The 49845-nt window shown below is 34.2% G+C and carries 43 protein-coding genes and 2 riboswitches; of the genes, 35 read left to right on the forward strand and 8 right to left on the reverse strand.

The window, feature by feature from the left end:
- Positions 1 to 135: 135 nt before the first annotated feature.
- Together ABE048_RS10600 and ABE048_RS10605 are read left to right on the forward strand one after the other, a co-directional pair.
- Positions 136 to 1425, forward strand: a complete 1290-nt coding sequence (locus ABE048_RS10600; protein WP_430311234.1) for a YheC/YheD family protein — start codon at positions 136 to 138, stop codon at positions 1423 to 1425.
- A gap of 56 nt (positions 1426 to 1481) precedes the next feature.
- Positions 1482 to 2867: a UDP-N-acetylmuramoyl-tripeptide--D-alanyl-D-alanine ligase gene (locus ABE048_RS10605; RefSeq protein ID WP_430311236.1), complete on the forward strand. Its 1386-nt coding sequence runs from the start codon at positions 1482 to 1484 to the stop codon at positions 2865 to 2867.
- Positions 2868 to 2996: 129 nt separating this feature from the next.
- On the opposite strand, the gene ABE048_RS10610 is transcribed toward ABE048_RS10605, so the two are convergent.
- A complete protein-coding gene (locus tag ABE048_RS10610) occupies positions 2997 to 3935 on the reverse strand; it encodes a C40 family peptidase (protein ID WP_430311238.1) in 939 nt (312 codons plus the stop codon).
- A 367-nt stretch (positions 3936 to 4302) separates the two neighbouring features.
- Entirely contained in the window at positions 4303 to 4821 is a 519-nt protein-coding gene (locus ABE048_RS10615; RefSeq protein ID WP_430311240.1) for a DinB family protein, read from the reverse strand.
- Positions 4822 to 5548: 727 nt separating this feature from the next.
- Between ABE048_RS10615 and ABE048_RS10620 the strand changes: the two genes are divergently transcribed.
- Positions 5549 to 5968 carry a GNAT family N-acetyltransferase gene (locus tag ABE048_RS10620; protein WP_430311242.1) on the forward strand — a complete coding sequence of 140 codons (420 nt, stop codon included), beginning with the start codon at positions 5549 to 5551 and terminating at the stop codon, positions 5966 to 5968.
- Positions 5969 to 6407: 439 nt separating this feature from the next.
- Here ABE048_RS10620 and ABE048_RS10625 read toward each other — a convergent pair whose 3' ends face one another.
- Entirely contained in the window at positions 6408 to 6935 is a 528-nt protein-coding gene (locus ABE048_RS10625; RefSeq protein ID WP_430311244.1) for a DNA topology modulation protein FlaR, read from the reverse strand.
- A gap of 190 nt (positions 6936 to 7125) precedes the next feature.
- Here ABE048_RS10625 and ABE048_RS10630 point away from each other — a divergent pair, with 190 nt between their 5' ends.
- The 5 genes from ABE048_RS10630 to ABE048_RS10650 all read left to right on the forward strand — a co-directional run bounded on the left by ABE048_RS10630 (position 7126) and on the right by ABE048_RS10650 (position 12986).
- Positions 7126 to 7821, forward strand: a complete 696-nt coding sequence (locus ABE048_RS10630) for a hypothetical protein (RefSeq protein WP_430311246.1) — start codon at positions 7126 to 7128, stop codon at positions 7819 to 7821.
- Between the two features lie 60 nt (positions 7822 to 7881).
- Positions 7882 to 8062, forward strand: a riboswitch (cobalamin riboswitch).
- 79 nt (positions 8063 to 8141) lie between these two features.
- Positions 8142 to 9191: a nicotinate-nucleotide--dimethylbenzimidazole phosphoribosyltransferase gene (gene cobT / locus ABE048_RS10635; RefSeq protein WP_430311248.1), complete on the forward strand. Its 1050-nt coding sequence runs from the start codon at positions 8142 to 8144 to the stop codon at positions 9189 to 9191.
- A 352-nt stretch (positions 9192 to 9543) separates the two neighbouring features.
- Positions 9544 to 11160 (forward strand): Ig-like domain-containing protein, encoded by a 1617-nt coding sequence (locus ABE048_RS10640; RefSeq protein WP_430311250.1) that lies wholly within the window; start codon positions 9544 to 9546, stop codon positions 11158 to 11160.
- A gap of 319 nt (positions 11161 to 11479) precedes the next feature.
- The gene (locus ABE048_RS10645) at positions 11480 to 12664 is read left to right on the forward strand and encodes an iron-containing alcohol dehydrogenase (protein ID WP_430311252.1); all 1185 of its coding nucleotides are present in this window, start codon (positions 11480 to 11482) and stop codon (positions 12662 to 12664) included.
- A gap of 154 nt (positions 12665 to 12818) precedes the next feature.
- Positions 12819 to 12986, forward strand: a complete 168-nt coding sequence (locus tag ABE048_RS10650) for a hypothetical protein (RefSeq protein ID WP_430311254.1) — start codon at positions 12819 to 12821, stop codon at positions 12984 to 12986.
- Between the two features lie 246 nt (positions 12987 to 13232).
- Here ABE048_RS10650 and ABE048_RS10655 read toward each other — a convergent pair whose 3' ends face one another.
- Complete coding sequence (locus ABE048_RS10655; RefSeq protein ID WP_430311256.1) at positions 13233 to 16748, reverse strand: bifunctional 2',3'-cyclic-nucleotide 2'-phosphodiesterase/3'-nucleotidase; 3516 nt, start codon at positions 16746 to 16748, stop codon at positions 13233 to 13235.
- A 389-nt stretch (positions 16749 to 17137) separates the two neighbouring features.
- On the opposite strand from ABE048_RS10655, the gene ABE048_RS10660 reads away from it, so the two are divergent.
- The 8 genes from ABE048_RS10660 (at position 17138) to ABE048_RS10695 (ending at position 22891) form a co-directional block, all read left to right on the forward strand.
- The gene (locus ABE048_RS10660; protein ID WP_430311257.1) at positions 17138 to 18010 is read left to right on the forward strand and encodes a hypothetical protein; all 873 of its coding nucleotides are present in this window, start codon (positions 17138 to 17140) and stop codon (positions 18008 to 18010) included.
- Positions 18011 to 18528: 518 nt separating this feature from the next.
- Positions 18529 to 18825: a rhodanese-like domain-containing protein gene (locus tag ABE048_RS10665; RefSeq protein WP_430311258.1), complete on the forward strand. Its 297-nt coding sequence runs from the start codon at positions 18529 to 18531 to the stop codon at positions 18823 to 18825.
- Positions 18826 to 18876: 51 nt separating this feature from the next.
- A complete protein-coding gene (locus tag ABE048_RS10670) occupies positions 18877 to 19428 on the forward strand; it encodes a sulfurtransferase TusA family protein (protein WP_430311259.1) in 552 nt (183 codons plus the stop codon).
- 56 nt (positions 19429 to 19484) lie between these two features.
- Positions 19485 to 19880, forward strand: coding sequence for a DsrE/DsrF/DrsH-like family protein (locus tag ABE048_RS10675; protein WP_430311260.1), 396 nt, complete (start codon positions 19485 to 19487; stop codon positions 19878 to 19880).
- 94 nt (positions 19881 to 19974) lie between these two features.
- Positions 19975 to 21099 carry an MBL fold metallo-hydrolase gene (locus tag ABE048_RS10680; RefSeq protein ID WP_430311261.1) on the forward strand — a complete coding sequence of 375 codons (1125 nt, stop codon included), beginning with the start codon at positions 19975 to 19977 and terminating at the stop codon, positions 21097 to 21099.
- Between the two features lie 65 nt (positions 21100 to 21164).
- Complete coding sequence (locus ABE048_RS10685; protein ID WP_430311262.1) at positions 21165 to 21392, forward strand: sulfurtransferase TusA family protein; 228 nt, start codon at positions 21165 to 21167, stop codon at positions 21390 to 21392.
- A 46-nt stretch (positions 21393 to 21438) separates the two neighbouring features.
- The gene (locus tag ABE048_RS10690) at positions 21439 to 22215 is read left to right on the forward strand and encodes a sulfite exporter TauE/SafE family protein (RefSeq protein WP_430311263.1); all 777 of its coding nucleotides are present in this window, start codon (positions 21439 to 21441) and stop codon (positions 22213 to 22215) included.
- A gap of 415 nt (positions 22216 to 22630) precedes the next feature.
- The gene (locus ABE048_RS10695) at positions 22631 to 22891 is read left to right on the forward strand and encodes a hypothetical protein (protein ID WP_430311264.1); all 261 of its coding nucleotides are present in this window, start codon (positions 22631 to 22633) and stop codon (positions 22889 to 22891) included.
- Positions 22892 to 23002: 111 nt separating this feature from the next.
- Here ABE048_RS10695 and ABE048_RS10700 read toward each other — a convergent pair whose 3' ends face one another.
- On the reverse strand, positions 23003 to 23650 hold the full coding sequence (locus ABE048_RS10700; protein ID WP_430311265.1) for a hypothetical protein: 648 nt from the start codon (positions 23648 to 23650) through the stop codon (positions 23003 to 23005).
- A 355-nt stretch (positions 23651 to 24005) separates the two neighbouring features.
- Positions 24006 to 24539 carry a ribonuclease H-like YkuK family protein gene (locus tag ABE048_RS10705; RefSeq protein ID WP_430311266.1) on the reverse strand — a complete coding sequence of 178 codons (534 nt, stop codon included), beginning with the start codon at positions 24537 to 24539 and terminating at the stop codon, positions 24006 to 24008.
- Between the two features lie 576 nt (positions 24540 to 25115).
- Between ABE048_RS10705 and ABE048_RS10710 the strand changes: the two genes are divergently transcribed.
- The 7 genes from ABE048_RS10710 (at position 25116) to ABE048_RS10740 (ending at position 33432) form a co-directional block, all read left to right on the forward strand.
- Positions 25116 to 26102, forward strand: coding sequence for a ketoacyl-ACP synthase III (locus ABE048_RS10710; RefSeq protein ID WP_430311267.1), 987 nt, complete (start codon positions 25116 to 25118; stop codon positions 26100 to 26102).
- 12 nt (positions 26103 to 26114) lie between these two features.
- Positions 26115 to 26351 (forward strand): phosphopantetheine-binding protein, encoded by a 237-nt coding sequence (locus ABE048_RS10715; RefSeq protein ID WP_430311268.1) that lies wholly within the window; start codon positions 26115 to 26117, stop codon positions 26349 to 26351.
- A 5-nt stretch (positions 26352 to 26356) separates the two neighbouring features.
- Positions 26357 to 27058, forward strand: a complete 702-nt coding sequence (locus ABE048_RS10720; protein WP_430311269.1) for an acetyltransferase — start codon at positions 26357 to 26359, stop codon at positions 27056 to 27058.
- Positions 27059 to 27357: 299 nt separating this feature from the next.
- Positions 27358 to 28524, forward strand: coding sequence for an acyl-CoA dehydrogenase family protein (locus ABE048_RS10725; RefSeq protein WP_430311270.1), 1167 nt, complete (start codon positions 27358 to 27360; stop codon positions 28522 to 28524).
- Positions 28525 to 28898: 374 nt separating this feature from the next.
- Complete coding sequence (locus tag ABE048_RS10730; protein WP_430311271.1) at positions 28899 to 30401, forward strand: hypothetical protein; 1503 nt, start codon at positions 28899 to 28901, stop codon at positions 30399 to 30401.
- 27 nt (positions 30402 to 30428) lie between these two features.
- Positions 30429 to 31880: a hypothetical protein gene (locus ABE048_RS10735; protein WP_430311272.1), complete on the forward strand. Its 1452-nt coding sequence runs from the start codon at positions 30429 to 30431 to the stop codon at positions 31878 to 31880.
- A gap of 112 nt (positions 31881 to 31992) precedes the next feature.
- Complete coding sequence (locus ABE048_RS10740) at positions 31993 to 33432, forward strand: hypothetical protein (RefSeq protein ID WP_430311273.1); 1440 nt, start codon at positions 31993 to 31995, stop codon at positions 33430 to 33432.
- A gap of 169 nt (positions 33433 to 33601) precedes the next feature.
- On the opposite strand, the gene ABE048_RS10745 is transcribed toward ABE048_RS10740, so the two are convergent.
- The gene (locus ABE048_RS10745) at positions 33602 to 34135 is read right to left on the reverse strand and encodes a VUT family protein (RefSeq protein ID WP_430311274.1); all 534 of its coding nucleotides are present in this window, start codon (positions 34133 to 34135) and stop codon (positions 33602 to 33604) included.
- A 167-nt stretch (positions 34136 to 34302) separates the two neighbouring features.
- Positions 34303 to 34347, reverse strand: a riboswitch (PreQ1 riboswitch).
- Between the two features lie 262 nt (positions 34348 to 34609).
- Here ABE048_RS10745 and ABE048_RS10750 point away from each other — a divergent pair.
- The 9 genes from ABE048_RS10750 to ABE048_RS10790 all read left to right on the forward strand — a co-directional run bounded on the left by ABE048_RS10750 (position 34610) and on the right by ABE048_RS10790 (position 43813).
- A complete protein-coding gene (locus ABE048_RS10750; RefSeq protein WP_430311275.1) occupies positions 34610 to 36091 on the forward strand; it encodes an aldehyde dehydrogenase family protein in 1482 nt (493 codons plus the stop codon).
- An 83-nt stretch (positions 36092 to 36174) separates the two neighbouring features.
- Positions 36175 to 37017: a 3-hydroxyacyl-CoA dehydrogenase gene (locus ABE048_RS10755; protein ID WP_430311276.1), complete on the forward strand. Its 843-nt coding sequence runs from the start codon at positions 36175 to 36177 to the stop codon at positions 37015 to 37017.
- A gap of 40 nt (positions 37018 to 37057) precedes the next feature.
- On the forward strand, positions 37058 to 37765 hold the full coding sequence (locus ABE048_RS10760) for a CoA transferase subunit A (RefSeq protein WP_430311277.1): 708 nt from the start codon (positions 37058 to 37060) through the stop codon (positions 37763 to 37765).
- On the forward strand, positions 37749 to 38429 hold the full coding sequence (locus ABE048_RS10765) for a 3-oxoacid CoA-transferase subunit B (RefSeq protein ID WP_430311278.1): 681 nt from the start codon (positions 37749 to 37751) through the stop codon (positions 38427 to 38429). Before ABE048_RS10760 ends, ABE048_RS10765 begins: the two co-directional genes overlap by 17 nt.
- Before the next feature lie 73 nt (positions 38430 to 38502).
- On the forward strand, positions 38503 to 39279 hold the full coding sequence (locus ABE048_RS10770) for an enoyl-CoA hydratase/isomerase family protein (RefSeq protein ID WP_430311279.1): 777 nt from the start codon (positions 38503 to 38505) through the stop codon (positions 39277 to 39279).
- 11 nt (positions 39280 to 39290) lie between these two features.
- On the forward strand, positions 39291 to 40439 hold the full coding sequence (locus ABE048_RS10775; RefSeq protein WP_430311280.1) for an acyl-CoA dehydrogenase family protein: 1149 nt from the start codon (positions 39291 to 39293) through the stop codon (positions 40437 to 40439).
- A gap of 78 nt (positions 40440 to 40517) precedes the next feature.
- A complete protein-coding gene (locus tag ABE048_RS10780; RefSeq protein WP_430311281.1) occupies positions 40518 to 41711 on the forward strand; it encodes a thiolase family protein in 1194 nt (397 codons plus the stop codon).
- A 19-nt stretch (positions 41712 to 41730) separates the two neighbouring features.
- Positions 41731 to 42726, forward strand: a complete 996-nt coding sequence (locus ABE048_RS10785) for a hydroxyacid dehydrogenase (protein ID WP_430311282.1) — start codon at positions 41731 to 41733, stop codon at positions 42724 to 42726.
- A 10-nt stretch (positions 42727 to 42736) separates the two neighbouring features.
- Entirely contained in the window at positions 42737 to 43813 is a 1077-nt protein-coding gene (locus ABE048_RS10790; protein ID WP_430311283.1) for a tartrate dehydrogenase, read from the forward strand.
- Positions 43814 to 44011: 198 nt separating this feature from the next.
- On the opposite strand, the gene ABE048_RS10795 is transcribed toward ABE048_RS10790, so the two are convergent.
- Complete coding sequence (locus tag ABE048_RS10795) at positions 44012 to 45223, reverse strand: CdaR family transcriptional regulator (protein ID WP_430311284.1); 1212 nt, start codon at positions 45221 to 45223, stop codon at positions 44012 to 44014.
- A gap of 375 nt (positions 45224 to 45598) precedes the next feature.
- Here ABE048_RS10795 and ABE048_RS10800 point away from each other — a divergent pair, with 375 nt between their 5' ends.
- The 3 genes from ABE048_RS10800 to ABE048_RS10810 all read left to right on the forward strand — a co-directional run bounded on the left by ABE048_RS10800 (position 45599) and on the right by ABE048_RS10810 (position 49577).
- A complete protein-coding gene (locus tag ABE048_RS10800) occupies positions 45599 to 46687 on the forward strand; it encodes an aromatic ring-hydroxylating oxygenase subunit alpha (protein ID WP_430311285.1) in 1089 nt (362 codons plus the stop codon).
- 101 nt (positions 46688 to 46788) lie between these two features.
- On the forward strand, positions 46789 to 48231 hold the full coding sequence (locus tag ABE048_RS10805) for an amino acid permease (RefSeq protein ID WP_430311287.1): 1443 nt from the start codon (positions 46789 to 46791) through the stop codon (positions 48229 to 48231).
- Positions 48228 to 49577, forward strand: coding sequence for a flavin monoamine oxidase family protein (locus ABE048_RS10810; protein WP_430311286.1), 1350 nt, complete (start codon positions 48228 to 48230; stop codon positions 49575 to 49577). The genes ABE048_RS10805 and ABE048_RS10810 overlap by 4 nt, the downstream gene beginning before the upstream one ends.
- The last annotated feature ends 268 nt before the right edge of the window (positions 49578 to 49845 follow it).

Consider the following 49845-nt stretch of genomic DNA (forward strand, 5'->3'; position numbering starts at 1 on the left):
GCTCGCTTAGCACGAAAGCGAAGTCGAATCCACTTTAGGAAAAAACCAGATTTTTACTTTAAATTTTTGTATTAAACTAGTTTTTCAGTTGCCTCCAAATAGCCGAGGGTTTCTCTAGAACAGGGGGAAAAAGAAATGAAATCTAGTAGGGGGAGAATTAATCAATATAAAATATTATTTGCTGATGAAAAATTAAGAAAATATCTCGTAAAAACAGAACTTTTTTCAGAGCAATCTTTAATAACTATGTTGAATGAAAATGAACCAATTGTAGTAAAAGCAGTATACGGTACTGAAGAAATTTGTGTTTTTCAAAAAAATAATCAATACCACATAAAAACAAATAGCAAAATAACAACTGTCATTGATAAAGAAGCACTTTATACTACATTGAAAAACGAAACGAAACAACAATACTATACTATTCAAAGGTCACCAACTACGCATCAATTATTTCGACAGTTTGTAACAATGCACAGAAATACCCCATTATCTGAATGGTATCTAGCTTCACAAACGAAAAAGATACATTCAACCCTCGCTAGTTTCGTTTCTGCAATCTATCTCGAAAAAATACTGAAGATTGCTATCCGCGCATCTACAAAGCTAGGCGAATCATTCTCAGATTGCCATACCATTGTGCTAGATATAGCTTGTGATTTTTATGGTGATATATGGATTTTCGATTCGGTCTTGCATCTTTCAAACAGTAAATGGAGTCAGTATCATGAACTAAGAAGAAATCGTAAGCTCCATAAATATTTGCCTAATACAGAATTACTCACTCCAGAAACATTCCGCCTGTATTTACAACGCTATAAATCCATCATTTTGAAGCCGTATATCGGACAAAATGGCATAGGTATTATTCAAGTTCGAAGAAAAAGCAACTCCACATATGAAATTCATACTGGAATAAAGAAAATAATACAACCAAGCATGAAAAGAGCTTTTAAGTATATTAAAAAAAAACTACTTACCGAAAACGAGTATATTGTACAACAAAGAATTGCATTGGCAACAATCAACAAGAGTCCGATTGATATACGTGTTGTATTACAGAAAACAGATGATATTTGGAAAATAACTGGTAAGTTAGTAAAGGTCGCTGGGGAACAGTTTATTATTACAAATGCAGCCCAAAAATTACTCACGTTAGAAAAAGCTTTGTATGATGCAAAGATTACGCGAGTTGATATCAAAAAAATCGAATATCGATTGAATAAGATTTGCAAGATTGCTACAGATTTGTTAGTTGAAAATAATGCAGGGCTTAAAATAGTTGGTTTTGACATAGGTATGACAAAAAAAGGGGAATTATGGATTTTTGAAGGTAATAAGGTTCCTGATATTAAAATGTTTAATGATTTGGAAGATAAAACAATGTATAAAACGATATTGAATATTAGAAATACCTCAAAATAATATATTTGAATCCATTCATCCCAGCAGTTCAAACTATTTAAGAAGAAGGTGTTATATTGCAACCATTGTATGTAAAAAACATTCAAAAATTACTGCAAGGAGAATTAGTAAGTGGTTCAGTGGAGTGGCATGTCAACCATGCAATCTATTATGATCGGCATGACCTGATCCATCCTAACACACTAATGTTTGCTAATAAAAATGATTCAGTAAACTGGCGAGTAATTGACAATAAGGGCCCTTCTCTTGTCATTTCTGATAAACCTACATCGGAACTAAAACAGGCGCTTTCTAATACAACCGTAATAAGAGTAAAAAGTGTTTTACAAGCCTATTGGACATTTATTGAATATTACAGAGGCCTTTTCCAAATACCCGTCGTCGCGTTAACAGGGACATGTGGGAAAACCACAACCAAAGAAATGATAAAACATATTCTAAGTATTGATTGGAATGTGCAGGCATCTATTAGTAGTAAAAATGAGCCGCGTCAATCCTTACCATACTTGACAGGTATCAATGAAACAACAAAAGCTGCAGTGTTTGAGCTAGGTTTAGGAAACACGGGAAATATTAAACATCAATGTATGATTTACAAACCTACAATTGGTATCATTACAAATATTGGTGTGCATCATTTAGATGGATGCAATAATCTAGAAGGTTATATAAAAGCAAAATCAGAAATTGTAGAGGGATTATCAAATAAAGGTACATTAATTATCAACGCAGATGATGAAAATACGAAAAAAATTTCATTGCATAACTTTAAAGGCAAAATTTTACGTTTTGGCTTACAAGGACATGCGGATTTCAAAGCCTCCGATAGTCAATTTATAGAAAACGGTATGAAATTTCAACTCCATGTATCGAATCAAACATATTCTGTGTTTGTACCTGGATACGGTGAACACCAAGTATACAATGCATTAGCTGCTATTGCTGCTGTAATAGAAATGGGTATACCTATCAATAAAGCTATTTCAGGTTTAAAGACGTTTAAACAGATGGAGAGACACCTAGAATTCTCAACGGGTTTGGGTGGAAGTACTATAATAGATGATACATGGACAAATAACCCAACATCTGTTGAAGCAGCTCTGAAGGTTTTGGATACAATAGGAAAAGATAAGAAGGTAGTCCTTGTACTTGGAGATATTAAACGATTAGGGAACTTCGAAAAAAAATACCATCGTGAAATCGGTACGATGGTCGCCCAAAGAAATGTTCATATGCTGATCACTATTGGAAAGAAAGCAGAAGAAATAGCAATTCAAGCTAAAAAGGAAGGAACAAATGCAGAAGTTCATATATTTGAAAATGTAAAAGGAATATTAGACATTCTGAAGCCAATCCTTGATTCTGACACAATATTGCTGATAAAAGGCCCAATGTCTAGTAGGGCTATGATTGAATTTGCAAAGAACTTAAAAAATAGCTAGAAGAACGAACAAAAGAAGCATCCTTCATTGAAAGAATGCTTCTTTTATTCTTTGAAAATAATATTCATAGCTTCATAGTAAGCTAATTGCACATGAAAGTTTTTACTACAAATTTAGCGTTAAACTATGTTAAAAAACTCGTTTTGCTTTAATATAGTGTTGATTATAATAGTCAACAAACAATACTCTTGTAGTAATACCACTAGAACTTGGAATGATTAAACGTTGATCGCCGGCATAGATGGCTACCTGAGAAGGTGTAGTAGATCCCGGTACACTATTAAAGAACACTAAATCACCTTTTTTAAGATTATTTCGTGAAACAGTCGTTCCAAGATTCATTTGATCTTTTAAGTTTGTTGAACCAAGATTTACGCCACTTTTTTTAAAAACATAGTTTACAAATCCAGGACCAGTGAAACGTAAATTCTTTTCATCATTAGTTGTGCTCATTGTTACTTTATTTTTGTAATCAAAAGCATTTTGAACAATCATATCCCCTTTAGTTGCAGGATTTGCTGGAAGTAAAGTAGGTAATACTCTGCGTGCAGATACATAATTATCTGTATAATATGGCTTGCTATTCAAATCAGAAATGATGATGTTTTGTTTAGAGTCAGCCATGTGGATCATTTTGTTATCACCAATATACATACCTACATGATCAGGATCAGTTCCTGTTTTTTTACTCTTAAAGAATAATAAATCGCCTTTTTGTAATTGATTTCTTGGAACATAAGTACCTTGTTGAATCATATAATCTTCGTTATATGTTGCAAGATCTACGCCATTTTTCTCGAAAATGTACATTAAAAATGAAGCACAAGAGAATTTGTAAGGATAAGTTGGCTTGTACACAGTATTACTATAAGTTGCTTGACCTATTAAACTTTTACCTGTTTGGATTAGTTGGTCTGCCTTCGCCGCGACAGCTTGATCGTTATTTTGAACATTTGTGGTAGTTGCAGCTTTTACATCCATTGCTTGATTTGTTGCTGGTAATATTCCACCAAATGTGCTTAAACCTATTGTAAGTGCAATACTTGTTGTTAGAAATCGTTTTTTCATATGTTTGAGTACCTCCTGTGTGCTCTTTACAAACTTAATGTTAGCAATAAAAACGGAGGGTCCTATGAGGTAAAATTTTCCCTACCTAAGCCAAGGTAAGATGAAGGCTTGATATGTAAGGCTTGGCAAGTGGAATTTACAGTTTCATTACAAATGTTACAGCTTATATTTTTTGTATTTTATTCTAAATATAGATAAAAAAACGAGTGTTCTGAAATAATTTCATAAATACTTTTCTAGTTTAAAAACACGAATATTTTTCTCAATTCAACTATGCATTTGAACGATGAGCAAATACTTTAAATAATGAAGATATTGGTAAGAGGTGAAGAAATTGTGAAGACTTTTACTTAAACTAAATGGCAGTCTAGTGTAACAAGACATAAAAATAAAGCTTTGGATAAACGGTTATCTCCAAAGCTCTTTTTAATCCGAAAATTTGAGGTGGCTCAATTTTATTCATTTGTAAATATGTGGAGATTTGTCCGCGATGATGGATTTCATGTTCAGGAATTGCCATAAGTATTCTCCACGAACTAACTTCATGACCGTGAAGGGTTATAACCTTTCTTGTCAACACATCGTTTCCGATTTTTAATAGACCCTTTGTTAGTTTAATCTGACATGCTTCTAAATAATTGGAAATATCTTTAAGAGAAGCCCCCTTACCAGTATCATGTCCTGTGTATGTCCACGAACCATGTTCAAATATACCAAGAAACATCAATCGAGAAGATGCGATATGTCGCAATAAATCACCTGTAGAAAATTTATCATCAGAAGGCTTCCAATCTAGGAATTCATTAGGTATTACTTTCACATATTGCATCGTTCGTTTATGAATCCCATTTAAATATATTACATATTCCTTTAAATCATGAATCATGTAGTCACTCCCTTTTTTTTTACTTTTATTACTTTATATTCTTAATCCTATGGAAATAAACCTTTAATAGCTCCCATTGCCGACTAATTTTTTTATTCAACTGAAGGGAAGTATAGTTCAATAAAAAAGTACATATGTTTAGTTTAATTTTTATCATAAATAAAAAAAAGGACTTCAGAATCCGCGGCCTTGCAGTGGATCGGATATCCTTATCATCCATCCCATGGTTCGGGACTATCGGTGTGGCAATTGCAGTCGTAGCCTAGGTATTATTATTTTCATGGATAAGACAAGACGCAAGAAAAGAACGCATACCGCAAGAACATGCTTTGTCAAACTGATTCAGGTTCTTTTAAAATCGATCAATCGGCAAACCTGCGGGAGCATCAAGAGAAGTGGGGTTTCTTTGTTTTAGCGTATCGAAAATAGAGGATATTTATTACAATAACGCGAATATTATGTAAGAGATAAACCAAATTATATAAAATATAATTATTGAAGCGCATGCTGAAAATATAAGACGGATGGACGCGAATTTATAAGCATTCCAATATTGCCTTATTTCAAACAGGTAGCGAGCGCTTTACTGGAGTAGCAAAAAAAGTCCAATTTCTCAATTTTAATACTGAATGTTGTTTTATGCTTAGATAACATTAGTATTTTACCTTCAGAGTTAATAATTTTAAAGAAGCAGTAATTAGTATAAGTAAGGAAAGAGAGTGAATTCATGCAAATTAGAGTGGCAAATGAGTTAGACTATCCAGAATTAAGAAATGTGTATTTGCAATCACGTCGTAAAAACTTTTTTTGGGAAAATACCGAAGAGATGTTTTTGGAAGATTTTGATGAAAATACTGTAGGAGAGTACATCGTTGTTGTCGAAGAGAACAATCATATCCTTGGATTCGCTTCATTGTACTTACCCGATAATTTTATCCATAATTTATTTGTTCACCCAGACTTTATGGGGAAGGGTGTTGGTGGACAGTTACTTAATGCTTCTATAGAGAAGATGAATCGTCCATTGAAATTAAAGTGTGTATCTAAGAATCATAAAGCAATGATGTTCTATGAACGGAATGGATGGAAAAAGGTTGTTGAAGAGGGCAATTCAAATGATAAATATTGGGTTATGATGTATGAATGAACATGTCAATACTCTAGGCTCATTTAAAGATCAACCTGTCAGCTATTGACCTATCTAGGCGAGTATATGATGACCCACGTTTTTACTGGTTCTTTATAATTTCTATACAAAGCCACCAGCTACTATCGAGTAAGAGTAATAAAAAGAAGCCTAGAACCTTTGATTTAAAAGGTTTCTAAGCTCTTTTTTGTTTATGTATAAAATTGGATGAATTATGGTTTTAAAGATTTCTTTTAGACAATTAGATTATTTACATATGTTGCTATCTGTTTTCGTTTTTTGTAAATGGGGTAGAAATAAAATAAGCATTATTTACTCGCCTTAAAATTTCATCGAACTCACGGTAAGCACTTCTTGAATTAATAAATAATGTTCTAATAGATATGGCATATAACAATGGTCCAAATTTAATGTTCGTGTTTTTTAACAAAACTTTGAATTATGAAATTGACTCTTCTAACAACCTATTTAAATCCTTTTTTGATTTGATCAAAATCACTTTATCTTGATATGGATTAAGCGTTTGTTGGATTAAATGTTTACCCATTTTATCGTGGAATTGACTCCACTCAAACATCTTTCTCAGCATTTGAAATGTAGGCTTATAATTGGCTTGTTCAATTTTCAGTAGTTGCTTTATAAATCGTTTATTGACTCTATAGATTCTAGTAAAATACGAAGGCTCTAAATAGATAATACTGTCTGCTGATTTTAAACTTGGTGATGTCCACAGTTGATAATGTGCACCTTCAATAACCCATTTTTCATTTTCTATGATTTGCTGTAAAATTGAATCTCTTTCATCTTCTGAGCGACGAATATCACCATTTTCTGAACGAATCCAAACAATGTTATCTAATTCAAAATAATCACATTGATTAATTAAAGCGATTTTTTTTGCGATTGTAGTTTTTCCACTTCCTACAGGTCCAATAATATGAATTTTTTGACCCAGAGATTTAATCATTTTCCACCTCCGCTAACTTTTTAGCTCACACATAAGTATCCATTCAAATAGTCTTTAAATTAATCATACATAAAAAGAAAAATATTTGTTGTATATATCACATTAATTACCACATGTTACAATAAAATAAAGATAAAGGTAAAAATACAGAAGAAAAAGTAATACCTATAAATATACAAGGAGGAAAATGATGAAACTAAAAAGTGTCCTTGTAATAATTCTTCTTAGTACGTTTCTAGCTTCTTGTAGTCGGCCAATAGGTTATTTTGGTAAATGTCCTGATGCTATAATAGAGTGGGTAGATGTGTTAATGATTCATGAAATAAAATATGAGCACCAATTTCCAGAACCACCTGAAGAGAGTAGTAATTTAAATGTTAAAAAAGGAAAGAAAATAGGCGAAGTTCTTTATAAAATGGCTGATAATGCGTGTAGTAATCATAAGATGAAAAACGGAGATGCTGCCTTTATTGAAAAAGGAACAGCTATTTATGAAGTAAATGGATATCCATCATCTTTTCTCGTTTTAGCAGATAATAAGGTATATGTATCGCATCAGAACAAAAAAGCTAAAATAGCAAAAGAATTGTATCCGCTAAAAGATTATGTCAAAAATATTTATATTGAAAGTACAGAAGATGGAAGAAGATTGCATACTTTTTCACCTTCATCCATGAAAGAATTCATTGAAGCATGGGATAATTTAAAAGTAAAAGATGTCGATTATACTGATGAACCAATTTTTTTAGAAATAGAATTGAAAAATGGAGTAACTTTTAGGCTTATTTATTCTGAAAAATCGAATGTTTTCCCTATTGGTGTAATGGGGAATGAAAAAATAAAAGAGATTATACAAAAAGAATTACAACAAAGCCAGAGATATTGAATTTCAAAAAATAAGTACTATTGCTTTCTATTCCATTCCCGAGTAATATAATTAATAGAAAATTTAATAAAAGTATAAGGTGCCTTTAACAAAAGGAGAATAGGGAATGAAGTGAAAAGCTTCAGCGGACCCGCCACTGTAGGGGGGAGTTTAATCAGAAATGCCACTGGACAATGCTCTGGGAAGGCCTGATGAAATGATGACCTCGAGCCAGGAGACCTGCCTTAATACTTGAATAGAACAGATGATGGAAAAGTCTGCGGTTTATTTGCAATGCAAATAAACTGCAGGCTTTTAATTTTATTCGGGAGAGATGAAAAATGAACTTATTACAACAAACGATTGAAAAGATTGAAAGTCTTGATCAAGATATGATGGCAAAGGCAAGACAGAGAGTTGATAGTCTTATCAAACCTCCAAAAAGTTTGGGGAAATTGGAAGACATCGCAATACAATTAGCAGGGATTACTGGTAAGCTATTCCCCGCAATTGATCAAAAGGCCGTCATTGTAATGGCTGCGGATCATGGTGTATATGAAGAAGGGGTTACAAATAATCCTCAAGAAGTGACATTTGCACAAACATTAAATATTGCAAAAGGAATCACTGGGGTAGGGACAATTGCAAAGGTTTCCGGTGCTAAAATTGTGACTGTTGATATTGGAGTAAAAGAGGATATTCCAAGCGATGCTGGTGTCATCATTCAAAAAATCAAAAGAGGCTCGGGCAATATCGCAAAAGGTCCTGCTATGACGAGAAATGAAGCGATCCAAGCTTTAGAAGTGGGGATTCAAATTGCTACTACTGAAATACAAAATGGCGTCAACTTGTTAGGGACAGGTGAAATGGGTATAAGCAATACAACACCAAGTACAGCCATATTATCTGTTTTTGCTAATTGTGAACCGAACGAAATAGCAGGTAAAGGTGCTGGACTTGGACAAGGTGGATTAGCACATAAGATAGAAGTGATTCGAAATGCCATTGAGATAAACCAACCAAATCCATCTGATGGAATTGATGTTTTGGCTAAAGTAGGGGGATTGGAAATCGGAGGTATGGCTGGTGTTATGCTTGCAGCTGCAGCTAATCGTGTACCTTTTGTGGTAGATGGTCTTATCTCTACCGTTTCTGCATTAATCGCTGTAACAATTGAGCCAAAAGTGAAGGATTATCTGATTACTTCGCATGCAACAGATGAGCCAGGAGGGAGAAAGGCAAGTGAACTATTAGGAAAGGAACCTATGTTAATGATGGATATGTGCCTAGGTGAAGGTTCTGGAGCAGCATTGGCCTTTCCAATTATTGAAGCTGCATCTAGCATGATGAAAAATATGGCATCCTTTGAAGAAGTGGGGATGGAGATTTAAATAGTATGAAATAAAAGAATAACCCATCGAGGAGTAAACATAATCTCTCAGGTGGGTTATTTATTTTTAGTATTTTTAGTTGCAATTTATGCTTTCTTTAAATGCATTAATGTATTAAGTGCTAGTACCTCATTATACAAGGAAGTAAAAAGAAAATAAAAATCTACCAGAATTCTCAGATGTCAAATAGATGAAATTGGTGGAACTATTACCAATTGGAGATATCCTGCACTATTTATACGTTCGATATCAAAAATGTATTAATTTTCATATACAATGATAAATTTATATTATAAAATAACTGAAGTATCTGATATAAAGATACATAAATTTATTGAAAAGGAGTAAAAAAATGAAGAATTATTTAATTGTAAAGATGATTTTGGCAATGTTTGTTATTTTTAGTTTTGGCTTTGCTAAAGAGACTTTTGCTGATGAAACGGTGCCGGGAGAAACTGTTTTACCTTCATCAATTGTCTTAAATAGCAATGATATTTCTATTCAAAAAGGTAATACATTTACACTAAAATCAACCATTGTACCAAGTGATGCACAAAATCAAGAAGTAACATGGAAGAGCAATAATACGAATATTGCCACTGTATCGGAAACTGGAGAAGTAAAAGGGGTATCAGCAGGTAAAACATCAATTGTCGTAACATCAGTTGCAAATCCGAGTGTTACAAGTCAAGTAAATGTCACTGTAACACCCATTTTGCCAACAAAAATTTCAGTAAATAAAACAAGCTTACATATTGCGAATGGTCAAAAATATTTAGTAAAAGCAACTGTAGCTCCAACGAATGCAGAAAACAAAAAAGTTAAATGGACAACTTCCAATGCAAAGATCGCAACTGTATCAAGCGAAGGGCTTATTACTGCGAAAGCTAATGGTAATGCTGTGATTTCTGCAACAGCTGTTGGAAACGAAAAATTAGTTACAACGATTAAAGTAAATGTTTCTACTAAAACAGTAAAAGCCAATAAATCATCCTTAACCCTCGTTTCAGGTAAATCTTCAACTGTAAAAGCGATTGTTAGTCCAAGTGATGCAACACAAAAAAGTGTAACATGGTCAACATCTAACTCGAAAATTGCGTCAGTAAGTAGTAAAGGGACTATTAAAGCGAAAAAACCAGGCACCGTAACAATTACGGCAAAGGCTAAATCAGCTAAAAGTGCAAAAATAAAAGTGGTAGTCAAAGCACCTGTACAAGCAAAATCAGTATCGATAAATAAAACTAACTTTACATTAGGAAAAGGGAGTAGCGCTCAGCTTGTAGCAGCTATCAAACCTAGCAATACGACTTATAAAAAAATTAGTTGGTCTTCTTCCAATTCGAAAATAGTAAAAGTGGACCAAAATGGTAAAGTTACTGCAGTCGGCCTCGGTACTGCAACAATCAAAGCAAAAACGGTGAATGGTAAATATAAAACAGTCAAAGTGAAAGTAGTTCTAAAAGCAGCAAAGAAAACCTTGACTACAGGAAGCTGGGTAGTTGGCAAAGATTTAAATCCTGGTTTTTATGATGTCACTACATCAGATAGTAATGGCGGAAATTTAATCGTCACACGTGGCAAATATGATTTGGTTGTTAATGAGATCCTTACTTCAGAAAATGGAGAGTTTGGTGTTTCAAAAGCAACTGCAGAATTCAAAAAAGGTGATAAAATTCAAATTATGAATTTAAAGAATGCTACTTTTACACCAGCTAAACGTGGTTATCGCTCAACTTTACATGCTGGACGTTGGGTAGCGGGAAAGGATATTCGACCAGGAAGATATACAGCTACTGTTATAAATGGTTCAGGAAACTTAATCATCAAGCGTGGAGAGTATAATTTAGTAGTAAATGAAATCCTATCTACTGACCCTGAATTCGGTGTTAAAAAGGTAACCTTTACATTAAAATCAGGTGATGACATTGAAATCATGGGAATAAACGGACTAAAGTTCACGAAACTTTAAGCTGAAGAGGAATTAAAGAGAATTATTTCGAATAATTATAAAAATATATAGTTCGCTGATTGAGGCGCAGTACTGAATAAGTCAATTTAAAGTGACTTATTCAGTACTGCTTTTTTTGTGAAATGGAATATGAATATTGATATAATTTCCTCTCCAAGAGAGCCTTTAAACTAAAGAGAAGGGAAATTATATAAAAAAGAAGAATATGGTAAAGTAATCCAAAATATATTGGAGTATTACAGTTAGGACAAACAATCTTAATTTACTAAACAGTTCTATTGGAAGTCTTTTAAATGGCATATTTAGGGGGATAACAGATATGATTCAAACTAAAACGATCTTCGCTGTCAATTCACCAGGGACCATTATTTATGGTAGGAACTCATTTGAAGAAGTAGGAGAGTATGCGAAAAAATTAGGTACGAAGGCTCTAATTATCAGTGATCCAATCATGGAGAAGCTAGGTTTTGTTAATCAATGTTCTACTTTTTTAAAAGGTCAAGGATTGGGAGCGGCTTCATATCTAGGTATAAAGTCGGAACCGGTTGATACGTATGTAATGGAAGGACTTGAAATATTACAGGATGAAGAATGCGATGTGATTATTTCGGTTGGTGGGGGTAGTTGTATTGATGTTGCAAAGGCGATTGCGGTCGTAGCTACAAATGGAGGATATATCGGAGACTATATGAAAATGCAAAAAATTGCAGAGATCACACCGATTCCCCATATTGCCATCCCAACTACTGCGGGTACAGGCTCAGAGGCAACGGATGCAACAGTGATTACGAACACGACAAATGATGTGAAAATGATGATTAAGCAACCTGCATTTTTACCAAACATAGCAATTGTCGATCCTGTCTTAACTCTTACATCACCACCATCCATTACAGCTGCAACAGGAATTGATGCACTAAGCCATGCTATTGAAAGTTACTTATCACGATTAGCACATACCTATTCAAATATGCTTGCATTATCGGCAATTGACTTAATCGTCAACAATATCTTAAAAGTGTATGAAGATGGTAGTGATCTTGACGCACGAGAAGCGATGTCAATTGGTTCATTACAAGCAGGACAGTCATTTTCTAATGCTTCAGTAGCTTTAGTTCATGGAATGTCCCGGCCGATTGGAGCTCTATTCCACGTACCACATGGTATTTCGAATGCCATGTTGCTACCAGCTGTTTTAGAATATTCCAAAGATGCATGTATCGAGCGATTAGCTGATTTAGGTAAATTTTTTAATAAAAAAGATAAGAATTTATCACAAGAAGAACTAGCAGATTTAGTCATCGATTCGATAAGGGAAATGTGCAAAAAAATGAAAATTGGCAACTTACAGGAATGGGGTATCGAGAAAGACGCCTTTTATACAGCGATTCCGAAAATGGCAGTCGATGCCATAGCAAGTGGTAGCCCAGCAAATAACCCAAAGGTACCAACGCAAGAAGAACTAATAGAGCTATATAAAATTGCCTATGAGTATGAATTTTAAAAGTATGTCTCATTAAATAATTATTGTTAAAGAGCCATAGATGATAAAAAATCTATGATTCTTTTTTATTGAAAGAATATTGATGGGAATGAGTGAAGAAAAAAGGAGCTCGAGTGAAGCAAAAGAAAGCTCGAGTGAAGCAAAAGAAAGCTGAGTGAAGCAAAAAGGAGCTCGAGTGAAGCAAAAGGAAGCTCGAGTGAAGCAAAAGAAAGCTCGAGTGAAGCAAAAGGAAACTCGAGTGAAGCAAAAGAAAGCCCGAGTGAAGCAAAAAGAAGCTCGAGTGAAGCAAAAGGAAGCTCGAGTAAAGCAAAAGGAAGCTTGAGTGAAGCAAAAAGAAGTCCAAGTGAGGCGAAAAGTAATTTAAGTGAGCCTAATTTGGCAGTTAATCTATCGAATTTTTCAAAAACAACAAGTTTTTCAATAAATTTAGAAGAAAATCTTTTAAAATTATTCTTTTATTTGTTCGCTGCAAGAATTCATAAGTGTAATAGAGAAAAATACACGAAAAAACTGCAGAGACTTAATATGTTAAGCCCTGCAGTCCTCTCCTTATTCTAAAAAATCAAAATTAGTTTACTCGTTGAATTCTACCTTCCACTGTATACTCAAATGGAGAACGTAGAGTTTTCACAAATTCAACCGTAGCATCTAAGTCACTAGGACCTACTTCCATATCTTGTGAAAGTGTACCAATACTATAATTAGCATTTCCAAACATATAGTTATTTACAACAACGGAGTATTCTTTTGATGGATCAATTTTGCTGCCGTCTGGTAAGAAGATATCAACCACTTTGCCAGTTTTACTAGTATCGTCATACGTATAAGTGTATTTAAATCCTGAGATATGGAAATCAAGTCCTCTCTCTGTAATTTGTTTGTTTAGAATTACTCGCAGGTCATCCCCACTTAGTTTGACTTTATTGAGTACATTGCCAAATGGTTGAATGGCAAATAAATCCCCATATGTGACTTCACCTGCATCTAATTGAGCACGAACGCCGCCACCGTTCATCATGGCAAAGTCAGCATTCATAGCATATTTCATCCCATCTGCAATCAGATTTCCAAGGGCAATGTCACTATTTTGTCTTGCGACTGTTGGATAACTTTTTTCAAGACTTGATGCGTTTTGACCCACAACTTGTGCTTTGATCGGTTCCACTTTGTCTGCATACTTTTTCATAATCGCCGATACTTCTGGATCTGGTGTATAGGCGTTTTGGTAAACTGTTTTGATTTCTGCAGATTTATTAACAATATCACCTGACACTGGATCGATTTCAACTTCTACATCAGAGAAAGCAGAGCCATAAGAATAGGCTTGGACAATTAATTTATTGTCAACTACTCGATTCACTCCTACATGGTTATGTGCAGCGAAAATCACATCGACTTCATCATCGATTTGTTCAGCAATTTTGCTTGCATCGAATTTATCTGTATAGCCTGTTTGCGTAGCAGGATTATGGGCAAGAACGACGATTGATTTAATGCCTTTTTTCTTCAATTCGTCCGTATATTTGTTAATCGCTTCTACTTCGTCTGTAATTTTTAGTGATTCGTTTCCTTTGTTTACAATCATGGAAGGTGTTTCTTGCGTTACGACACCGATAACACCAATTTTTTGTCCGCCAACTGTAAGAACAGTATAAGGATCTGTGATTAATTTTCCATCACGCATATCGTAAGCATTTGCTGCAACCATAGGGAAGTTCATTCCATCATAACCAGGTGTACCGTGTGGATGATCTCCACCTTTAATCATACGTTGTAGTTCATCAATTCCTTCGTCAAATTCATGATTACCTAGTGTTCCTGCATCGAATCCAATTGACTCTAACACTTCGATTGTTGGCTCATCTTGGAAAAGAGCTGAAATTAAAGGACTTCCACCAATCATATCGCCTGCGTGTAAGATTAGCGTGTTTGGATTAGTTGCTTCTTCTTTTCTTAATGCTGCAGCAGTGTATTCCATACTACCAGCGTTTAGATTCCCGACTTTTGTAACGGTATCTAACTGTCCATGTAAATCATTTACTCCTAAAAGTTGAACCTTTACATTATGATTTTGCTTTTTTAGATTAATGTTAAAGATACCAAAGCCTTTTAAATCTGTTTTACCAGTGTAAGTGAATGGACTTCCTTCAGAAATATATTGCTCAGCTTTTGGAGAAGTAGTAAACGTAACATTCACATCTCCTGCTATTGGAGCAAGAGACCAATTGTGATCAGCAGTTGGTGTAATTTCCTTTTGTTCAGAAATATAATCCATTAAAATTTGGCGGTTTTCATCAGCTGAATCAACAACTAATTCGCTACCTTTAAGACCTGGGAAATTACCCCCACCATTCGCACGATAATTATTTGTTACTACAACAAATTCTTGATTTGGATCAATAGGTTTTCCATCATATTCGAGATTAACAACACGACTTGAGCTTGGGTTTACAAGTGTGCCATTCGTTGCATATTTTGCAGGCTTTGTAACATCAATTTGGTATGTCACGCCGTCAATCACATCGAAATTATAGACAGGGAAAGAAGGATTTATTAATGATTGTTCTGTTGTTTTGGTAGGATCAATTGTGTTGAATTGGCCAGCAGACATTTCAATCCATTCTTTTACCACAGAGCCTTTTACTTTAACTGCTTTTAATGTGTTGTCATAAAGATATAAATCACCTGCGCTACGAATCGTTAAATCACCTTTCTTAATTTCTGTATATTCGTCAACACCATTACGTCCAGCTTTAAATGGTGCTCCAACAGATAAAATAGGAAGGTTCTTTAATTCTGGTTTGTTAAGAGCAAGATATTTTTCTACATACCATTTCTGAGCATTTGTTACAACTTGAACAGATGGATCATCTTGCACAAGCGCGAAATAGCTATAAATGTCATCTGTTGTTTTTCCAATTGGTGTATTTACATATTGAATAGTCGCTTCGTGATCAGCTTTAACTACTTCAACAATAGTAGGGTCTGGTTGTACAGTTTCAATTTCTCTTGTAGAAGATTGAGATGTAGATACGTTCCATTTTCCTTTAACTTTTTCTAATGAAAGATCAATAATTCCTAATGAACCACCGCCATAACCTGCTTGTACAGCAGCAACACCATTGATTGTTCCTTTTTCATTATCAACGCCAGGAAGCGGTTGTCCATTTGCATCTTTGAATAAAGCATCTAAACTCGCTAGATTTTTTGCTGGGAATAATTTATGTGTGTGTGAAAATGTAATGGCATCAATGCCAGGTACCTTAGATAAGGCATATACAGTATCTTCTGTATTGCTTTCAGATCCACTAAAGCCTGAGTGTGCTAATGCGATAATCACATCTGCACCTTGCTCTTCCATTTCAGGAACATATTTTTTTGCAGTTTCTACAATATTTTTTGTGATCACCTTACCGTCTAGATTTGCTTTGTCCCACTCATTGATTTGAGGAGGGGAAAAACCAATGTAACCAACTTTAATGACATTTGTTTTACCAGATTCATCGGTTACTTTTTTGTTGACGATTTTATAAGGGGTATACTTGTTTTTATCATTGTTTGGGTTGTTATCGTGATCATCTACGTATACGTTTGCATTAACAACGGGGAAGTCAGCATCATCATATACTTCATCTAAATAATCTAATCCATAATTGAACTCATGATTTCCAAGCGTCGCCATGTCGTAATCCATGAGATTCATCGCTTTAATTGCAGGATGAACTTCTTTATCTTTTAATGGATTAACTTTTGCTTTATACGTACCAAGAGGAGTTCCTTGAATCAGGTCTCCGTTGTCTACTAGAACAGAGTTTTTCGCTTCTGCTCTAGCATTTTTTACAAGCGTAGCAGTTTTTGCTAGCCCTAATTTAGGTGCCGAGCTGTTTTTGTAATAATCATAGTTGAGTAAATTGGTATGAACGTCTGTTGTTTCCATAATTCTTAATTTAACTAGTGACTGAACATTGTCTTTATCCGGTTTTGAAGCACTTGCATCACTTGGTACAAAGGATGCAACTAACAGACTAATCGCAAATGTACTCGATAATACCTTGAAACCTTGAAATTTACTTCTTAATTTCATTTTATCCACCCATCCTATTACATTTTTTTGAGACTCTTAGACTCAAATTGAATATAACATCTTTTATATTAAGATAGTGTTAAATGTTTTCTTTTTGGTAAAAATATACCTTTTATTCTTCTTTATTAGACAAAAACTAGTTATTTATACTTATTTATGTATTGTAGCCATGTTAATTAGATTTTCTCGAAAAAATACTATTTGAATATTTGTTTTTTTGCATTAAAAGGGTTTTTGTTCTAATAAATGTATTAAAGAAGTTTATCAAAATTAGATAAAAAGAGAGAATCTTACTTTTTTATCTACTAAATTGAGTTATTTTAATATAAAGGTTCCCTTTATTGAGAAATTATTATATTGTATATATTTGATAGAAGGGAATTGATAATGTGAAAAAGATACTATTTTTAATGATAAGCGCACTTACTATTTTAGCATCAGGTTGTTCTACCCATTCAGATGCTCCTAAAGAAACAAAAGCCTCTCAACAAAGTATGAGTAAGGCAGAAAAAGAAAAAATCAATCAACAAACTCAAATGGCAGTTGATGATATTAATGCTATTTATAAGGAAAAAAGTTATGTTGAAAAAGGTTATTTTTCACCGGAAGACTATGGTTTAGTTAAAAAGACACTGAATATATCTGCTGAAGCTTTGAATATTGAGAAAATAGACGTTAACGATGATAAGACAATAAAATCTATAAGCGATAAAATTTTAAAGCGAATTGATCATTTGAATTTTACAGAAAAGAAGAAATTTTTGGCTGATTTAACGAAACCATCCACAATTTATAATGCAATATATCGTGAAAGTATTTATGATAGTTTATATGATTTTGATAGAGAAAATAATATAGAAAATAATTTGGATGATTTTATTAATTATGCTACGATGGATAACGTTTCAACAAAAGATGTAGTTGAAAAAGCAAATCTTGATTACGACCTGCCGAAATATCGAGCTTCATATTGGAAAGAAGAAGAAAAACTATTCAAAGACAAATATGGGGAATCTTTTTCTCAGGAAAACTACAAAGTGATGTTATCAATTATGAAGAATTTCCAAGATATGCAGGAAGTCCATATGTTATTTTTGAACAATTTCAGATTAGGAAAACAAGAAGTAGTAGATCCAAAAGATGCATTAAAAAAGATAGATTCATTATCAGCTAAACAATTAAAACTCATCGAATCAATAAACGATAATTTAAATGTTTCAGATAGATTAAGTTATGATGAATTTACATTAAATCACGACTAGTTAATATCGAAGATCTTGTATGAAGAATTTTCACATGCAAGATCTTTTTTAATTTTTCTTTAGTAGTTTGTGTATGTAATATCCATACATTTTTTTCTGTAAACACAACTTAAGAATAGACACCATTAAAATATCTGAATAAAAAATTTAACATTTCTTGTTGACATGAATACCTACAGGGGTATATAGTAGTCCTTGTAAATGAATTCATTGTTTTGGAGGATGACGCGAATTAGGATGTAAAAGCGATGATTGATCGAATTTAACGTAGGCACCTTCAAGTATTCTCGGAATGCTGGATGAGAAGTTATTCCTCAATTAACGGCTTTATGTTTTGATAAAAGAAATGCATCAATTTCAAAACGATGCATACAATTAGTTATGAAAAGTCGTTATATTATATTTTTTTAATTATATTTATACCTGTATGGGTATTGGTATTTAACAAAAGGTGATATTAATTTAAATTACCAAAGGATATGAAATTTTTGAGATCTTTCAAAGAGGAGGTAAAGGTGATGAAAGAAATTTCAACAAAAGAGGTTCAACAACGTTTAGAAGCGGGCGAACATTTGAATTTAATTGATGTTCGTGAAGTACAAGAAGTGCAAGCTGGTCATATACCTGGTATTGTGAATATTCCTCTTGGATTATTAGAATTCCGTATGCATGAGCTTGACCGTAACAAACCTTATATTATGGTATGCCGTTCTAGTGCACGTAGTGGTCAAGCAACTGAATTTTTAGAAAGTCAAGGTTATGATGTAAAAAACATGGTTGGCGGAATGCTTGAATGGGAAGGCAATGTTGAATAGATTTTTTTTATCAATTTTAATACCCCTGATGGTATTTTGGGAGGATTTTAGATGTTAAAAACGGATAAACAATTAGATGCTAAGGGTTTTTCTTGCCCGATGCCTATTGTAAAAACAAAAAAAGCAATGGCTGATCTAGTTGATGGTCAAATTATAGAGGTTCAAGCAACAGATAAAGGGTCAAAGGCAGACCTATCAGCATGGGCTGATTCAGTGGGTCATCAATACATTGGAACGACTGAACAAGACGGTGTGTTACATCACTACATTCGTAAATGCTCTAACGAAACAGTTGATGAGAAAACGTTTGAACCAACAATTGAACTAGATGAAATTACAAAACGTAATGGACTAATTTTAGATGTTCGTGAAGAAGCTGAATATGCATTTGGTCACATTGAAGATGCTGTATCCATTCCAATGGGTGAGTTGGATGCACGTTTGAATGAGCTTGATCGATCAAAAGAAATTTATGTTATCTGTAGAACAGGCAAACGCAGTGAATTAGCCGCTACAAAATTGGTTAAAGCAGGTTTTACAAGTGTATATAACGTTTTACCAGGAATGACTTCTTGGAAAGGCGACATCCAAAAAGAGATTTAATTTTTTCTATAATTTCGATATTAAAAATAAAAAACATATTTTAGGAGGATTTTATTATGTCAAACAAAGTAGCAATTATCGCAGCAAATGGTGGTCTTTTCGATGCTTATAAGGTATTCAATATTGCCACTGCTGCTGCAGCAACAGAAAAAGAGGTAGCCATTTTCTTTACATTTGAAGGTTTAAACTTAATCCATAAAGAAGCGATGAAAAACTTACCGATGCCAGCAGGTAAAGAAATGATGGCGGAAGGATTTGCAAAAGCAAATGTGCCATCTATTCCAGAACTTGTTGAAATGGCACAAGATCTTGGTGTGACATTTATCGGCTGTCAGATGACAATGGATGTAATGGGACTTACAAAAGAAGATTTCATTGATGGAATTGAAGTCGGTGGCGCTGTAACATTCTTAGAATTCGCGAAAGATGCAGCACCATCTTTATCATTCTAATTGAATGATTTTAGGATAAAAATGAATTTGGTGAAGAGGTCTATGCTTCTTCACCAAAAAAATTAACTTATATATACCTATGGGGGTAATTTGGATGACAGTAACAAAATGGACTGCAGCACAAGTTGCACGAAAAGTAATAGACAATCAAGAGTTATTTATTTTAGATGTTCGTAACCAAGATGCCTTTGACGATTGGAAAATTGAAGGACATAATTTTGAACACCTAAACATTCCGTATTTTGAATTATTAGATGGTGTAGAAGAGTTAGTACCTCAACTTCCAACGGACAAAGATATATTAGTTGTCTGTGCAAAAGAAGGTTCTTCTATGATGATTGCTGACATGATTTCTGAACAAGGAATGAAAGCCGCATATCTTGATGGTGGTATGAAGTCGTGGAGTATGCATCTTGAACCTATAAAAGTAGCTGATTTAAATGGAGGAGAACTTTATCAATTCGTACGACTTGGAAAAGGTTGTTTATCATATATGGTGATTTCAGAAGGTGAAGCTGCACTTATCGATGCAGTACGTTTTACAGATGTATTCACAAACTTTGCCAAAGAAAAAGGCGTAGAAATTAAACATGTGTTTGATACGCATTTACATGCCGATCATATTTCAGGAGGACGACATATTGCTTCACAAGTAGGCGCGACATACTACTTACCACCAAAAGATGCAACAGAAGTTGTTTATGATTACACTCCACTTGAAGATGGCCTTACTGTTCAAATAGGTAAATCAAAAATTGATGTCGGTGCATTATACTCACCGGGGCATACAATTGGTTCAACTTCCTTCGTAGTAGATAACCAATATCTTTTAACTGGAGATATCTTATTTATCGATTCAATCGGTCGTCCGGATCTTGCAGGCCTTGCAGAAGATTGGGTAGGGGATTTACGTACCACATTATATAAACGTTACCGGGAACTAGCAGAAGATTTAATCGTATTACCAGCTCATTTTATGATCATCGATGAATTGAATGAAGATGGAACAGTATCCAAACGCTTAGGTGATTTATTTGCAGAAAACCATGGTTTAAACATTAAGGACGAAGAAGAGTTTCGTCATACTGTAACGGATCAGCTTCCACCTCAACCGAATGCGTACCAACAAATACGTCAAGTGAATATGGGGAAAATTACACCTGATAATGACGAACAAACAGAAATGGAAATCGGACCGAATCGTTGTGCTGTTCGTTAAATTCAAGTAAAGAATTTGTAAAAAATACTATAGAGATATACTGAAAAAGAAAGGGAAGATATAATATGAATATAACAAAATCCTTAGATGCAAAAGGCTTGTCTTGTCCAATGCCAATTGTCAAAACAAAAAAAGCGATGGATCAATTAAATACAGGAGACATTTTAGAAGTGTTTGTTACAGATAAAGGTTCATTAAATGACATTCCTGCATGGGTTAAATCTGGAGGTCATCAAATCTTAAAACAAACAGAAGAAGCAGATGTCATTGCTTTTTATATTCAAAAAGGTTAATAAAGGCGAGCTTTAGCTCGTCTTTTTCATTGAAAGAAGGGAAATTATGAGTTTATCACTAATCATTGTTTTATTTGGAATAGGCTTAATAGGATCTTTTATTTCAGGTATGCTTGGAATCGGAGGAGCTATTATTAAATATCCGATGCTTTTATATATTCCTGCAGCGTTTGGTGTCGCTTCCTTTACTTCACATGAGGTGTCAGGCATTACTGCAGTAGAAATATTAGTAACATCAATTTCAGGTGTGATTGCCTTTCGAAAAGGAAATTACTTAAACATCTCATTAATCGCAACGATGGGTATTTCCATTTTAATTGGTAGTTTAATAGGAAGTTTTGCTTCAAGTGGTTTTAGTGAAGGCCAAGTAAACATTGTTTACGGTGTATTTGCAATTTTAGCGGCGATTTTAATGCTGATACCAAGAAAACAAGTTCCCGAAAACGATGGGAATATTACTTTTAATAAACCATTAGCAGCAATTTTAGCATTCATAGTTGGTATTGGTTCAGGTATTGTCGGTGCAGGCGGTGGTTTCTTACTCGTACCAATTATGCTTGTTATTTTAAAAATTCCAACTCGCATGACTGTGGCATCGAGTCTAGCCATTACATTTATTTCTTCCATTGGCGGATCTATTGGTAAAATTACAACAGGTCAAGTTGAATGGTTACCTGTCATTGTTTTAGCAATTGCAAGTATCATTGCTGCTCCGCTTGGCGCTAAAGCAGCTAAGAAAATGAATACAAAAGCCCTTCAAGTTTTACTATCAATATTAATTTTAGTAACTGCTATTAAAATTTGGATGGATATCTTAATGTAGTTAAAGAAAAATAATGAAAGAATAAAGATAGGATAAGCATTTTGCTTATTCTATTTTTTTTGGAGAAAAATAATAAATTATTTACCAATCTCATAATGATGGAGCTAAAGACAGCGACTGCTTAGGGAATAGCTTGAGCTGAAAGCCCTCTGGAACGGTTTTAAGGAAAAAAGCCTAAGAACGCCACGTCCTGTGGCAACAACTTTGTGACCAACATCGTGTTGACCCGAGGAGATTGAAGCCAAGCCAGTGGAAAGCGCCGTCTGTAGTAGAACAACCAAATCTGAATAGCGAAAAGTTAATGTGATGAAATGTTCGTATTTAATAACCGAAAATGGATTTATGAAATTGATTCATTTGGATATATTTTGAAATAAAATCGCTTTTTAAACGTAAATTAGTAAAAAAAGGGGGATTGTTCATTAAAAAATCTAATTGGTTATCTTATTTTTGGAAATTTCTATGGGTTGTCGGATTAATTTTTTTATCAAATTTAAGTTTTAATTATGAAAATCAGATTCAACAAACTGCGAGAGAAACATTTAGTTTAATTCCTGTTATTTGGTCTAAATTATTTATCTCGATATTATTTGGTCTCTATATTTCTCTTATTTTCGTAAAAAAATGGTCATTTAATAGACGTATGCAAGAAAAAGAGTTAATCGGAAAAAGATAGACTTTCTATTTGTGAAGATGGGCATGTTTGGGTGATTTATGATGGTAAACATACAAAAGCTCTAATTCCTGATGAAGGGGATTAGAGCTTTTGTGTGAAATGAGTTTTTCATTATCGCATTAGATAACCATATTTTTTTGCAGGAAATTCAGCACCTAATTTGTTTACATGAGCTTTGGCATCTTCGATTAAAGCTTTTGCCTTTGCTTTCGTTTCATTATTTAAGGGTTTGAATTTCTCATGATGTTTTGGAAATGAAACACCAAGAGCTTTTAGCTGTTTATCGGCTTCCTCTTTAGTTAAAGTACCATCTTTCACTTTTTTCATAATTTCTATGACTTTCGCTTTCGTTTTGTCATCTAATTTTCCAAACATATCAGCTTTATGATGTTTTGGAAATGAGACGCCAAGAGATTTTAGCTGTTTATCGGCCTCCTCTTTAGTTAAAGTACCATCTTTCACTTTTTTCATAATTTCTTTTACTTTTGCTTTCGTCTTATCATCTAAATTCGCGAATACTCCGCATTTAGCGTGGTGCTTTGAGACGGGAGCACCTATTTTTGCTAAATCTGAATCTAATTTGCTTAAAATTTCATCTACTTTTTGTTGTGTATTAGGATTCAGTATTGGTTGATGTTTGGTAACTATTTTATTTTGGTTTGTCGCAGCAGCAATAGTTGGCGCAACTGTGTTACTCATAATTCCTATTGATAAACCAAAAGTTAAGGAAAAGGTTAAAAGTTTGTTTATTCTAATCATTTTGCATCTACTCCTTAATTTAATATTGAGGCAATTGTTTATTCCAAATTGCAACGAGATTTTTTGAAAATTAATTTTCTTAGAGATATCCACCAGCTTCCAAAATAAATATGTTTTTATATTGCCCACTTTTTAAAAATTTAAAAGGTTCGAATGTTTACATTTCCATTACAAGATGAATTTATAGGTACCAAATATGAAAGGCTTTTTTTACTTCAAAAACAATAAAAAACCCATCTTGAGTTAGCGGCTCAGATGAGTTACGTATTCTTTATTGCCAATTTTCGTGAGGGAACTGATTAGAATTTGGTCGATTTAGAATAATACTGGAAGTCTTTTCGGAACATCAAGTCATTTACCTTGTATATCGATTTGCATAATGCGAGGCCACAAAAGCATCCGGTTTGATCTTGGGTTCAACACCAATGGATTCTATTCTTGCAACCATTTCCTTTACGAATTCACGTGTTTTGTTGCGTTTTCCAGCACCGATGTCAATATGCCCTTCCATTGTAAATGTTGAACCTTCATATACAAACGGAAGAATAATGTCAATTAACTGCTTCTTTTTTTCCTCTGTAAATAGCGATACGATTTCTTCTGTGAAGGAGAGCTCAAGTGAAATACGTTCGTGTAGATGAAGCATTTTTCTTGGGACAATTACTTTTCTGATACATGCCCACACACCATGGTTTTCTTGTAAAATCACAATTCCGGTGATAAATACGGTGCAGTCTTTATGAACTTGTGAGTCTGTACCTACGATTAATCGATAATTACCTATTGGATCTGAGGTCATAAAATGGACGATATGATCAAAAACGTCTTCAAAAGACATATTTTTTTCCTGGAGATTTTGAAAAGGATAATAACGAATCGAATTTCCCATTTTCACCGCTTCTTTCCTGAAAGGGTTGTATATTACATTATATCCAAGTGTATTTTTATGTTGCGGGAGAAATGACTTGTGAATTGTTTATTAATTGTTTTTTTATTCTTTAATAATTGAGTTGGAGATGTAAATATTAAATATATTTTTTACTTATTAGACTGTTTGATATTTGAATATCAAATAGTCTTTTATTTTATTCTTAAATTAAATGTTGTTTTGGAGATTTAGATTGTTTTATGTTCATTTATTTCACACGTTTATGAAATTCTATATGCTTTTCCTGTGTAGCATTCATAAAGGACCTAGATTATTCATATGTATATTTAGCAAAAAATAATCATTTGTTAATTAATTCTAATATCACCGACATTCTTTGCAAATAAGTTTTAACTTTTTCAGATAGCTAGGCAGAATATTTTTTCGAGTTTTGCACTTGCGAAACTTTATAACACTGTATCGCAAATCGTTGTTTAAAGTCTTCAAATTGTGCAATTAAGTAGTGTTCCAAAACAAATGATATATCTTTATTTAAAGTAATTACTGTATATCTAAAAATAGGGAGGAAATCTAAGGTTGGCAAAAATTTCAGCTATTGAGTATTATTTTCCAGAAAATCGAGTATATAACGATCAGGAAAATAAATTAACTAAAAAAATCGGGATTTTCTCTAAGTATAAAGCTCGAAAGGATGAAACAGCTTTAGACTTAGCTGTAAAAGCTGCAGAAAAACTCTTTGAAAAGGGCGTTTGTAAAAAAGAAGAAATAGACTTTTTACTATTTTGTACTCAAGCTCCAGATTACATTTTGCCAACATCCGCATGTATTATTCAGAACAAATTAAAAATGTCAAATAACTGTGGTGCTCTAGATATTAATTTAGGCTGTTCTGGATTTATTTATGGTCTCTCATTAGCAAAAGGGTTAATAAAAAGTAACCAAGCAAAGAGTGTTCTTTTATTAACGGCAGATACGTACAGTAAATTTGTAAATGAGAAAGATTTAAGTACTTCATTACTATTTGGAGATGCTGCTGCGGCAACATTAATAACAAAATCTAATGAAGATTATATTGGGAAATTTGTTTTTGGAACTGATGGAAGTGGGGCTAATAACTTAATTATAAAAGCTGGAGCAGCTAGAGAACCTATTAATTCAGATACAGTGATGGAATTCGAGGATGAAAGAGGAATTATTAGAAATAAAAAAGATCTCTATATGAATGGTCCGGAAGTTTTTAAGTTTGCAATGCGAGAAGTTCCAAAGTCGATCAAAACCCTTTTAGAAATAGAAAATAGAACTTTGGATGATTATGATTATTTTGTTTTTCATCAAGCGAATCAGTATATGTTGAATGCGTTAAGAAGGCGATTAGAAATAGATGAAAATAAGTTTTCAATACAATTAAATGACTGCGGAAATACAGTATCTTCTACCATTCCAATTGCATTAAAAAGAGAAATCGAAAAAGGGAATATCAAAGATAATGACAATGTATTATTAGCAGGATTCGGTGTAGGACTATCTTGGGCATCATGTTCTATAAAAATAAATTTAAACTAGGGAGTATAAAAAATGAATATAAAAGAGTTTACATTGCTTTGTGAAGAAATTTTAGAATTAGAGGATGGAACTCTGCTATTAACTACAAATTTAGAGGAAATTGAAGAATGGGATTCACTTGCAATAATGGATATACTATCAAGGTGTGATAACGAATTCAATACACAGTTCCCAGTAGATATTTTTCGTAACGCTAATACATTCCAAGATGTAGTAGATAAAATTAAAGACTTTATAAAGATAGGGTGAGTACAATGGATAAACCTTTGAAGAATGGCGAAAAGTTAGTAATCATAGGAGCTGGGGAGCTAGCAGAAATTGCATATGAATATTTTACCTACGATTCTCCATATGAAATCGTAGCTTTTGCTGCTGAGAGAGGCTATATAAAAAGGGACAACCTTTATGATTTACCAGTTGTTCCTTTTGAAGAAGTGCATCAAATTTACCCAGTAACTGAATTCAAAGCATTTGTTGCAATTCCCTATACTAATTTTAATAGATTAAGAATGAGATTATATCATGAAACCAAAAATAAGGGGTATGAACTAGTATCTTATGTTAGCTCTAAAGCTTTTGTTTGGAGAAATGTAACAATAGGTGAAAATTGTTTTATCTTTGAAAACAACGTATTACAGCATCATGTTAATGTGGGGAATAACGTTATTTTATGGAGTGGAAATCATGTTGGACACAGATCGGTTATTAAAGATAATTGTTTTATTTCTTCACATGCAGTTATTGCAGGAAACTGTGAAATTGGAGAGAACTGTTTCATTGGAATAAATAGTACATTAAATGATGAAATAAGAGTTGGAAAGGATTGTTTTATTTCTTCAGGAGCATTAGTTACTAAAAATACGCGAGAAGGTAAAATATATAAAGGCAGCCCTGCAAAGGCTGCACCTATGGATGTTTATAGATATTTTAATATAGAATGTGAACATGTCTTTTAATATGAAAAAACATTAGTAATCCATGTAATGAAATAAGGATGCAAGGGCTATTCCACCCGTATATCGAGTAAAGTATCCTAAGCGACTGATATAGCAACTCATAATTTACATTCATTAGATAGTATTTATTGGATTTTTTTCCGGGTGTAATAACTTTGGAAACAGTAATTTTAACTTCATTTTTTGCCATTACAGTAATAAGTTTAGTTTTAATGAAACTTAATCAAGAACTTAAATAGGCAGAAGAAGTTACTGTTAAATTTGTTGGAAACATTCGAATTTGGAAGTAGGGAATATAAATGGTAATTGCAAATAAGAATAAACAAATTTATGCCCAACTGATGGAAAGTGCAAAAAAAATTGGGAAAATTGCAGAAGCCGAAGCCTATAAAGCCGATGAAAATGCTACTATTTCTCATAACGTTATAAATGTAATCGTCGAGGAAGGAATCAATAAATTAATTTTGCCAAAAGAATATGGCGGTCCTCAGATCGATTTTAAAACGTTTTCTGATATGGTTAAAACAGTAGGTTATTACAATTTATCCGCAGCTTGGTTAACATACTTCTTTTCAGTGCATAACGCATGGGTAGCTTTTTTACCAAAACATCGAATGGATGAAATCGTTTATGACAGTGGACTTGTTGCGGATGTTTTTGCACCAGTTGGTAAAGTAGAAAAGTGTGACGGTGGATTTATTTTATCTGGTACATGGAATTACGTAAGTGGTATCAACTATTCTGAATGGATTTCATTAGGTGCTAGATATCAATTTGACGATGAAGAAGAACCTGAATCATTAGGTTTATGTATGAAAATATCGGAACTTAACGTAACGGAAGATTGGGATTCATTAGGCTTAAGAGGCACAGGTAGTAATACAGTAAGTATAGAAAATGTATTTGTTCCAGACGATATGGTTATTCGCTTTTCAAAAGTAGCACAAAATAGAAAGCCTCTTAAGTTAGAAGTAGACGAAGATTATTTATATTATAACGTACCGTTTTATGCTGCTTTCTATTTTGGGTTTGCTTCTATGTGTATAGGTGCTGCACAAAGAGTACTTGATGAATTTAAAGCTCGCACAGCAAATCGAGTTCGTACTTCTGGAATCGAAGAACAGAAAAAAAGCAGAAGTCAACGTATACTTGCGAAGTTAACACTTAAACATAAGGCTTCCGAGGCTATGATGAAAGAATACATTAATATGTTAAATGAAGATGAAGGGCAATACGATCCATCTATTTACCATGCGCTCAGAGTTGAGATAATCCGTAATTGCGTGGATATTTCTGTTGAAGCAACACTGTCGCTTGGCGCATCTGCATTAAAGAGCGGAAACCCCGTTGAAATGATGATGAGAGACTTAATTGCCATTGGTACACATGTAACGTCCCTTTACGAAGATGGTATCGAGGCATTTGGTAAATATTTATTTGGATTTAAAAGTTACTCTCGCGAATAAAAACTACTTTAAGCTACGTAGCTCTTTCACTGTTCCTCTTATATACGATTCACATAAAATAGATGCTACCCATTTGGGGTAGCATCTATTTTATGCCGTTTAATTTCATTTCAAGCTAATTTTAAAAGCTATTTTATGACATTCAATCTATAGAATCACCTAATTTAGTGGGTATGATTTTATAAACTGGGAACAAATTAACATTATGGTATTATATAGTTATCTATTAGGATATTTCGTTTAAATAGGTTGGTTTTCATTATTCCTAAGGATGGAAAATTTATTATGGGAAAAATTGCGTATCACCTTTACATTAAGAAAAAATGTAGAGGGCTTTAACAGGGAAATAATACAACAGGAAAAGGAGTGATACTTTGAGTAAATCAGAGAATTCAAATACACAGATGAGAAAAATAGCAAAAAAACTGGTAGTTGCTTCATTCGTTACAGTAATGGGATTATCCAGTTTGCCACAAATTTTTCTTGGTTTTAAGTCTAATTCAATTGTAGCTCATGCTGAAGAATCAAATGAAACTACAACTGATGATATCTGTGATTTAACAAACATAAAATCAATGTATGCAGCATTAGAAAGAATCAACGCATCTTTAAAAGATTCTAAATATAGTGATATTAATTTCTATGATGTATATCAGGTAAACAATAACGCCATATTATCTAAGCAAACGGGTTATACAAAAGTATTAACTGATTTAGGAATTAAAGTAATCTCGGAAGATGAATTATCTATAATAGTAGATTTAGTAAACAAATACGGTGATATTACCTCTAATACGATTTCACCCGTAAAAGCTTTAAAAATAGTAGATGCATTTCCTTCATCGCAGGGGATTGATCATTTAAAACCATTGGTCACTAAATTATCTACTGTAGTAAGAAATAATGTAGAGCAAGAAAAACCGACCCAGTTGTTAACTACCAAATTGGAGGATCAGTTAAAAGGTTCTAACACTCCAAAGGATACAAAAAAACTGATAGCTAGCAGCAGCGAAACATTGAAATATGATGTACCGGTAGAATACAACGAGGACATTGCATTTGCTTTATCCTATCCAAATAATATTTCGACAAACGAAGATATCTTAATGGCATTAAAAGATTCTACAGGTCAATTAATCGCAGTAAGCTCATTAATTAAGATAGATGGTACAGATTATCAGGTATTGACTACAAATGTTGATCCAGAACAATATGTTCTAGAAATATATACTTTACCTACAACAGATGTAAGTTATCAAACATTAAATTTAACAACAGTTAAAAACGTTTTTGGTGGTTATGTTTCTTCGGTAAAAGTAAAAACTACTTTAACAGGCACGATAACACCAGTTGGTGGAAGATTAGGTCAAATATACTCATTTGCTGAAGGTGAACATTTAGAAGAAACAATACTAATAAAAGAACCGGGATCATCAACATATGTTCCATTTAATAGCAAAGTACCAAGTTGGAATTCATTTAATAGATTTAATCCTACGAAACTGGGAACTTATAGCATAAAAGTTATAGCGAAAAATACAGTTTCAGGACATTCTGCTTCAAATACACTTTCCATAAAAGCAGTAAAAAATATAAAACCAAGTATTAAAAAAATCACTTTAAATAAGACTCAGTATAGACCTGGCGAAAAGATAAAAATCAAAGCCAAAGCTACAGGAATTTACCTAGTGTATCAATATGGGTACGTAGATTTGCATAGTTACTATACTACTGCTGTTACAGGAAAACCATTCAGTTCAAAAAATACAGCTACCATCAAAGCACCAACCAAGAAAGGTAAATACCATGTTGTTATACGTGCAAAACAAATCAATGGTTCTGATGTTTATTCCGAGAAATCATTTACCGTGAAATAAATATGAATAATGAAAGGAGTGATTACTTTGATAAAATGTAGAAATAAAAATTTAGTAAAAAAATTAGTAGTAGTGTCATTGTTCGTAGCAATTATAGGATTCTCTAGCTTTTCCCAAAGTTTCCTTGGCTATAAGTCTACTTGCCATGTAGCTCATGCAGCAGAAAATGGGGTTTTAGATAGAATTAATAGCGCTTTAAATGAAAGTAACTATAGCGACATTGATTTTTATGATGTATATCAGGTAAATAAGAATGCTAAATTATCGAAGATGAGTATGTATACCAAAGTACTAAACAATTTAGAAATCAAAGCGGTTACAGAAAATGAGTTATCTTTAATAGTAGATTTAGTGAATAAATATGGTGATATAACTTCTAATACCATAACAGCCTTAAAAGCTTTAGTACTATTAGATGAATTACCTTCATTAGAAAACATGGAACATATAAAACCATTAGTATCAAATTTATCTACAATAATAAGAAGTAATATTATACAAGAAAAACCAACAAAATCACTAACTGCTAAATTAGTGACTGGTTTAAAAGACTCTAGTACTTTATCAGAGACGCAAAATTTTTCAGCAAGTAGTGGTGATACTTTAACGTATGATGTTCATGTAGATAGTTACAAAGAAGATGTCGCATTCGCTTTATCCTACCCAAACAATAATGGAGAAAACAATACGACAAACGAAGATCTATTAATGGTACTAAAAGACTCGTCAGGTCAAATTGTGGGATTAAGCTCATTGGTAAATATTGGTGGTTCGAATTATCAAGTATTAAGAGCAAATGTTACACCCGGTGATTATGTTTTAAAAATGTATGTATTGCCTACAACGAAGATAAAGGATCAAACTGTGACACTATCATCGGTAAAAGATGTTTTAGGTGGTTATGTTACTTTGACAAAAGCAGAAATAAATCTCAAAGGATTAGTACCAATAGGCACAACACCAGTAATATCTGCTTCTGCTAAAAGTTCATTTAAAAAATATACAGTACAAGTCAAAGAACCGGATTCTACAGAATTTGTTACAGTTGCGGAATATAAAATGACACAATTAAATTATTTTCATCTTATCCCACTAATGAAACTAGGAACATATAAAATCAAAGTTATTGCAGAGAACACAGTGTCAGGTCATTCAGATTCAAAGACAATAACAATAAATACGGTAAAATCAGTAACACCTAAGATCAAGAAAATGACTTTTAGTAAAACGCATGTGAAACCTGGTGAAAAGATAACAGTCAAAACAACAGCTACAGGTGCAGGTGCAAATCTAGAATATCAGTACGCTTATTGGGAGAAAGGTGCTCGATATGGTTCATTTTTCAAAAAATATGGTTCGGCAAATACATTAACATTCAAAGCACCATCTAAGAAAGGTAAATACGTATTTTCAGTTTCTGTTCAACAGCATAATGGTCTTAAGGCTGTAGAAAAAAATAAAGAATTCATAGTGAAATAGTATATTTTACCAAAGGGAATTATTATTGGAGATATTATATGGGTATTGCTATATAATATCTCTTTTGTCACCGCATAATATGAAGGCACAATAGACAAAGGAGTAGTATAGAATGGGGAAAATGGTCAATAAATTAGCAGTTGCAGCTATTGTAACAGTGTTGGGAATATCTAATTTTGAGGGGGTTGCGTCCAATTCAATTATAGCTCATGCAGCTGAAGCGGATGACTGTGGCTGTAATTTATCAAGAGTAAAATCTATGTACGACGCTCTAGATAGAATCAATACATCATTAAAAGATAAAAAGTATAATGACATTCATTTTGAGGACGTTAATCAAGTAAATTCAAACGCAACATCATCTAATTTAAGTGTCTATACAAAAGTATTAAGTGATTTAGGCGTAAAATCGGTAACAGAAGAGGAATTATCCTTAATTGTAAATTTAGTAGAGTCGTATGGTGATATTACTTCAGAAAAGCTTGCACCATTAACAGCATTAAAGGTATTAGATGCTTTACCTTCTTCTGAAAATATAGAGCATATAAAGCCCTTAGTATCAAAATTAACGACAACAATAAAAAAGAATATGACGCAACATAAACCAACAAAATCGCTAACACCTAAATTAGAGGATGGTATTAAAGATTCTAAAAAGTTTTTGGATACAAAGAAATTTTTAGCTAGTAGTGCAGACACTTTAAAATATGATGTACATGCTGAATACAACGAAGATATTGCATTTACTATATCTTATCCTAACAATCAATCGACTAATGCAGATATTTTAATGGCGTTAAAAGATGCATCTGGACAAATAGTCGCAATAAGTTCATTAGAAAAATTAGTGGGTACAAGTTATCAAGTATTAAGTACAAATATTGATAAAGGTAACTATGTTTTAGAAATGTATGTGTTACCGACATCAAATATAAGTGATCAAACATTCACTTTATCATCGGTTCGAAATATATTAGGGGGATTAGTTTCTTCGGTAACCATATTAAGCGATTTAACTGGTACATTGGTTGCGGGTGGTATATATACTACACTAAGATTTTCGGCTATAGGTGAGCATTTAGTATATAGAATCGAGGTAAAGAAACCGGGAGCTACGAAATATGTTATATGGAGGGGGAGGGACTGGGGAAGGAAGACAGATACTTTCGGAGCAAAAAAGCCAGGTACGTATAAAATCAAAGTTACTGCCAAGAACTATGTTTCAGAACATACAAGTTCAAAAACAATCTCAATAAAAGTAGTAAAAGCTGTTACTCCTAAAATCAAGAGTTTGACTCTAAGTAATACCAAAGTAAAACCAGGTGAAAAAGTAACAGTTAATACAATAGCTTCGGGTGTAGACCTAGAGTATAAATACTTTTATAAGTATTTAAAAAAAGGCTATACAGTTGATTTAAACGAAGGATTCATTACTTCAAAAAAGCTGACATTCAAAGCACCAACTGAAAAAGGTGAATATGAAATTATAGCTTGGGTTAGACAACATAATGGTTTACCCGTTAAAACTTCTACCATATTGACTGTAAAATAGAGGTAAAATTTTATAAGAGTATGTTTTGATTTATCAAGACATGCTCTTTCTATTTGGATTTTACTAAGTGGTTACATAAAAAAACAGATGCTATCCCAAATGGGTAGCATCTGTTTTTTACATTTATTTCATAGCTAACGGATAAACTCCAATTTCCCCATGTAATCCATTAATTCGCCAAATGTTCTTTTGTAAGAGGGGTGAATTGTAGAACTAGAACACCCAAAATTTGCATCACAATTTTGATCATGATTTGACCTAAAATCGCCATCCACACAGCATCCCATGGTACAAATCCTGCACCGAGTGGAGATAAACCGACGATAACAAAAATCGTAGAATCCAAGATACCACCAACAACACCGCTATATAGAATTCTCATGCTGATGGACGTTTTCATTCTTGAATAGATTTCTGTATCAGTTGTCTCAGAAACTGCGAAACTTACTGCACTAGCGAACACAATCCATAATGTATCGCCTAACAAATAACTAGAAATTGCGGATAGTAATAACGCAAGTCCAATAAAAAGATACGTTTTTTTCTTTCCATATTTATTTTGTACAAGATCTCGCAAGATGAAAGTAGCTCCGATTAGGAATGAGCCATAAGGAATGATAAATATTCCAAGTATAAGTGGGGCAAAACTTGCTGTTATTACATTTGCTAGAACGATAGCTAATAGATATAAGAAAACTCTCATAGAAAAAGACTCCTTTTTAATAGTGAATTTTTTTAAACATATCGAAATCCATTTTTATGTAACTTTCTTTTCACTATTTAGATAATCCATTTCTTTCATCTCCTCCCATATTTCTAAAAATAAGAAGGAACCTAGCAAAATAAAAAAAACTATATCTAAAGATATAGTAATCCCTAGTTTTTTATAGAGGGTTGTTCTAGAACCTCTCTTACATTTAGTAAAAGTTTTATTTAGTTTCAAAAGTTATTTTACCATATTATCTAATCATTTGTTGGTTTATTTTTTAGTAATTGTTACCTGTTCTTCATTCAACTTATCTCTTTTTATTAGTTGAATTGTGGAAAATAGACGGAATAAATCTAGAAATATCATTGATATTTTGTTCAATTTGAACATAGTTATAAAAAGGATTAAAAGGTAAATTGATTATATAAAGATTAAAGATTGAAATTTCAAAATATTGGAGGCGCTCAGATGAAAAAAGTCTTAAACTACATTAACGGTGAATGGTGTGAAGGTTCATCAGGTAAATTTACTCCTGTAACAAATCCAGCAAATGGCCAAGTATTAGCAGAAGTAACACAATCTACTAGTGAAGATGTAGATAGAGCGGTAACTGCTGCAAAAAGTGCTCAAAAAGAATGGAGTTTAGTACCTGCTCCAGAACGGGCAGAGGTTTTATATAAAGTTGCGAATTTATTAAAAGAAAGAAAAGAAGAAATTGCTCAAATTCTAACAAGCGAAATGGGAAAAGTAATTGATGAAGGTAGAGGAGAAGTTCAGGAAGCTATTGATATGGCATTCTATATGGCTGGAGAAGGTCGCCGGTTGTTTGGAGATACGATACCATCCGAACTTCGCAACAAATTTGCGATGAGCATAAGGGTTCCAATTGGAGTGGTAGGAATCATTACACCATGGAATTTCCCTATCGCAATTGCTTCCTGGAAATCACTTCCTGCACTTGTTACTGGAAATGCCGTGGTGTGGAAACCAGCTACTGAAACGCCTATGGTGGCTCAGGAATTTGTGAAAATTTATGAAGAGGCTGGTTTACCAAAAGGACTGATCAATCTAGTGAATGGTTCAGGTAGTGTAGTTGGAAGTGCAATGGTTGATCATCCTAAGATTAATTTAATTTCGTTTACAGGTTCAAATGAAGTAGGGAAGGCAATCAACGGACGTGCAGGGGAGTTATTGAAAAGAACATCCCTTGAAATGGGAGGCAAAAATGCTGTAACTGTTTTAGAAGATGCAGACTTAGACTTAGCAGTAGAAGGTATTTTGTGGGGGGCATTTGGAACAGCGGGACAAAGATGTACAGCAACAAGTCGAGTGATTGCTCACAATGAAATAAAAGAAGAACTAGAGCAGAAATTAATAAGTCGTATTAAAGAATTGAAAATGGGTGATGGACTAGATGAAACTGTAAAAGTAGGTCCTGTTATTAACAGTGCAGCATTAGAACGGATTGATGAATACGTCAAAATTGGCCAAAAAGAGGGGGCGAAACTTCTTACAGGCGGTCAAATTATTAAGGAAAATGGTTTAGAAAAAGGAAACTACTATGCGCCAACTATATTCACGGATGTAACACCAGAGATGAGAATTGCAAAAGAAGAAATATTTGGACCAGTTGTTTCTATTATAACTGTAAATAGTTTAGAAGAGGCCGTTGAAGTGAACAATAGTGTAGAATTCGGTCTTTCAAGTGCTATTTATACGGCAAATGTCAATAAAGTATTTGCTGCTATGAGAGATTTGGATACGGGTATTGTCTATATTAATGCTGGCACAACTGGGGCTGAAATCCATTTGCCTTTTGGTGGAACTAAAGGAACTGGAAATGGACACAGAGATTCAGGTGTAGCTGCATTAGATGTGTACACTGAATGGAAAGCAGTTTATGTCGATTACAGTGGGAAATTACAAAGAGCACAAATAGATAATTATTAATCTAGCTCGTTAAAAAAATAGGGTAACCTGTGTTTCTTGTTGGAATTCAGGTTATTCTACATAGAAGTGAGGGGTGCAGAGAAATGGAAAAATTAACAGTCGTGGGTTCAGGAGTAATGGGGAGAGGAATTGCATATGCCGCAGCAATTGGGGATTTCCATGTTGTTTTAAATGATATAAGCCAAGAGAATTTAGACAAGGCTAAGTTACAGATCGAGAAAGAAATGGCGAAAAGTGTTGAAAGAGGCTATTTGAAAAGTGAACAAGCAGCTACAGCATTAGAAAATTTAGAATTCACAACAGATTTAGAATCTGCAGCTAGTGATTCGGATATAGTGATTGAAGCTGTTTTTGAACTAATGGAACTAAAAATAGAAATCTTTAAAAAGTTAGATAAGATTTGCCCCCAACATACGATTTTAGCTACAAATACCTCAACGATGAGCCCAACAGAAATTGCTGCACAAACTACAAGACCAGATAAGTGTCTGGCGATGCACTTCTTTAATCCGGTTCACAAAATGAAATTAATCGAAATGATTAGAGGCTTAGAAACATCGGATGAAACAGTAGCTAAGGCAAAAGAAATTGGCGAAAAAATGGGCAAAGAAACGGTAGAGGTGAACGAATTCCCGGGGTTTGTTACAAGCCGTATGAATTGTTTAATTGGAAATGAAGCCATGAATCTTCTAATGGAAGGTGTTGCATCACCTGAAGATATCGATAAAGCTATGAAACTAGGATTGAATCATCCAATGGGACCATTAGAATTAGCTGATTTAGTAGGCTTGGATACACGTCTTAGAAACATGGAATATCTTTATAAAACATTAGGAGAAAAATATAGACCTTGCCCACTCCTTATTAAATATGTAAAAGCCGGGAAATTAGGACGTAAAACAGGTTCAGGATTTTATAATTACTAGTAATTATTCAATTTCAAGCTGAAGGGAGGTCCAAAAAATAATGAATAGGGAATGTGAAAAACAAAAATCCGCAGAAGAGGCAATAAAAAAGATTCAAAGTGGAGATTGTGTAATGGTTGGTGGATTTGGTATTTGTGGCACCCCTTTTACATTAATCGATACAATTACTGAATCGGACCATGCTAAAGAGCTAACAATCATCAGTAATAATTTAGGAGAAGCAGGTAAAGGCCTAGGAAAACTATTAATCTCCAAGCAAATAAAAAAAGCAGTTGGTTCCTATTTCACAACGAATCGGGACGCTGTAAAAGCTTGGAATAATGGAGAGTTGGAGATTGAACTCATACCTCAAGGTTCACTCGCTGAAGCAATCCGTGCAGGTGGTGCTGGAATTGCTGGGTTTTACACAAAAACAGGCGTTGGTTCGAAGTTAGCTGAAGGAAAAGAAGTAAGAGTTTTTGATGGCGAAGAATATCTTTTTGTTAAAGGGATAAAAGCAAATGTTGCCTTAATCAAAGCAGATAAGGCGGATACAATGGGAAATCTTGTATATTCGAAAACAGCACGTAATTTCAACCCGATGATGGCTACAGCAGCGGATTATGTTATTGCAGAAGTGGATGAAATAGTAGAGGTTGGTACTTTGGATCCTGAACAAATTGTAACTCCCCACTCCTATGTAGATACCATTGTATTGAATGATCGCTATGAAAAAATAGGTGGTGAGTATATTGAGCGTAGTCGATAATAAACAATCGATAGATCGAGTAAGGATTGCAAAACGTATTGTCAGTGAACTTCATGATGGAGCAGTGGTAAATCTTGGTGTAGGGATTCCTTCACTCATCCAGAACTATTTAAAACCAGAAAGCAAGGTGTTTCTTCAATCGGAAAACGGTCTATTAGGTATGGGGCCGACACCGCATAAGGATGAGCTTGATATGAATCTAATTAGTGCTAGCAAACAGCCAATCTCATTAGGCGTGGGGGCATCCATATTCTCGAGTTCAGATTCTTTTGCGATGATCCGTGGGGGACATATTGATATTGCAGTAATGGGAGCGCTACAAGTAAGTGAAACCGGTGAGATTGCCAACTGGGCTGTACCTGGTAAGGATATTCTTGGGGTTGGCGGTGCGATGGATTTAGTAGCAAGTGCAAAAAAAATAATAATCACTATGACCCATGTTACGAAAGAAAACACTCCTAAAATTGTAAAAAAGCTAACCTATCCAACTAGCGGTATACGTACAGCAGATTTGATTGTAACTGAAAAAGCCGTTTTTCGAAATGAAAATGGGGAATTAATCCTGGAGGAAATTTCTAATGATTCCTCTGTAGAAGAAATAAGAAAACTGACAGACGCTCATTTTAGAGTTTCTGAAAATTTACAAACGATGAAAATTGAATAGACTCTTGAACGATATTTTCCTTTTTTGAAACATTTATCACGAGATTTTGTATGAGTATGGAGGTGTGGAAAAGTTGAATTTTTCTAATATTATCGTAGAACAGGAAAATAATATGGGCGTTATTAAAATTAACCGTCCTGATCAACGAAATGCCTTAAATTTAGAGACATTACTTGAAATCGAAAAGGCGTTAGATGAATGGAAAGTAAATCAAGACATTCGAGTCATCATTTTTACAGGTGTAGGTGAAAAATCTTTCGCAGCTGGAGCAGACATTCGTGAATTGAATAAAAGAGTAATGATCGAAGCACTCCAACCAAATATGACAGCCACTTATAGAAAAATAGAAGAATATGAGAAGCCAACAATTGCAGCAATAAATGGCTTTGCCTTAGGTGGTGGTTTAGAGCTGGCTCTTTCCTGTGATATCCGCATAGCATCATTGAATGCAAAGATGGGGTTGCCAGAAGTTGGTTTGGGTATTATGCCTGGTGCCGGTGGAACTCAACGGCTCACTAGAATAATTGGTAGAGGAAATGCGTTGGATCTTATTCTGACTGGAGACATCATTACTGCGGAAGAGGCAGTAAAGCGAGGACTAGTAAGTTGTGCTGTTCCACAAGATGAACTTATTGAGAAATCTAAAGAGTATGCCAACAAAATTAGTTTAAAAGGTCCATTAGCTGTACGCTTAGCGAAAGCAGCGGTAAACCGCGGAGCAGATATTGATATGGAAACCGCACTTTACCTAGAAAAACTTTCCCAGACGATTTTGATTGGTTCTGAAGATAAACTTGAAGGTACACAAGCATTCCTAGAAAAAAGACATCCACATTTTGAAGGAAGATAAGGAGGCCAATAATGGATTTTACATTACCAGAAGATATTCAATTATTGCAAAAAGCTGTTCATGACTTTGTCCAAGGTGAAGTTGAAAAAGTAGCGATGGAAATAGAGGAAAATGACGAGATTCCTAGTCATATAGTTGAAAAGTCAAAAGAAATGGGGCTATTCGGCTTAAGTATTCCAGAAGAATACGGTGGTCTCGGTCTTAACATGGTTGGAAAATGTGCAATTTACGAAGAATTAGGTAAAACGCATAACGGCTATACGACTCTGATTGGAGCACATACAGGTATCGGAACAGTAGGAATTGTCGACCTCGGTACAAAAGAGCAAAAAGAAAAGTACCTTCCGAAAATGGCTAGCGGTGAATGGATTGGCGCATTTGCATTAACAGAGCCAAGTGCTGGATCAAATGCAGCTAATTTAAAGACAAGGGCTGAAAGAAAAGGAGACAAATTTATCATTAATGGTTCAAAGCACTATATTACCAATGCAGTCTGTGGCAATGTTTTCACCGTTATGGCTGTAACAGATCCGAGTAAAGGTGCGAAAGGGATTACTTCCTTTATTGTAGAAAAGGATTTTCCGGGCTTTATCGTAGGAAATGTAGAGAAAAAGATGGGGCTTCGTGGTTCACATTCTGCAGAACTCTTTTTTGAAAACTTGGAAGTTCCAATAGAAAATGTCCTCGGTGAAGAAGGTCAGGGATATGTAAATGCATTGAAAATACTAGCAAATGGACGGGCTGCACTTGCGGCAAGAAACCTGGGCTCCAGTGAAAAACTTTTGGAACATAGCATGGACTATGCAATGCAAAGAATTCAGTTTGATAAACCAATTTTTGAACAGCAAGCTGTTCAGCATATGCTAGCAGATATGGCTGTTGAAATCGAGTTGCTTCGTTCGATGACCTATCGGGTAGCATGGATGACAGATAAAGGTATGAGAGTAGTAAAGGAAGCAGCTATGGCAAAACTATATGGTTCAGAGGTATACAACCGTGTCGCTGATTTAGCGGTACAGATTCATGCGGGGATGGGTTATATGAAAGACTATCCAATAGAACGATACTACAGAGATGCGAGAATCACGAAAATTTATGAAGGTACAAGCCAAATTCAAAAAAATATTATTGCCGGAGAATTGAAAAAGGAGTTTTTATAAAAACTTTTTAAAAATAAGGGCTTCTTCTAAAAAGCTATGCAAGTTTTTCCTATGTGTATTTAAATCGGGGGTGTAAAGATGGAAAATCCAGTAATTATTGACGGTGTAAGGACCGCTATTGGTAGAATGGGGGGAACCCTTAAGGATATTGGAGTAGATTTTCTTTCAGAAAAAGTAATACGTGAGGCTATAAAGAGAGCCGAAATTAACCCTTCAGATGTGGAGGAAGTAGTTTGGGGACATGCAAAGCAAAGCTCAGATGTACCAAATTTAGCACGACTTGCGGCACTCAGAGCAGACCTTCCTATTGAAGTAGCTGGTTATACAGTTCATCGTCAATGTGGCTCTGGACTTCAAGCACTAAATAATGCTGCACAACAAATCATGTGTGGTTTATCAGATGTCATTATTACTGGCGGTGCTGAAAGTATGAGCACAGCTCCATATTATTTAAGAAAAGCTAGATATGGCTATGGTGCTGGAAATGCAGAGCTTGTTGATCCAAACACTGAAAGTCAACCAAGAGCACAACCAATTGAAGTATATGGAAATTTAACAATGGGATTAACAGCAGAAAATTTAGCAGAAAAATATAATATTAGTCGTGAAGAGCAAGATTATTTTTCTCTTGAAAGCCAACAAAAAGCTACTGATGCGATAGAAAATGGGAAATTTAAAGATGAAATTGTACCTTTCGAAATAAAGATGAAGAAAGAAATCGTCCAATTTGATACGGATGAACATCCTCGCTTAACTAGTTATGAAAAACTTTCAAGCTTAAAACCTGTTTTTAAAGATGGCGGTACAGTAACTGCTGGTAATTCAAGTGGCCGAAATGATGGAGCTGCTGCACTGATTATGATGTCTGAAGAAACAGCTGCAAAACGTGGATTATCACCACGTCTCCGTATCGTATCTCAAGCATCTATCGGAGTCTCTCCGGAAATTATGGGAATTGGTCCAGTACCTGCAACTCTGAAGGCTTTAAAACTAGCTGGATTAACCTTAGATGATATAGATCTAATTGAATTAAACGAGGCATTTGCTGCTCAAGCACTTGCTGTCGTTAAAGAATTAAATATTGATCGAAAAAAATTAAATGTTAACGGTGGTGCAATTGCATTGGGCCATCCTATTGGCGGTACAGGAGCTATTTTAACAGTTAAAATCATGAACGAACTTGAACGAACTGGTGGTAGATATGGTTTAATTACTGCTTGTATTGGTGGTGGTCAGGGTATCGCAACCATTGTAGAAAATCTAAGAGTCTAACCATTGGAGGGATAAAGGAATGAGTAGACCGCGTGTTTTACAGATTCTCTCAATGTATCATCCTGAAGGTGAAAAAATTTTACGAAAAGGTGCAGAAGTCATCCAAACAGACGAGTACGATATTGCTCATTTATGCGAATATGTAAAGGATGTAGAAGGAATTGTCCTCAGGGCACCAGCGAAAATTACGAAAGAAGTGATTAATGCAAATCCTAATCTAAAAGTAATTTCAGGCGCGGGTGTCGGACTAGATAATATTGATGTAGAGTATGCCACAAAAATGGGAATCCCAGTTCTACATGCACCTGCTGTGAATAAGAGATCGACAGCGGAACACACCGTAATGTTAATCATAGCATTAGCAAAATCAGTAATTCCCTTCAATGAAAATATGAAAAATGGTAATTATGATTCACGTATTTCTATTAAATCTTCCGAATTAAAAGGCAAAAAAGTAGGATTAATCGGATTTGGTAATATTGCACAAGAAGTTGCGAAAAGCCTAAAACTTGGATTTGATATGGATGTTACAGCATGGGTTAGAAAATACAATCCTGAAAAACATAAAATTGCTCACCAATTAGGAGTAGAAATCAATACGAATATGGACGAGGTATTTCAACAAAGTGACTTTATTTCAATTCATATTCCATTAAATGATCAAACTAGATATTCTATTAATCAAAGATATTTTTCTTTAATGAAACCATCTGCCTTTTTAATTAATACAGCTCGGGGTGCAATCCTAAATCAAAATGATTTATATCATGTATTAAAAGAAGGGAAAATTGGTGGAGCAGGCCTTGATGTATTCGATCCAGAACCTCCTGAAAAGGATCTGCCACTCTTAAGCTTACCAAATGTTATTGTTACGCCACATGTAGGTGGAACAACAGTTGAAAGTAATTATATCATGGCATCTACGGTAGCTGAGAATGTAATAAGAGTATTGACAGAAAAACGCCCTGAATATATTGCTAATCCAGAAGTACTGAACACAATTAAACAAGAATAGGAGAATGATGATGGACCATTTTTCGCTCGCTTTAATTCCTGGAGATGGTATTGGAGTAGATGTTGTCAGAGAAGGTAAGAAAGTATTAGATACAATTTGTAATATTCATGGTGGGATCTCTTTATCCTATACTGAATTTGACTGGAGCTGTGAATATTATGCGAAACATGGAAGTATGATGCCAGATGATGGTTTAGAACGATTAAAGGACTTTGATTCAATATTTCTTGGGGCTGTAGGCTATCCAGGCGTACCAGATCATGTGTCGCTTTGGGGGCTACTGTTACCAATAAGAAGACAATTTCAGCAGTATATCAATTTGCGTCCTGTTAAACTATTAAAGGGAATTCAGTCTCCATTAGTAGGTAAAACTTCCGAAGACTTAGATTTTATTGTTATTCGAGAAAATAACGAAGGCGAGTACTCGAATATTGGTGGTCGTATGTATGAAGGAACGGATATGGATATGGCTATCCAAAATAGTGTTTTTACGCGCAAGGGAGTAGAGCGAGTTTTAAGATATGCCTTTGATTTAGCACAAAAGAATGGAAAAAGAAGGCACGTTACAGCTGCTACTAAATCAAACGGGATTAATCATACAATGCCGTTCTGGGATGAATATGTTCAAAAAATTAATCAAGAATATTCGAATGTAACAAGCAATACCGTTCATATTGATGCACTTGCAGCTTTCTTTGTAAGTAAACCAGAAACGATGGATGTTGTAGTAGCATCCAATCTTTTCGGCGATATTCTGACTGATTTGGGTGCTGCTATTGTTGGGGGACTTGGAATTGCGCCATCTGCTAATATTAATCCTGAAAAGGAATTCCCCTCAATGTTTGAACCTGTACATGGATCTGCACCAGATATCGCAGGTAAGGGAATTGCCAATCCTCTTGCTTCTATTTGGTGTACAAGTATGATGCTTGATCATTTAGGACATCCAGAATCAGCAAAGGCAATCATCGAAACGATGGAGGAAGTGCTTCAAGAGAACGTAGTAACACCAGATCTTGGTGGGCAAGCAACAACGGAACAAGTTGGAGACTTCATTTGTGAGAAGTTAAAAACAAAGTTGGGTTAGGCAAAAATGAACACAAAAGTGTGGCAGATATTAGGAAACTTCTAAAAAACTGATTTATTTCTGATTTTTAAATATAGATAGGCTATAGCCTGAAGTGGAATCAGCTACAATTTTCGCTGATTCCACTTCATCATAAATTGAAAAATAAAATTTCACAATATATCTACTTCTGTTTAAACATTTTACAATTCCTCGATATTAGCCTCTTCTTTGCTTGGATTCTTCAAAACACTGAATAGCAGTAAATAATAGCATACAATGTTCAAAACTATTTGTATTTAGTGATGTGATTTCTCTAATTTTTTCTAATCTATAAATAATTGTGTTTCGATGAATAAAGAGATTACGGGATGCGACACTTAAATTCATATTGCATTTACAGAATTCGATAAAAGTAGAAGATAATACTTCATAATTATCATGCTCAATTAAGGATGTAATACTTCGTAATAACTTTTCCTCGTATGCAGGATTCAACTCTTTTGGAAGGAGCCATAACAAAGTTTCAAGTTCTTTGTAAACATAGATTCCATCACTTTCTTCAAAGCTCACTCCTAAGTTCATAGCTTTAATGGCATTATTATAGGATTCAATAATACCATTGATTCCTTTATTTTTATCCCCCACAGATATAAAGACACTAGCAGGATATTTCTTTTCTACAAAAGTATTTAACTTCTTGAGATTTTCATCTAAACTCGCAATTAATGATGAGTATGATTGTTTATAAGGGAGAGATTTAATGACAATAAAACGCTCAAAATCTAAGGATGAGATAATATCATCTTTACATTCATGGAAAATCAAATGCAAAAATCCTAAAACATCTTTTTGGAAATACTGGAATGTACCCAAAAATTCGTCATTGACTTTTTGGGACGACAAACTTTGTGAAAAACGATTAATCTTGATAACTAGGCAAACTCTATCTTTCTGTAAATTAAATTCTAGAAGATTTGCATATTGATGAATATGATCGGTTTCGGTTGTTTCTTTTTCGTTATAATTGATTAATTGATGAACAAACATTTCTACCATTTTTTCCTTAAGCTCTAACATTTCATTTCGGAAGGCTTCTTGGCACAACATTTCTACTTGATTTTTGACAAGTTGTACATATTTTTCGACCTCTCGAGGAGAACCAACGATTCCAAGAACCCCGATCACTTTATTATTAAACTTGATTGGAGCAGAAACTCCTGGAAGGATTTTCTTCTCAACCTCATTCTTACAATCTACTATTTCATTTTTCTTAATGACTTCTAAGGAGGGCTTATGAAAAATACCTATTCGACTTTTATCAGTAGAACCAATAATGATTCCCTCATTGTCTGTAATACTAATAGGGAATTTTAGGATTTCACTAGCCTTTTCTACAATTTTCTGTGCATTATATTCAAGTATTTTCATACAAAATCCCATTCCTTTCATAATATCAATACTTCAAAAAATGTAAGATAAAAAAATGTAATAAATATTCAACCCATTATATGTCTTATAAAATAAGGTTATTTCTATTATTATAATCTGAATATTCAAAAATAATCACCTTAATTATAATGCAAAAAACAATTATATGTAAAATTGGAACAGTTGATAAAATTGCTATTAATTTTGTTTATCTGGGTAAATTATACTAGTGTAGTAAAAAATAACAAAAAATCACGATGAAAGAGTTTTATTTTTGGATGTTTTACACATACAATTCTGAATATTTTTAATATAAGATTAACTTATTTCCAATACCAAAATTATTGCGAATAAAATCTAAGGGGGGAAATCTATTTGGACCAAATAGAAGTTAGAGTAAGTGAGAAAATTAGTGAAGCTTATACGCTACCGTCTTGGCTCTATACAAAACCTGAAGTTCTAGAAGTCGAGAAGAGAGAAATCTTTTGCAAAACATGGCAGTATGTTGGCCATATTAGCCAATTTACGAAGCCAGGGGATTATATTACAACAGAAGTAGCAGGTCGTCCGATTGTTGTTAATTACGGAAAAGATGGTAAACTTCGTGCTTTCTATAATGTATGTTCCCATAGAGCAGCAAAGCTTGTTGAAGGTGAAGGAAATAAGGCAGTTTTTACTTGTCCATATCATGGTTGGACATATCGTACAGATGGATCTCTTCTTAAAGCACCAAATATGAAAGATTGTGAGAACTTTGATTATCAAGATTTTTGTCTTAAGAATATTCAACTTGAAGTAGTTCAATCTTTTGTTTTTATTAATTTAGATCCTGAGGCACCATCTATGACTACCCAATTTCCTGACTTATTCCAACACGTGAAAAAATATAATCTGGGGGATCTTAAGAGAATCCGGGTAAAGGAAACGATTTGTAAATCCAATTGGAAGATTGGAATTGACAACTATCTTGAATGTGATCATTGTTCTCTCGTTCATAAAACCCTTGTTTCTAAGCTTGATATGAAGCTATACGACATAGCAATGTATGATAATTATTCATATCAGGGAACACCACTAAGAGGAAAGACAAGCGATTTTGGGTTAGGCGAAGGTGGGAGATATTATTGGTTGTATCCAAATACTTGGTTTTCATTTGATCCTGGACCGGGAAATCTTTCTATCCATCAATCTATCCCGATTGACCATAAAACAACAAAGTATATTTATACCACCTTCTTTTTAAATGATGAGGTGTCAGAAGAGGAGAAAGAATTATTAGCAATGGATGATCTAGTTAGAAAAGAGGATCTTGATATTTGTGAAGTAGTCCAACAAGGAATTGAAACGGGTGCTTATAAACAAGGAAGATTTTCACCAACAGAAAATTTAGTCCATCAATTTCATTTACTTTTACAAAAGGATTTAGAAGCAGTACTCCCACTACCGGTATCAAATTCGAAATAGCCAAATAGCAAAATGTATCACTGAATATCTTATGTATGACTCAAAATGTAAACGCTTACGTTGAATCTTTAAAAATTTCTTCAGAAGGATGGTGAATTATGATGGAAAATAGTAAAGATAAACAGCGACAATTAGAGCGGAAGATGAAAAGCAGACATTTATTTATGATTTCTTTGGGAGGCATCATAGGAACTGGTCTATTTTTAGGTTCTGGGTATGCGATAGGTGAGGCAGGTCCAACAGGGATCATTTTGGCATATTTAGTAGGTGGTTTACTAATGTATTTGGCGATGGTATGTTTAGGCGAATTATCTGTTGTAATGCCAGTTTCAGGCTCGTTTCAAGCTCATGCGACAAAGTTTATTGGTCCAGCCACTGGTTTTGTTGTTGGATGGGTTTATTGGTTAAGCTGGGCTTTAACTGTTGGACTCGAATTTTTAGCCGCTGGATTATTAATGGATAGATGGTTTCCTGATGTACCTACATGGATTTGGTGTGTTTTCTTTGTGATATTATTAACTACTATTAATTCACTGACGACGAAATTCTTTGCTGAAACAGAATATTGGTTTGCAGGAATAAAAGTTGTTGCCGTAATCATTTTTATTATTGTAGGTCTTTCGGCGGTTTTTGGCTTAATTGATCTAAAAAATCAACCTACTCCATATTTTTCTAATTTCTTTGGAAATGGTTTGTTGCCTGAGGGGATCTCAGGGGTATTCATCTCAATGATGACGGTTGTCTTTGCTTTCCAAGGTTCAGAGATTATGGGGGTTGCAGCTGGGGAGACAGAAGAACCAGAAAAGAGTATTCCAAGAGCTATTCGAACATTGGTTTTCAGGATTTTAATATTTTATATTTTAGCTATTTTTGTTTTATCTGCTATTCTTCCTTATAAAGAGGCTAGTGTACTTGAAAGTCCATTTGTTACAGTTTTTGATATGGTAGGAATACCATATGCTGCAGATATTATGAACTTCGTCATATTAACTGCTATCCTTTCAGTTGGAAATACCGGATTATTTGCCTGTACAAGGGTAATGTTTTCGCTAGCTCAAAGTGGAATGGCGCCCAAAGTTTTAGGTAAATTAAATAAACAGGGTGTACCATCAAATGCATTATTGATAACACTAGGATTTGCTTTGATTTCTTTGCTAACAAGTATCGTAGCAAAAGATACATTATTCGTCGTTTTACTGTCAGTAAGTGGTATTGGCGGTACGCTAACTTGGTTAACAATTGCCGCTTCTCAAATCGGTTTCCGTAGACAATATGTAAGAAATGGAGGAAAAGTTGAGGATCTAGTATATAGAGTTAAACTTTACCCATTTGTACCTATTCTTTGTATTGCTATGTGCTTATTTATCTTTGCATTCACTGCTTATGACAAAACACAACGTAACTCACTATTTTGGGGATTAGGATTCATTGCTGCTTGCTATTTATATTATTATATCGTGTTTAATCGAAGAAATATTAAATTGCCGATAGATACAGAGTTATCAGTAGTTGAAGAAAAAAGTAGGGAGGAAATAATAAATTGAAAAATATTAATTATGATGTAATTATTGTTGGAGGCGGGTTTTCGGGAATAACAGCTGCTAGGGAGCTTAGTATGTTAGGACATAAGGTTCTTGTTATAGAAGCACGTGATCGTATTGGGGGAAGAACATGGGTAGATAACCGCTTAGGGACTCGACTTGAAATGGGTGGCACTTACGTTCATTGGCATCAACCTCATGTCTGGACGGAAATAACACGATATGGGTTGGAGCTTACAACAGGACCTGATACGCAAAAGGTATACTGGATAGCAGACGGTAAATCATTTTCAGCTCCTGCTAGCGATTTTAAGAATAAGCTTAGAAAGGCATTTGAAAAATTATTAAAAGAGGGAAATGAATATTTACCACTTCCTTTTCAACCTTTACAATCTGATAAGTTTAGAGAGTTAGATGGTATCACAGCTGATCAATTTATCAAAACTTTTGATTTAACAAAAGAAGAATATGATATTATTCATGGCTGGGTTGCTTCAGATTTTTGTGGCGCACCTGAAGAAGGAGCTGCTACACAAATACTCCGTTGGTGGGCTTTTTCACAAGGACACTGGGAGACCCAAAGTGCCATGATATCGACTTACCGTTTAAAAGAGGGAACATCAGCGCTAATTGAGGCAATTTCAGCAGATGCTAATGCTGATTTAGAGCTTTCTACTATTGTAAAAAAGATTGAGCATCAAAAAGATACTGTTAATGTTATCACAGATAGTGGCACTTGCTTCACTGGAAAAGCAGTGATCGTAACGGTTCCGCTTACGACTTTGCAAGATATTGTATTCGAGCCAGCACTGTCTCTTGAAAAACAGGCTGCATCAAAAGAAGGTCAGACAGCTAAGGGTGTAAAAGTTTGGGCCAGAGTGAAAGGAGAATTAGAACCATTCGATGCCCTAGCACCGGGAAATTATCTATTAAATTCTGTTCATCTAGACCGCATGATAGATGGGGACAGTATAGTTGTTGGTTTCGGACCAAGTGCAGCAATACTCGATCCGAACGACAAGGATGCTGTTGAGCGTGCATTAAAGTATTGGATTCCTGACATTGAAGTTGTTGAAAGTACGGGACATGATTGGGTGAACGATGAATTTTCCAGAGAGACTTGGCCAATGCTGAAACCAAATCAATTAACATCTTACCATGAGGAATGGAACACACCTGAAAACACTGTCTTCTTGGGAGGTACAACATTTGCAAATGGTTGGGCTGGTTTTATAGATGGTGCAATTGAAAATGGTTTAACTGTCAGCAGAAGAGTTCATAAGTTTCTTTCTGCAGAAGCAGTTAGCTCAAGAGAAAAGAACCAATTTACAATTGAATCAATTTCATAATTCAACTATTTGTTAAAAATACGAACAATAAATGGGCCTTGTTTTATGCCATATCTATTAGAACATTGTCTTTTAAGCGGAAGGTGGCTAGCCCTCGAAAATGCATTCGAATTTCCATCGTGCGATGTTATTTAAGTGAGGTGCATTCATACTCCTACGGGAAAAGCTTGAGCTGAAAGCATTGCAGGAAGGCACTGAAAAAGTAAAAATAGATGGAAATTTATTATGAAAATCTTGTATTGCTATATTTGTTGAAGTGGAATTAGCG

The sequence above is a fragment of the Rummeliibacillus pycnus genome (genome assembly GCF_050459865.1).
GTDB classification, from domain to species: domain Bacteria; phylum Bacillota; class Bacilli; order Bacillales_A; family Planococcaceae; genus Rummeliibacillus; species Rummeliibacillus pycnus_B.

Excerpts from the sequence above, each read along its gene's own strand:
- ABE048_RS10600 (WP_430311234.1), top strand. The coding sequence starts at position 136 with ATGAAATCTAGTAGGGGGAGAATTAATCAATATAAAATATTATTTGCT.
- ABE048_RS10610 (WP_430311238.1), bottom strand. The coding sequence starts at position 3,935 with ATGAAAAAACGATTTCTAACAACAAGTATTGCACTTACAATAGGTTTA.
- ABE048_RS10615 (WP_430311240.1), bottom strand. The coding sequence starts at position 4,821 with ATGATTCATGATTTAAAGGAATATGTAATATATTTAAATGGGATTCAT.
- ABE048_RS10620 (WP_430311242.1), top strand. The coding sequence starts at position 5,549 with ATGCAAATTAGAGTGGCAAATGAGTTAGACTATCCAGAATTAAGAAAT.
- ABE048_RS10625 (WP_430311244.1), bottom strand. The coding sequence starts at position 6,935 with ATGATTAAATCTCTGGGTCAAAAAATTCATATTATTGGACCTGTAGGA.
- ABE048_RS10630 (WP_430311246.1), top strand. The coding sequence starts at position 7,126 with ATGAAACTAAAAAGTGTCCTTGTAATAATTCTTCTTAGTACGTTTCTA.
- cobT (WP_430311248.1), top strand. The coding sequence starts at position 8,142 with ATGAACTTATTACAACAAACGATTGAAAAGATTGAAAGTCTTGATCAA.
- ABE048_RS10640 (WP_430311250.1), top strand. The coding sequence starts at position 9,544 with ATGAAGAATTATTTAATTGTAAAGATGATTTTGGCAATGTTTGTTATT.
- ABE048_RS10645 (WP_430311252.1), top strand. The coding sequence starts at position 11,480 with ATGATTCAAACTAAAACGATCTTCGCTGTCAATTCACCAGGGACCATT.
- ABE048_RS10655 (WP_430311256.1), bottom strand. The coding sequence starts at position 16,748 with ATGAAATTAAGAAGTAAATTTCAAGGTTTCAAGGTATTATCGAGTACA.
- ABE048_RS10665 (WP_430311258.1), top strand. The coding sequence starts at position 18,529 with ATGAAAGAAATTTCAACAAAAGAGGTTCAACAACGTTTAGAAGCGGGC.
- ABE048_RS10670 (WP_430311259.1), top strand. The coding sequence starts at position 18,877 with ATGTTAAAAACGGATAAACAATTAGATGCTAAGGGTTTTTCTTGCCCG.
- ABE048_RS10675 (WP_430311260.1), top strand. The coding sequence starts at position 19,485 with ATGTCAAACAAAGTAGCAATTATCGCAGCAAATGGTGGTCTTTTCGAT.
- ABE048_RS10680 (WP_430311261.1), top strand. The coding sequence starts at position 19,975 with ATGACAGTAACAAAATGGACTGCAGCACAAGTTGCACGAAAAGTAATA.
- ABE048_RS10685 (WP_430311262.1), top strand. The coding sequence starts at position 21,165 with ATGAATATAACAAAATCCTTAGATGCAAAAGGCTTGTCTTGTCCAATG.
- ABE048_RS10690 (WP_430311263.1), top strand. The coding sequence starts at position 21,439 with ATGAGTTTATCACTAATCATTGTTTTATTTGGAATAGGCTTAATAGGA.
- ABE048_RS10700 (WP_430311265.1), bottom strand. The coding sequence starts at position 23,650 with ATGATTAGAATAAACAAACTTTTAACCTTTTCCTTAACTTTTGGTTTA.
- ABE048_RS10705 (WP_430311266.1), bottom strand. The coding sequence starts at position 24,539 with ATGGGAAATTCGATTCGTTATTATCCTTTTCAAAATCTCCAGGAAAAA.
- ABE048_RS10715 (WP_430311268.1), top strand. The coding sequence starts at position 26,115 with ATGAATATAAAAGAGTTTACATTGCTTTGTGAAGAAATTTTAGAATTA.
- ABE048_RS10720 (WP_430311269.1), top strand. The coding sequence starts at position 26,357 with ATGGATAAACCTTTGAAGAATGGCGAAAAGTTAGTAATCATAGGAGCT.
- ABE048_RS10725 (WP_430311270.1), top strand. The coding sequence starts at position 27,358 with ATGGTAATTGCAAATAAGAATAAACAAATTTATGCCCAACTGATGGAA.
- ABE048_RS10740 (WP_430311273.1), top strand. The coding sequence starts at position 31,993 with ATGGGGAAAATGGTCAATAAATTAGCAGTTGCAGCTATTGTAACAGTG.
- ABE048_RS10745 (WP_430311274.1), bottom strand. The coding sequence starts at position 34,135 with ATGAGAGTTTTCTTATATCTATTAGCTATCGTTCTAGCAAATGTAATA.
- ABE048_RS10750 (WP_430311275.1), top strand. The coding sequence starts at position 34,610 with ATGAAAAAAGTCTTAAACTACATTAACGGTGAATGGTGTGAAGGTTCA.
- ABE048_RS10755 (WP_430311276.1), top strand. The coding sequence starts at position 36,175 with ATGGAAAAATTAACAGTCGTGGGTTCAGGAGTAATGGGGAGAGGAATT.
- ABE048_RS10760 (WP_430311277.1), top strand. The coding sequence starts at position 37,058 with ATGAATAGGGAATGTGAAAAACAAAAATCCGCAGAAGAGGCAATAAAA.
- ABE048_RS10775 (WP_430311280.1), top strand. The coding sequence starts at position 39,291 with ATGGATTTTACATTACCAGAAGATATTCAATTATTGCAAAAAGCTGTT.
- ABE048_RS10780 (WP_430311281.1), top strand. The coding sequence starts at position 40,518 with ATGGAAAATCCAGTAATTATTGACGGTGTAAGGACCGCTATTGGTAGA.
- ABE048_RS10785 (WP_430311282.1), top strand. The coding sequence starts at position 41,731 with ATGAGTAGACCGCGTGTTTTACAGATTCTCTCAATGTATCATCCTGAA.
- ABE048_RS10790 (WP_430311283.1), top strand. The coding sequence starts at position 42,737 with ATGGACCATTTTTCGCTCGCTTTAATTCCTGGAGATGGTATTGGAGTA.
- ABE048_RS10795 (WP_430311284.1), bottom strand. The coding sequence starts at position 45,223 with ATGAAAATACTTGAATATAATGCACAGAAAATTGTAGAAAAGGCTAGT.
- ABE048_RS10805 (WP_430311287.1), top strand. The coding sequence starts at position 46,789 with ATGGAAAATAGTAAAGATAAACAGCGACAATTAGAGCGGAAGATGAAA.